The 42,496-nt window shown below is 54.0% G+C and carries 39 protein-coding genes; 15 read left to right on the forward strand and 24 right to left on the reverse strand.

Annotated features, from left to right (window positions below; all coding sequences use genetic code 11):
- Window positions 1-160 precede the first annotated feature (160 nt).
- The 4 genes from BUE18_RS23575 to BUE18_RS23590 form a co-directional block, all read right to left on the reverse strand.
- Window positions 161-841, reverse strand: a complete 681-nt coding sequence (locus BUE18_RS23575; protein WP_073478616.1) for a DUF6901 family protein — start codon at window positions 839-841, stop codon at window positions 161-163.
- Window positions 842-858: 17 nt separating this feature from the next.
- Window positions 859-1,656, reverse strand: coding sequence for a tetratricopeptide repeat protein (locus tag BUE18_RS23580; protein ID WP_073478617.1), 798 nt, complete (start codon window positions 1,654-1,656; stop codon window positions 859-861).
- Entirely contained in the window at window positions 1,653-3,230 is a 1,578-nt protein-coding gene (locus BUE18_RS23585; protein ID WP_073478618.1) for a GMC oxidoreductase, read from the reverse strand. Before BUE18_RS23585 ends, BUE18_RS23580 begins: the two co-directional genes overlap by 4 nt.
- Before the next feature lie 132 nt (window positions 3,231-3,362).
- Complete coding sequence (locus tag BUE18_RS23590) at window positions 3,363-5,510, reverse strand: DUF1156 domain-containing protein (RefSeq protein ID WP_083611255.1); 2,148 nt, start codon at window positions 5,508-5,510, stop codon at window positions 3,363-3,365.
- A gap of 213 nt (window positions 5,511-5,723) precedes the next feature.
- Between BUE18_RS23590 and gltX the strand changes: the two genes are divergently transcribed.
- The gene (gene gltX, locus BUE18_RS23595) at window positions 5,724-7,130 is read left to right on the forward strand and encodes a glutamate--tRNA ligase (protein ID WP_073478620.1); all 1,407 of its coding nucleotides are present in this window, start codon (window positions 5,724-5,726) and stop codon (window positions 7,128-7,130) included.
- A gap of 7 nt (window positions 7,131-7,137) precedes the next feature.
- On the opposite strand, the gene BUE18_RS23600 is transcribed toward gltX, so the two are convergent.
- The 10 genes from BUE18_RS23600 to BUE18_RS23645 all read right to left on the reverse strand — a co-directional run bounded on the left by BUE18_RS23600 (window position 7,138) and on the right by BUE18_RS23645 (window position 16,589).
- Window positions 7,138-7,398 (reverse strand): ORF6N domain-containing protein, encoded by a 261-nt coding sequence (locus tag BUE18_RS23600; protein WP_073478621.1) that lies wholly within the window; start codon window positions 7,396-7,398, stop codon window positions 7,138-7,140.
- A gap of 173 nt (window positions 7,399-7,571) precedes the next feature.
- The gene (locus BUE18_RS23605) at window positions 7,572-8,312 is read right to left on the reverse strand and encodes a ParA family protein (RefSeq protein WP_073478622.1); all 741 of its coding nucleotides are present in this window, start codon (window positions 8,310-8,312) and stop codon (window positions 7,572-7,574) included.
- Between the two features lie 74 nt (window positions 8,313-8,386).
- Window positions 8,387-9,007, reverse strand: coding sequence for a PAS domain-containing protein (locus BUE18_RS23610; protein WP_073478623.1), 621 nt, complete (start codon window positions 9,005-9,007; stop codon window positions 8,387-8,389).
- Between the two features lie 257 nt (window positions 9,008-9,264).
- Window positions 9,265-11,433 (reverse strand): penicillin acylase family protein, encoded by a 2,169-nt coding sequence (locus tag BUE18_RS23615; RefSeq protein ID WP_073478624.1) that lies wholly within the window; start codon window positions 11,431-11,433, stop codon window positions 9,265-9,267.
- 344 nt (window positions 11,434-11,777) lie between these two features.
- Window positions 11,778-12,122, reverse strand: coding sequence for a DUF190 domain-containing protein (locus tag BUE18_RS23620; RefSeq protein WP_073478625.1), 345 nt, complete (start codon window positions 12,120-12,122; stop codon window positions 11,778-11,780).
- Between the two features lie 12 nt (window positions 12,123-12,134).
- Window positions 12,135-12,524, reverse strand: a complete 390-nt coding sequence (gene crcB / locus BUE18_RS23625; protein WP_073478626.1) for a fluoride efflux transporter CrcB — start codon at window positions 12,522-12,524, stop codon at window positions 12,135-12,137.
- Entirely contained in the window at window positions 12,524-13,447 is a 924-nt protein-coding gene (locus BUE18_RS23630) for a carbon-nitrogen hydrolase family protein (RefSeq protein ID WP_073478627.1), read from the reverse strand. Before BUE18_RS23630 ends, crcB begins: the two co-directional genes overlap by 1 nt.
- A gap of 20 nt (window positions 13,448-13,467) precedes the next feature.
- Window positions 13,468-14,307, reverse strand: coding sequence for an MBL fold metallo-hydrolase (locus BUE18_RS23635; protein ID WP_073478628.1), 840 nt, complete (start codon window positions 14,305-14,307; stop codon window positions 13,468-13,470).
- A 73-nt stretch (window positions 14,308-14,380) separates the two neighbouring features.
- The gene (asnS, locus tag BUE18_RS23640; RefSeq protein ID WP_073478629.1) at window positions 14,381-15,775 is read right to left on the reverse strand and encodes an asparagine--tRNA ligase; all 1,395 of its coding nucleotides are present in this window, start codon (window positions 15,773-15,775) and stop codon (window positions 14,381-14,383) included.
- Window positions 15,768-16,589: a hypothetical protein gene (locus BUE18_RS23645; protein WP_073478630.1), complete on the reverse strand. Its 822-nt coding sequence runs from the start codon at window positions 16,587-16,589 to the stop codon at window positions 15,768-15,770. Before BUE18_RS23645 ends, asnS begins: the two co-directional genes overlap by 8 nt.
- Window positions 16,590-16,627: 38 nt before the next feature.
- Here BUE18_RS23645 and BUE18_RS23650 point away from each other — a divergent pair, with 38 nt between their 5' ends.
- Complete coding sequence (locus tag BUE18_RS23650) at window positions 16,628-17,500, forward strand: DUF1848 domain-containing protein (RefSeq protein WP_073478631.1); 873 nt, start codon at window positions 16,628-16,630, stop codon at window positions 17,498-17,500.
- Here BUE18_RS23650 and BUE18_RS23655 read toward each other — a convergent pair.
- Window positions 17,494-19,053 carry a lipopolysaccharide biosynthesis protein gene (locus BUE18_RS23655; protein WP_073478632.1) on the reverse strand — a complete coding sequence of 520 codons (1,560 nt, stop codon included), beginning with the start codon at window positions 19,051-19,053 and terminating at the stop codon, window positions 17,494-17,496. The genes BUE18_RS23650 and BUE18_RS23655 overlap by 7 nt on opposite strands.
- A gap of 154 nt (window positions 19,054-19,207) precedes the next feature.
- Here BUE18_RS23655 and BUE18_RS23660 point away from each other — a divergent pair, with 154 nt between their 5' ends.
- Entirely contained in the window at window positions 19,208-20,227 is a 1,020-nt protein-coding gene (locus tag BUE18_RS23660; RefSeq protein ID WP_139264882.1) for a glycosyltransferase, read from the forward strand.
- Between the two features lie 84 nt (window positions 20,228-20,311).
- Complete coding sequence (locus BUE18_RS23665) at window positions 20,312-21,391, forward strand: hypothetical protein (RefSeq protein ID WP_073478634.1); 1,080 nt, start codon at window positions 20,312-20,314, stop codon at window positions 21,389-21,391.
- Between the two features lie 9 nt (window positions 21,392-21,400).
- On the opposite strand, the gene ahbB is transcribed toward BUE18_RS23665, so the two are convergent.
- From ahbB to BUE18_RS23685, 4 genes are all read right to left on the reverse strand, one after another.
- A complete protein-coding gene (gene ahbB / locus BUE18_RS23670) occupies window positions 21,401-21,883 on the reverse strand; it encodes a siroheme decarboxylase subunit beta (RefSeq protein ID WP_073478635.1) in 483 nt (160 codons plus the stop codon).
- Window positions 21,884-22,035: 152 nt separating this feature from the next.
- A complete protein-coding gene (locus BUE18_RS23675; protein WP_073478636.1) occupies window positions 22,036-22,458 on the reverse strand; it encodes a hypothetical protein in 423 nt (140 codons plus the stop codon).
- A 48-nt stretch (window positions 22,459-22,506) separates the two neighbouring features.
- Window positions 22,507-22,962 (reverse strand): hypothetical protein, encoded by a 456-nt coding sequence (locus BUE18_RS23680; RefSeq protein ID WP_073478637.1) that lies wholly within the window; start codon window positions 22,960-22,962, stop codon window positions 22,507-22,509.
- Window positions 22,963-23,048: 86 nt separating this feature from the next.
- Complete coding sequence (locus tag BUE18_RS23685) at window positions 23,049-23,267, reverse strand: hypothetical protein (protein ID WP_073478638.1); 219 nt, start codon at window positions 23,265-23,267, stop codon at window positions 23,049-23,051.
- Between the two features lie 153 nt (window positions 23,268-23,420).
- Here BUE18_RS23685 and BUE18_RS23690 point away from each other — a divergent pair, with 153 nt between their 5' ends.
- From BUE18_RS23690 to BUE18_RS23720, 7 genes are all read left to right on the forward strand, one after another.
- Window positions 23,421-23,810, forward strand: coding sequence for a DUF3568 domain-containing protein (locus tag BUE18_RS23690; RefSeq protein WP_073478639.1), 390 nt, complete (start codon window positions 23,421-23,423; stop codon window positions 23,808-23,810).
- Window positions 23,811-23,843: 33 nt separating this feature from the next.
- Window positions 23,844-25,286, forward strand: coding sequence for a tRNA lysidine(34) synthetase TilS (gene tilS, locus BUE18_RS23695; protein WP_073478640.1), 1,443 nt, complete (start codon window positions 23,844-23,846; stop codon window positions 25,284-25,286).
- Between the two features lie 95 nt (window positions 25,287-25,381).
- A complete protein-coding gene (ftsH, locus tag BUE18_RS23700; RefSeq protein WP_073478641.1) occupies window positions 25,382-27,373 on the forward strand; it encodes an ATP-dependent zinc metalloprotease FtsH in 1,992 nt (663 codons plus the stop codon).
- Between the two features lie 11 nt (window positions 27,374-27,384).
- Complete coding sequence (folP, locus tag BUE18_RS23705) at window positions 27,385-28,257, forward strand: dihydropteroate synthase (RefSeq protein ID WP_139264884.1); 873 nt, start codon at window positions 27,385-27,387, stop codon at window positions 28,255-28,257.
- 5 nt (window positions 28,258-28,262) lie between these two features.
- Window positions 28,263-29,183, forward strand: coding sequence for a CdaR family protein (locus BUE18_RS23710; RefSeq protein ID WP_073478642.1), 921 nt, complete (start codon window positions 28,263-28,265; stop codon window positions 29,181-29,183).
- Window positions 29,184-29,193: 10 nt separating this feature from the next.
- Window positions 29,194-29,967 carry a type III pantothenate kinase gene (locus BUE18_RS23715; RefSeq protein ID WP_073478643.1) on the forward strand — a complete coding sequence of 258 codons (774 nt, stop codon included), beginning with the start codon at window positions 29,194-29,196 and terminating at the stop codon, window positions 29,965-29,967.
- Between the two features lie 199 nt (window positions 29,968-30,166).
- Window positions 30,167-30,754: a chemotaxis protein CheD gene (locus BUE18_RS23720; protein WP_083611258.1), complete on the forward strand. Its 588-nt coding sequence runs from the start codon at window positions 30,167-30,169 to the stop codon at window positions 30,752-30,754.
- Between the two features lie 30 nt (window positions 30,755-30,784).
- Here BUE18_RS23720 and BUE18_RS23725 read toward each other — a convergent pair whose 3' ends face one another.
- Window positions 30,785-31,336, reverse strand: coding sequence for a gamma carbonic anhydrase family protein (locus tag BUE18_RS23725; RefSeq protein WP_073478644.1), 552 nt, complete (start codon window positions 31,334-31,336; stop codon window positions 30,785-30,787).
- Between the two features lie 82 nt (window positions 31,337-31,418).
- On the opposite strand from BUE18_RS23725, the gene BUE18_RS23730 reads away from it, so the two are divergent.
- The 4 genes from BUE18_RS23730 (at window position 31,419) to BUE18_RS23745 (ending at window position 34,475) form a co-directional block, all read left to right on the forward strand.
- Window positions 31,419-32,153: an AzlC family ABC transporter permease gene (locus BUE18_RS23730; RefSeq protein ID WP_073478645.1), complete on the forward strand. Its 735-nt coding sequence runs from the start codon at window positions 31,419-31,421 to the stop codon at window positions 32,151-32,153.
- On the forward strand, window positions 32,150-32,497 hold the full coding sequence (locus tag BUE18_RS23735; protein WP_073478646.1) for an AzlD domain-containing protein: 348 nt from the start codon (window positions 32,150-32,152) through the stop codon (window positions 32,495-32,497). The genes BUE18_RS23730 and BUE18_RS23735 overlap by 4 nt, the downstream gene beginning before the upstream one ends.
- Window positions 32,498-32,656: 159 nt before the next feature.
- A complete protein-coding gene (gene tcmP, locus BUE18_RS23740; protein WP_073478647.1) occupies window positions 32,657-33,760 on the forward strand; it encodes a three-Cys-motif partner protein TcmP in 1,104 nt (367 codons plus the stop codon).
- Window positions 33,753-34,475 (forward strand): DUF5131 family protein, encoded by a 723-nt coding sequence (locus BUE18_RS23745; protein WP_073478648.1) that lies wholly within the window; start codon window positions 33,753-33,755, stop codon window positions 34,473-34,475. Before tcmP ends, BUE18_RS23745 begins: the two co-directional genes overlap by 8 nt.
- 99 nt (window positions 34,476-34,574) lie before the next feature.
- Here BUE18_RS23745 and BUE18_RS23750 read toward each other — a convergent pair whose 3' ends face one another.
- The 4 genes from BUE18_RS23750 to BUE18_RS23770 form a co-directional block, all read right to left on the reverse strand.
- Window positions 34,575-37,715, reverse strand: a complete 3,141-nt coding sequence (locus BUE18_RS23750) for an efflux RND transporter permease subunit (protein WP_073478649.1) — start codon at window positions 37,713-37,715, stop codon at window positions 34,575-34,577.
- 81 nt (window positions 37,716-37,796) lie between these two features.
- Window positions 37,797-38,900, reverse strand: coding sequence for a TRAP transporter substrate-binding protein (locus tag BUE18_RS23755; RefSeq protein WP_170868450.1), 1,104 nt, complete (start codon window positions 38,898-38,900; stop codon window positions 37,797-37,799).
- A 1,800-nt stretch (window positions 38,901-40,700) separates the two neighbouring features.
- Window positions 40,701-41,876, reverse strand: coding sequence for an RHS repeat-associated core domain-containing protein (locus BUE18_RS28575; protein ID WP_244549372.1), 1,176 nt, complete (start codon window positions 41,874-41,876; stop codon window positions 40,701-40,703).
- Between the two features lie 360 nt (window positions 41,877-42,236).
- Window positions 42,237-42,496, reverse strand: a 260-nt coding sequence (locus tag BUE18_RS23770) for a transposase domain-containing protein (protein ID WP_139264888.1), incomplete at its 5' end; no start/stop codon positions are given.

Genomic DNA, 42,496 nt, shown 5'->3' on the forward strand with positions numbered 1-42,496 from the left:
TTGCAAGCGACTCCATTAGTCAACGGCGCTGGCAGCCCGATGTAATGGAGGCGCTGGATTCCCGACAAAAGCGCTGGGGAATGACGGCATAAGAATGCGTTGGCATCCACAGGCGATGCTGCGGTATGAAGTAGCTCGGACGCCCGCTCTGGTGACTGGCCTATTCCGGGTCCATATACATTTCAAACAGGGGGCGGAGCTTTTTCAGGTTCTGGTTGATGCCCATTTCCACGCTTTGGGCCAGGGCGTCAAGGATGATGAGTCCGTTGACTGCAGCGTCGGTTTCCGAGGCGGCGCGAATGCGCTCCGCCAGCCTGCGGTTGGCGTGCTGAAGCTCCCGGTAATTTTGAAGCAGCCCTTCCAGGGTCCAGTCAGGCTCCATACCGCTGTTTTCCCGGAGATACTGGGCGATCAAATACATGCCCAGCACGCGAAACTGGGTATGGGCGGCGTCCGCAAAGGGCAGGTGAAAGTGGGCCATGGGCCGGAGCTTTTCCATGACCGGGCAGCGGCAAAGCGCCAGCATGAGGCCTACCATGGACCGCACAGCCTGTTGGGTGGACGTGACGGCTTCCAAATGGACGTCGGTCCAATCCACCTGGACGTTCACAGGCTCGTGGGATATGCGATGCCCAAAGTCACGCAGCACAGGCCATAAGGCCATGGCTGCGGGACATTGAGGATGGGTTTCCGGATCAATGGTGCAGATGCGGCATTTGAATTCCTCCAGGTTCAGCCACTCGCCTTCCAGGACAGTTCCAGCCTCGGGATAATAGGCGTTTTCGTCCAGTTCATAATACATCATGGCGCCGTCGGTGTACTCAAATGCGTATTTGATCATGGCGGTTTTGAAAGGGGCTAGCCCCCTTTCCTCTCCTTTATCGAGGCTAAAATTTTTCTGGCGTCAGGCCAATCCCAGACCACGGCGTCGGCGATATACGTAGGCTGCTTTATCTCCAAACAGGCTTGAGCCTCCCTGGCCGCGCCCTCGTAGTCTTCCATGGCAAGATGCACACGCGCCAGTTGAAGCTGCGACATGGTCAGGTTTGGGTCCCATTCCAAGGCTTTCAATGCCAGGGCATGGGCCTCGTCCAGATCTTTAATGGGCCAAGGCGCCTGTTGGTTAACCTGGGACAGCACCGCCGCCGCCAGAGGCGCGAAGCGATTCTCGGGCCCTTGCTCCATAACAATATTAAGATCCGCCTTGCCGCGCTTTAAAAGCCCCAGGGCCCTGAACGAGGACGCTTTTTCGGCGAGGCTTACTTGCGCGCAGCCCGAGTAGAACCTGGCTTGCACGCAGGACGGATCCAGGTCCAGGGCTTTGCCGGCTGTTTCCAGGCTTTTCTTATAATGGTCCATTTCCGCAGGCTGGCCTTTGACCATCATGCCGGAAAGGTATTGAACCTCCGCCAATTTCCATACAGCCTCTACGAAATCCGGCTTCTTTTCAAGCACTTTTTCATAGATGGCGCCAGCCTTGTACAGATTGTTTTCATCCTCGTGAAAAATAGTCAAAAGTTCGGCGCCTTTTGTCATATTCGCTTGGATATCAAGTGCAAGCGAGGACTCGAAGCCGGCCGGAGCGAGGCAAGGCCACGCCGCGGCAATCAGGCAGATCAGGGCGGCGAGGCCGGTCTTTACAAAGACAGTCTTCATTGTTTCGCCTCGATTCCGGACATGGCTCTTTCCGCCAGGGCCGCTATGGTCAAAGACGGGTTCACGCCTACGTTGGCGGAAACCGCAGCGCCGTCCGCCACATATAATCCAGGATAGCCCAGCACTTCGTGATCCGTGCTGATGACGCCGTTTTCGGGCGAGGTCCCCATGTGGCATCCCCCCAGGATATGGGCCGTGGAAGACAGGTTAAGCAGGCTTTCCATGGTGACGTTCAGAGGATCGCCGCCCGAGGCCTGGGCGTAAGCCCTGGCCGCCTTGTTGGCGATCGGCAGGAACGCGGGCGCCCGCTGCTGGCCTTCGGGAATTTTCGAGTGCAGCGATTTATTGAACCAGGAAAACAGGCCGCGGCGGTAAACCAGGGAAATCTGGTTGTCCATATGCTGCATGACCGTGAGCACCGAGATGCGCTTGCGCCAGTTTTTAGCGAAAATGGAAGCCATGGACCGAATGGGGTTTTTGACCATAGCCCATAGGGTCTTGAAAGCCCTTTTCGCCGGGTTGGGCTCGTCCACCATGGGGCCCAGATAATAGCGCATAAAGTCGTATCCGTCGGGAAACCGGTTCTGCGTGATGTGCGTGTGATCGTCCGGATAAAAATGGCTGGAGATGGCCGAGCCCCTGGTGATGTCCTCGTCAGGGTTTCTGGACAGGCTGGCCACAATGGCCTCGCTGTTGGTGCGCACCACCCTGCCCAGCAGGGGCGACACCTTGGGCAGGGTCTTTGTTACGTCCCGGCTTCGGAACAAAAGCTCCAGGGTGCCCAACACGCCCCCGGCCAGCACCACTTTTTTGGCCGTGACGGGCGGATAGGCCTTTTTTGGCTTCATGGGATCCGCAATGTGCAGGCGGTATCCGCCCTCCATAGGCTCGATGTGGGAAACCTTACGGCTGGTGAGGATTTCTGCGCCGTTCTTTTCCGCTAAAAACAAATAATTTTTATCCAGGCTGTTTTTGGCGCCCTTGCCGCAGCCGGAAAGACAGTCTCCGCAAAGTTCGCAGCCGGTTCGATCCGGCCCCTCGCCGCCGAAAAAAGGATCCTTGACCGTAACGCCGGGCTTGCCGAAGTATATGCCGTTGGGCGTGGGGCCGTAAGTGTCCATGGCGCCCATGGTTCGGGCGGTCTTTTTCAGGTATTCGTCCTGCAGGTCGAAATTGGGATTATTGGTGAGCCCAAGCATGCGCTTTACTTCTTCGTAATGGGGTTCCAGTTCCTGTTCCCAATCCACGCCGAAATTGCTCCAGACCGGATCTTTGAAAAATCCGGTTTTTGGCTTTAACAGCACGGCCGCATAAACCAGGCTGCCGCCTCCCAGGCCCACCCCGCCCACTATCTGCACGTGGCGAAATATGGTTTGGGTGAAAAAGCCGTTCATTTTCGCCGCAGGCATCCAGAAGAAATTCCTCAACGGTTTCTCATCCGCCGCCTGCACGTCCTTTGGGCCTATTCTCCGGCCCTGCTCAATGACGGCGACCTTGTAACCTTTTTCAGTAAGGCGTAAGGCTGATACGCTGCCTCCAAAGCCGCTTCCTACAACAACAAAATCGTAATCCATTACCCCCCCTTGTCAAAAGTATATCTCCCTCCAGTAAGAAAACTGTTTATAAAATATTTTATAATGCAAATTCCATTTTACACAAGCCTTTTGAACGATAGGATTAAGTTTTGACGCCAAGTGTGAAGCGCTTCACAGAGACCTTCTGCGGGATATCTTGAAGCCGGAAAGCCTGGATGCCACAATGTATTCTACAAGGGCCAGAGCTTCACGATCATCGATAGTCGACTCTCCGGACGAATTCGCCAGCAGCGCAGCCCCTTGGGAAAACAGGGCGAGTCCTGCATCCTCTTCCGACCATCCCTGGCTTATCAGGTCCTGCGCAAATCCGCAGTCGGCGATATCTTCAAGCCTGTCCGCCAGTTCTGACAGACATTGAGAATGCTTGGGCTTTGCGCTTTTTCTGCCGACAAAAACCAGGCAGGTGTTGACAGCTCCGCTGGCCAAACCCCGCGGCCGGGCTTTTCGCTCAATGCACAAGGGCTGCACGCTTGTAATCAGAAAAGGAGACGCCCGAAAGGCTTTAACCAGAGCGTCCCAGCCGTTCAGGGAGCTATGGCTGTAGATCAAGGATATCAGGCCGGATTCCTTCAGAACCCTGGCGCCTTCGCAAAGCGCCTGCGTGAGTTCCCGGCAATAAGATTCGTGGGCGTCCAATTTGCTATTGTGGCGCTGCACGGAAGCCACCAACTCCCGGGGGGACTCCGTAGAATCAAAGCCGGTCAGTTCAGGCGACAGGATCGATATAACCATCTTTTTCCAGGAATAAAAAAAATCCGCCAGGGAGCTGTAGAAGATGTTGTCGTAATACGGCGGGTCTGTGACTATGGCGTCAAACAAGCCGTCCTTAAAGGGCAGGTTCTGGGCCGCGCCCAGCCGGACGTCCGGCGCGGTGGAAAAGGATGGAATGGCCTTGGCGCCCTCCACGATGCGATCCAGCTTCTTCCACAAATTGGCCGGGCCGTTCAACAAGGGGTCAATTTCCGCGTAGTCCCACATCATGGGCACGCCCGGACCGCAAAAAGCCCTGCCCGCCTGTTCGTTCTGTGGAATCCACATGGAAAGGCGGCTGTTCCAGTCTATGAGCTGATCCACAAGCCCGGAAAGCAGGCCCACCATGCACCGAGCGACGGTTTCTGACTCCGATTGACTGAGCGCCTTGAATTCCGTGCGCAGGCTTTTCATCAAAAGAAGCAGCACGAGGCGCTGGCGCGGATTCAGAAAGTCCGCGTGGGAATCCATGCCGTATATGGCGGGGTTGAATATGCCCGACCATTTGGGGATTTTTGTTTGGGGCAGGCCTTGTCCCAGATAAGCCAGAACAGCGGACTCCATCTCCTCCATAATCACGGAATCTGCCTGGGCTTCCGGTGAGCCCGCCTCAAAATCCTTGCCCTTGCCGTGCCCCCCCCTGCAAAGGGCGGTGAGGACTTCCCGGCATTGGGAATAATTTGGCGCGCCGCAGCCCCGCCCGCATACTGGGCAGACAATTCCGGTTTTCTTCCACAATCTTGAGGGCTTATAATCCCTGGAAGGATGAATGATCCTGTAAACTGCGTGCTCCTCGCCCGGGTGGAATTCCAGGCAGGCTTCCCTCCCCTTTTTCCGGGACAGCCAGGGCCGTTTGGAGAGGAAAAATTTCCAGCCGCAATGGGGGCAAGCGGTTTCATAGGTGTAAAAATAGGCCTGCACAGGACCTTTTTCAGAGTTTCGCATGGGGAACAAAGGGGCGGTTTCGCGCTCCAGACGCTCCAGAACCCTCCGGCCGGACTCCATGAGCAAATCAGGAGGCCAGTTTTCCGCTTCCTGGGTGAACCCCAAAAGACTTTTTTGAATGAATACCGCCAATGGATTGGAATCCAGGGAAAAGGCCTTGCAGCCTAAATTTGCCGCTTCCAAAGCAATGGCGCCTCCGCCTCCGAACATATCCAGCACGCGGGGAGGTTCGGCATATTGCCTGGACAGCATCTTTGCGGCGGCCTCTGCGTCTTTGGACTCGGAAACCGGAAGCCGTCCCAGGTCGGAGGCCAGGTTCCGGGACTTTGGCGACTCCCCCGAATCCAGGCTTGCAAAAACCAGGGTGCGCATGGCCGAATAGGGCCTCCGCGCCCACCAGACATGGATTGTGTGAGGCGTCTTTCCCTTGCCGTAGCGCTCCTTTGCGCCGCCCTGGGAAGCCAGGCAATGCAGGGTTCCCTTGTCCATAAGGCGTGGTTGGGCATTTTCCGGCAAAGTGTGCAGGTTTGGGCAGGGAACGGGCGATTTTTTCTTTGGAGGCATCCGAAGGTCCTTGTTGGAGGCGGCGTTCTTGACGGGCTACAATTGCAAACATCTAACAACAGGACAATCCCCCGTCAAGATTTGATAGAAAGCGTTTTTCAGAATGCAGGGTTGAGTCGCCTAATGCCCTGTGGTATGGAATTATGTTTTTCTCTGCAAGGACGGATGAGCGCCTGCAGATGCAAACCAATAAAAGCATAAGGAATATTTCCCATGGATAAGATCATAACCAGATTTCCACCCAGCCCTACGGGGGCCCTGCACATCGGCGGCGCCCGCACCGCCCTTTTCAACTGGCTTTACGCCCGCCGCACGGGCGGAACCTTTGTGCTTCGCCTGGAAGACACGGACAAGGCGCGCTCCACCCAGGAATCGGTGGACGCCATCTTCCAGGGCCTGGAATGGCTGGGCATTGACTGGGATGAAGGGCCTTTTTACCAGTCCAAGCGCACGGAAATCTACCAGGAGCACATCCAGAAACTGCTGGACGAAGGCGCCGCCTATTACTGCACCTGCACGCCCGAAGAACTGGATGAAAAGCGCAAGGCGGCCATGGCTCGCGGCGACAAGCCAAAGTACGATGGAACCTGCCGGGAGAAGGGCCTGGAAAAATGCGAAGGCGCGGTGGTGCGGCTTAAGGCCCCCCAGACCGGCAAAACCGTGTTCGAGGACAAGGTCAAGGGAACCATCGCCTTTGACAACCAGGAACTGGACGACCTGATCATCGCCCGCAGCGACGGCAGCCCCACGTATCATCTGGCGGTTGTGGTGGACGACATCACCATGGGCGTCAACACCATCATCCGCGGCGACGACCACGTGAGCAACACGCCCCGGCAGATATTGCTGTACAACGCCCTGGGCTACCCCGTGCCGACTTTCGCCCACGTGCCCATGGTGCTTGGAGCGGACAAAAAACGTTTGTCCAAACGCCACGGCGCCACGTCCGTGGTGGAATACAAGGACATGGGCATCCTGCCTGAGGCCATGATCAATTATCTGGCGCGCATGGGCTGGTCCCACGGGGATCAGGAATTTTTCACCGTGGACGAGTTGAAGCAGGTTTTCACCCTGGAAAACATCGGCAAAAGCGCCGGCGTGTTCGACCCGGCCCGCCTCCTGGACTTGAACGGCGACCACATCCGCGCAGCCAAAGACAAAAGGCTGGCGCCTTTGTTCATCGAGCAGCTCGCCAAGCTGGGCGTGGAAACCGAAGAAGGCGAATATTTGTATCAGGTCATGGAGACCTTGAAGCCCAGGGCCAAAACTACGATAGAGCTGGCGGAAAAGGCCCTGTTCTATTACGCGGATGACATTGAGTACGATCCCAAGGCCGCCAATAAATGTTTGAAGGCGGAAGCCGTTCCCGCCCTGGAGCTCTTGATCGAAAAACTGGAAGCCGCGGACGTTTCCGACGAAAAGCAGGTGGAAGAAGCCTTTGTGCAGGTTATGGAAGCCACAGGCTTGAAAATGGGCAAAATCGCCCAGCCGGTCCGCGTGGCCCTCACCGGCCAGACCGCCAGCCCCGGCATTTTTGAAATCGTGCAGATTTTGGGTATGGATAAGGTGAAAGCCAGGCTGGCCAAAGCCATGGATTACATCCGCCAGCAAGAAGCCTAATATCACATCAAAAATGCGGGGATATGTCTTTGCCCCATTTTTCGGAATTGGAGGCGCCAAATTGGCGCCTCCAATTTTCAAGTTCCTGTTTTGAAAGAACAAACATAAAATCATCTGGAAATCGAACAATGTGTCTACGTACTGCCCGTTTCAACTGTTTGGTTTCCACACCGTAGAGTTCGGCCAAGTCCCGGTCTAACATGATTTTAAGGCTTCGCATCACATAAATTTTACTGGCTATAGTTTCCTCTGATACGATGTTCACCATGGGTTTTGTTTCCATTCACTCTGCCACAAGTCATGTCAATTAGCTCACATAGCCGCTTCCCACAGGGTTGTCAGCTCAAAAATTGAGGGGCCGCAAGAAGCCGAGATTCCCACCCCTATTAGAACTTCTTCAGTTTATTACATATAAAGATCAGTTCAACATAATGCATGCTTTTAGGCAAGTTTGTTTTTTACCGCCTGCCAGAGGGATTGGTACATGGCGGATTCTTCGGATTTGGGGGCGAAGCAGGGCAAGGGAGCGCGGTTCAGGCCCATTTGTTCGATGACGGAGCGGTAATAGATGGGCTGTGGCAGGAAGCCTTGGGCTTGGGCGTTTTCTTTCATCACCTGATTGTGGAGCTTCTTGCGTTTGTCCACCATGGAGAAAAAAGGCAGAAGGGTCAAGCCTTCCACGCCTTCGCTTGCCAGGTGCTCCTTGATTTGCTGCAAGGACTGCATGGACAAAACCGATGGAATCACCGGGGCCAGCAGCGCGTCAGCCGCATGAAACACGGCCTCGGACAGGTTGGAAATGGAAGGCGGGCAATCGATGAAAATATACTCCAGGGAGTCCTGCATGGGGGAGAGGATCTTGGCCAGGCGCTTGCCGGATTTTTTTTCGTCGTCCAGGAACGCATCCATGTATCGGAGGCCGAAGAAGGCTGGAATCATCTTCAAGTTTTCGTAGGGCGTCTCTGAAATCAATTGCTCGAACTTCTTTTTGTCCTTAACCAACTTTTTCAGCTTAAGGTCTTTCTGCAAGTCCTGCCCCAGATAATAGGTGGCGCCGCCCTGGGGGTCCAGATCCCATAATAAGGTGGAATGACCCTCCATGGCGCTTAAGTACGCCAGATTCACGCATGTGGTTGTTTTGCCAACCCCTCCTTTGACATTGTACACGGCGATAATTTTCATCAATTTCATCCTAAACCAAGGGCTGTAATCAATTCATCGAATCCAAAGCGCCTTTGCAGGCGCAGCATCGCTTATCAGTCCTTGACCGTCACCTTGACGGCGGGTTCGTCTTTATAAACGACAGGCGCAATCTTGAGCGCCAAGGCCCTGCCCAGGGAGTTTTTGAACAAGACGTCCTTGATTTTCTTTTTTTCGCCTTTGAGGCAGGCTTTTAAAATTTTCTTTTCCAGCTTGGCGGAGTCTTCGGCAAGACATAGGCTGGCAAAGGGCTGTCCGGCCACTTCATTCGGATTTTCCACCCCCAGCAGGGCGCATGCCGCCGGTCCTGCGTAACGAACCATACCCATGGGGTCCAACAAAAAAATGGCTTTTGACGAGGCGTCGGCCAGGCAGTCCAGCAGGGCTGCGGCTTCGTCCAGGGCCGTTTCTTCTTCTGCTTCCGGAATGACGGCGCCTTCGGCTTCCTGTTGGACCTGTTCCGCTCGGGCGGAAAGCTCCTGGATCTGCTTTTGAAAATCTGCGTTTTGGGCCAGGGACTTATCCATTTCAGCCTGGAGAGATTCGGTTTTTTGGGAAAGGCTTTGAACCTCTTTTTCCAGCCGGACCGCTTCTTTTTTACAGCCGGCGTTATCCTGCTCCAGACCGGCGATTATCTCCACCAGTTCCTTTTTGGTCTTGGACATATAATTCGCCATGATGCCGCCTCCTTTCGGCCTGATAAAAAAAATACCATGCAGGTTATCCGGCCGCAGATGAGAGTTCAGACAAAAACAGCTTGAAATTAATTATAATAGAAACGTTATGTTAGGGTAGCATTAGAATAGCGTTAGGACGAGAAAAAAATGCTTTGAAAAAGAGGCGGCAAAGGCTTGATGCGCCGAGGCGAGGGCGTTTCAAGAACCTTTAGCAAACGCGGCAGGCTGGCGATCCGGCCCGCCGCGATGTTGACAGTTTATTCGGGAAGCTGGCCTTCCAATTTCTTGAATTTGCCTTCCAGCCAGTCCTCCACGCCGTCCTTATAATACTTGGACAACCGGCGATCGCTTGTTCCGCCTGCGATGCAGGTGTACAGAACCTTTTCCCCCATGTCGGTGATCATGCGGAAGGAAGGGGAGAACGTGGTCTGACGGCCGCCGCTGTTGTATATCTGGCCCTGATGAGGCGTTGCCCGGCCGCCTCTGAGCGGAATTGGGCCGTAGTCGAAACCCAGGTAGGCGGGAGTTTTTCCTCCGAAGAAGATATTCGTCAGCATGGCCTTATTGACGTCCTTCCAGGTTTTGTTCCAGTCGTATCCTTCCTCGGCCTTGGCCAGGGCGGCGGCGAAGGCCTGCTCCCGGGTGAAGTCCTTGTACCAGGGGGAGTTTTCGTCCGTCATCATGCGGTCGAAGTTCTGGTAGAAATCAATGAAAACCCCGGTTTCCTGTTCCAAATGCACCATAATGTCCACGCCGATTCCCGCCTCGCCGAAAACCTTTTTCCGAAGCTCGGAGTAAAAGGCTTCAAAGAAAGGCGCGGCCTGGGAGTCGAAATCGTATTTGCAATCCCATGATTCCAAAACCGACTTGCCCCTGGAGTCCGGCGCTGCAGGCAGGAGTATGTCCAGGAACTCCCTGGCCTGAATGGAGTATGTATCCATCTGAATGGCCCTGGTGGAATGGAAATCATGATTACCCCGCTCTTCCAGCAATTGGGAGATTCTCCGGGCCCGGTAGTCGCCCATGGGCATGTTGGCGGGATCCAGGACGCCCTGATGGTTCTGATCCTGGTTGGCGGTGACAATATAGCCGCATTCGGGATTGTATTCCCGGGGAAGGTCCTTGGGATCGGCGAAGCCTTTCCAGTCGTACTCAGGGTCCCAGCCGGGCATGGGCAGGAATCCGTTCACGCCATCCTTGCGCAAGGGATACAGGCCGGTCATCTGGTAGCCGATGTTTCCCTTGTTGTCGGCGAACACAAAGTTAAAGGCCACTTCCAGCTTGCCCAAAGCCTCCATGCCCTGCTCCACCGTGGCGGACCTGGTAACCTTAAAGATGGCCCGGACCGAGTTTGCGCCGCTTAAGGACGGCCCCCAACAGGTGGTAAGGTAAAAGCCTTCCTGGTTGGGATCGCCTTCCAGCACGCCGTGATGATTTTCGTAAAAGGTCAGCTCCAGGGGATCGTGCTTCTTGCGCTTGACGACCTCCTTGCGCACGGTGAAATCCAGCCACTCGTCTTCGCGCTTGTACTTGCCTTCCTTACATTCTTCGATCCAGCTATCGATGTTGTCCATGAAAGGATAAGTGGCGCCCCAGGAAAGATTGTGGTTTCGGCCGATGACTATTCCGGGAAGCCCGGGCATGTTGGCGCCCATGCCGTATTGATTCCCCCACTGGCAGGTGGTTTCGTACCAGACGTTGGGCAGCCTGTTGACCTCCAGGTGGGGGTCGTTGCAAAGCATGGCGTTTCCCGTGGCTGTCTTGGCCCCGGAAATCACCCAGTTATTGGAGGCCATGGCCCTGGGAACCGGGCTAAGCCACTTGAGGGTTTCGGGAACAAGCCTCTCCTCCAGCTTGATTTTGGACAGGAGATCCCGGTCGATTTCCTCCGCCTCCACCGGGAACAGGGAGGCTAAAAGGTCGCTGTCCACGCCGGCCTGGACCATTTCTATGAACAGCCGTTCCACCTCGCCCTGGGACTGGGCCAAGGTTAAATATCCCACCATGCGACAGATCATGAGGGTGTCTTCCGGAATCCAAGGCTCGGGCTTATATCCCACCAGCCTGCATTCCAAGGGTCTTTTGCGGCTCAGGTAAGCATTTACGCCGTCGCAATAGGCCGATAACAGCCCTTGTTCTTCGGCGTTCAGCAGGTTCCACTGCTCCTTAAGACGCCCGCCCCAGTTCAGCCGGCGAAAAAAGCGATCCACTTCCAGCATTTCGTCGGAGTCGTCCAGGCATTCGCAGCCGCGGCCCTGCCCCAGGATGCGCATGACCAGCATTTGCAGCCCCCTGTCCATGGCGTGGCAATAGCCCATGCCCCAGATAACTCCAGCCATGTCCTTGGCCTTGACGTGAGGGACTCCCCGTTCTCCTCTTGTGATTTCCAATCCCTGAGGATAATTGCCTTTAATGCGTATTTTCATGTGTGCATCCCCCCTGACTATGATGCTTGATTGAAACGGATTTCACCCTGGGAGCCGCGCTCCCGGCGGACAAAAAACAGATGTAACAGGATAAAATGTCGGCGATTTCTGCGGAAAAACAACCATTTTCTTATAACACCGTTGCATTATTGCTGGCAAACTGAATATTGGCGAAAGAAATTCTATTTCTGGAGTTTGAAGCGGAGTTTTTCACGGAATTAGACAGTGGGCGCAGCAAATCCAGGTTTTCAACAAATATGCAGTTTTCAACAATTGTTGAAAATATTCAAAGGAGTCTTTTCATGCCGCCGCTTGAACGTTTTGCGCCTTAGTAATGAAGCGGATCAGCCTTTGTTGTTGCTGGAGCGATAAAAAACGATCTGGGCGTTTTGGACCGTGGCCATGCCTTCGTTGATGACTTCGTCGATGGTTTGGAGAAAGGCCTCGATTTTTTCGGCCTCGTCCACGATTTCCACCACCACGGGCAAATCTTCGGAAAGGCGCAGGACCTTGGTGGTGTGGATGACGCTATTGGCGCCGTAGCCCAAAATTCCCCGAAGCACGGTGGCGCCGGCCAAGCCTTCCTTGCGGGCTTTTTTGACGATCCATTCATGGAGGGGGACGCCTTTATGCTGCACGGTTTCGCCTAAAAAAATCCGAAGCAGTTTGCCGTCTTTGGGATAGCGCATGTTTCCTCCTTATTAAAGCAGCCGGGAGGCCGCGTTGCCGCCGATGACCGCCATGAGGCCCAAAACCAGGCTCAGGGTGATGTTCAGGATGGACCAGACCGTCTGGCCGTTGCGGGCCAGTTGAAAGGTTTCGTAGCCGAAGGTGGAAAAGGTGGTGAGGCTGCCTAAAAAGCCCACCAGGAGCAAAGCCCGGACATTGGGGGAGAAGAGCCCCCGGGTTTCGATCAGGCCCCAACCCAGTCCGATGAGAAAGCACCCGGCCAGGTTGACGGTCATGGTGCCCAAAGGAAAGGTGGAGCCGGGAAAAATCCTGTGGACCCAGCCGCCCACCAGATAGCGCGTGATGGCGCCGATGAAGCCGCCCGCGCCGATAACCAACAGTTTTAATGCTCCTGTATCCATTACAAACCCAACGCTTTTTTTGTTTTGCTCCGGTAATACCTCCGGCCGTGCCTGTTTTGGTACGCCCAAACCGCCCTGATTTGCAAGGGCAAATCAGGAATCCAAAAAGATTGGGGAATTTCCTCCGATGGCTCAGCGTGTTCATCCAGGTCAATCTCCGCCATGATATAGCCCTCTTCCCGGTCCATTTTAGCCAGAATATTTCCTTGGGCGTCCGTAATCATGGCCTGGCCCAGGAGGTTGCTTTCGTAAGGAAAGCCGGGCATGAGAGGCATTTTTCCTTTAAAGTCTCCGGCGTGGGCCGCGTGGATGACCGGAGCACCGACCATGCGCGCCATCCTGGGAGGGCTTTGCCGCATGATTTCCAACAGCCTGGCGCCCACGGCGGGCGAAAAGCCCGGCAGGGCGACTTTGGGCAAATCCCACCAGCAGGAGCCGCCCACGATCAGACGGACTTTATTCCTCAGGCGTTTGGCAGTGCGCGAGCGGACGAACTCCCAGCACAGGGAGACGCCGACGGGCCCCAGGGGCGTGTCCAGAACGCCGTCGTCCGTCCCGCCGATATAATAGCAATTCTCCCACATGGTGGGCTGGTCTTTGTCATGGAGGAAAACCGAGCCGTCCGGAAAGGCCAGGACAAAGGTGTTGTAGACCTCTCCCTGGCGGATAGCGTTAAAGGACCCGCCCGCAACGGCGTTGTTTTGCTTGGCCAAGCCTTTGAGCAGTTCCATGGGCTCCCCGTCCAGGGGACGGGCGGCATGGATCATTTTTGGATGAAAGGCCATGGCCGAGGGAAAGAATTCCGGCAGGATCACAATTTCGGCGCCTGCGGAAAAGGCTTGATTGGCCAGATTTTCGGCGGATTTCAGGTTGGCTTCCACGTCGCCCAGGGCGGCGCGCATTTGTACGGCGGCTGCTTTCATGACTCCCCCCTTGCATCAAATCAGGAGGCCATGCGATCGGGGCCTCCCGCGTCGGCCGCTGCGATAGCGGACTTCACCATATTCAGGGCGCATACATTGCCCATGCAGATCAATTTGGTGGACAGGCTTTCCTTGATGGCCAGCTTGCGCATGATTCCCTTGGGCCCCATGCCTTTCTTTCGCAGCTCGGCCACGTTTCCGTAAATGTCCTCCAGGAAGGCCAGCTTGGCAGCCAGGCGTTTTTTACCGCCAATAGGCTGGGGGTTATGGGCGCAAAACAGGCTGTCAAAATCCAGGTCCATGATTTTCCGTAAAGAGACGATTTCGTCTCCCAGGCTTTCGTCCGAGCGAAAATAGCGGACCTTGTCGTTCAAATACATGTCCCCGGAAAAAAGCCACCCTTGGTTGGGCTCGTAATAGCAAATGTGATCTTTGCTATGGCCCGGGGTGTGGATAGGATACAGCCTGACCTTTTCCGTGTCGATCCGGTCGGGCAGGGTTTGCATGGATACGGGATCGGACTTGCCGAAAAAATATTTTTGGTACGGCAAAATTGGAAAGGAATTGGCCATTTTTTCCACGCATAAAGGATGGCCGTGGATTTCCAGGCCCCAAAGATCCCGCATGGCCGCCGCGTTACCGCTATGATCTTCATGATGATGCGTCAGGCAGATCATCTTGACCGGATACAGCCGGTGCGCCTGAAGCATTTCCTTGCGGGCGTGCTTGGGGCCGGTGTCAATCATCACCCCGCCTGCCAAATATGAAAAGGCGCTTAAAGAGGGAGTTTTCCCCCGGGAGGCCCGCCCCGTCTCAAAGGCCTGGACGTCGCCGAACCGGTACTCCTTGATAAAACCCATGAAAAGCCGATTATCCTAAAGCCCGTTCCGGGCTTGTCATTGCCGTAAAAACCTCCCCAAAAAGGAGGGACTGTTAAAATTCCACGTTGCCCGGCGTCCGCGGAAAGGAAATGACGTCCCTGATATTGGAAACGCCGGTGACCATCATCAAGACCCGCTCAAAGCCCATGCCGAAGCCGCTGTGGGGCGCCGTGCCGAACTTCCGGGAATCCAGATACCACCAATACTCCTCTTCGCTCAAGCCCATTTCCTTGATTCGGGCCTCGAGCATGTCCAGCCTTTCTTCGCGCTGGCTGCCGCCAATGATCTCGCCGATCCGGGGAACCAGCACGTCCATGGCGGCCACGGTTTTGCCGTCCGGATTCATGCGCATGTAAAAGGGTTTGATGGAAGCCGGATAATCGAAAACGATCACGGGCTTTTTGCAGTACACCTCCGTGATGTAGCGTTCGTGCTCGGTCTGCAGGTCCTTGCCCCACATGGGCTGGTATTGGAATTTCTTATCGGACTTCTGCAGGGCCTCCACCGCTTCCGTGTAGGTCATGCGGACGAAGTCGTTATTGATGATGTTATCCAGAGTTTGGGAGAGGGTCTTGTCCACAAAGCGGGCGAACAAATCCACGTCCTGGGGGCATTTTTCCAAGGCATGGGACGCCAGATGGCGCACAAGCTCTTCGCCCAGGGCCATGTTGTCGTTCAGGTCGGCGAAGGCCGCTTCCGGCTCGATCATCCAAAACTCGGCGGCGTGCCTGCTGGTGTTGGAGTTTTCCGCCCGGAAGGTGGGGCCGAAGGTGTATACGGCGCCCAGGGCCAAGGCGTACATCTCGGCATCCAACTGGCCGGACACGGTAAGATAGGCCTGCTTGCCGAAAAAATCCTTTTCCGGGGCCAGGGTTTCGCCCTTGGCCTGGGTGGTCAGGGTGAACATTTCCCCTGCGCCCTCGCAGTCGCTGCCCGTGATAATGGGCGTCTGAATATAGACGAAACCGCGGTCCGCAAAGAAATTATGCACGGCCAGGGCCATGGAGGAACGTATGCGAAACAGAGCGCCGAACTTGTTTGTACGGGGCCTCAAGTGGGCGATGGTGCGGAGAAACTCGTCCGAATGCCTTTTCTTTTGCAGAGGAAAGCTCTCCGGGCAGGCCCCGATCAGGAGGATTTCCTCGGCTTTCAACTCCCAATCCTGTCCCTTGCCCGGCGAGGCGGCCAGGCGCCCGGAAACCTGCACGGAGCATCCCGTGGTGAGCGTCACGGCCGTTTCATAAGGCCCGGCGTTTCCTTCAGCGATGACTTGCAGGTTTTTCAGGCAGGAGCCGTCGTTGATTTCCAGAAAGGCGAATCCTTTTTGGTCGCGAACCGTACGCACCCAACCTTTGACAAGAACATTCTCCATAGGACCGGATGCGTTGAGCAGGGCCGCCACCCGCAATCTGGGGGCGGAACCGGAAGGAGGAGCCTGATTAGCCATGATCTTCTTCCCCTTCCTGCTGACTGCGCAGGAGTTCGTTCTTTTTTTCGTTAAGTTTCTTTTCCACTACCGAATTAAGAAAGGAATGATCGGGCCGAAGCGCAGCCGCTTCGTTAAAATACTCCGTCGCCTCGTATATATTTCCCGTTTCCGCCTCAAAATAGGCCAGCCACGCCAGATTGTCCTCTCTCAGGTGCCAATCTATAAACAAGGGATCCTGATGCTCGTAGGTTTCCAGGATCTTAAGGTTCTTCTTCAGCAAGGCTTTGGCCTTATCCACGCCGCCGCCGAACTTGACCGGGGTGTGGTATTCGGTCAGGGCGTGCTCAAAAACCACTCCGGGCATGTCCGGGTCCAGCTCCCTGGCTTTATCCATGTACCGCAGGGTTTCCAAACCGCGGGTCATGCGCATGAGCGAGGAGCCCAGGGTGATTTTTTTTCCCATGATGGAAATGCAAAGCACGTAAAGCTCGGCGGTTTCGTTGATTTCCTTGGCTTTGTCCACATTTTCAAAGGCTGCATCCACGTGCTTCCGGGACTGATCCGGGTCCGACTCCAGAGTAAGCATGGACAAATGATTATGACAGAAAGCCATGTAATAGTATGCGTACCACTCAAATTCCTTATCATTCACCAAGGCCGAAGCCCGTTTGAGTTGCGCCTCAAGCTCTGTTTTGTTATCCGTGTAGTAGGCTTCTTCTATACGGGTTTTTATGTCTTTGAAAATCTCTGCACTGGGCCCCTGGTTGGCGGAGACAAAAGAGGCCAAATAAAAAAAGAACAAGATGCCGTAACAAATTTTGTGTAACTTCAATTCTTCACCTCCAGGACCTGCACGGGATCAGAACTAACGTGAAAAAGCATTTCAAAACAGTTATTTCCGCTTCCAGACGCACAGACATCCCTGCGTTCTATATGGACTGGTTCATGGCCGGCGTTAAGCAGGGTTTTTTCGAAGTGCAAAACCCGTTTTCCAAGATAATGCACAAAGTCCCAGCAGACAATGAAGCAGTTCACTCCATAGTATTTTGGTCAAAGGACTATTCCCCGTTCCTGCGTGGAGGCTACGGGACGGCCCTAATCGATACAGGATATCATCTTTTTTTTCTTTTTACCATCAATTCGGAGTCCCCTATTTTGGAGCCCCGGACGCCGCCGTTGGCAAACCGCCTTGCCGCGCTAAAAGAACTGGCGGAGCAATTCGGGCCGGAGGCGGTAACCTGGCGATTTGACCCCATTTGCCATTTTGCAACGGAGCAAGGCCCCCAGAACAATCTGGGAGATTTCGTTTCCATCGCCGACGCAGCGGCCGCCTGCGGCGTCACACGGTGCGTTACCAGTTTTGTCGATGTGTATCGGAAACTGGTCACACGCACTAAAGCCTTGAATAATTTTTCCTTCACCCCGCCCGGCCCTGAAAGGCAGGCGGAAATCCTCCTGCGCATGCAAAAAGTGCTGCAAGAACGGGGCATAACCCTATACACCTGCTGCGAAAACCGCCTGGAGGGGATCCTGCCCGAGGACTGCGGCATCCTCCCCCACGCGTGCATCAATCATGATTTGTTGGAAAAATTATACGGGCCGGGGCTATCCAAAAAGCAGGACAAAGGCCAAAGGGCCTCCCAGGGGTGCCGCTGCATGGAATCCCGGGACATCGGGTCTTACTCCCTCCATCCTTGCAAGCACAGCTGCCTTTATTGCTACGCCAACCCGGAAGGCTATTGACAAGAGGAGTCTTTATTGATGTCGGCGGGGTGGGCTGAAGAGAACGGGTCATCGCCCATCTTGCGGGCTTTCAGAACGCCGGCCAAGGCGATCCGGTCCTCTTTTTCCAGCACAAAAAAGTAGATCACGGGAATAAACAGCAGCATCTGGACTCCGGCGAGCCCCATGATGCTGGTGTAGGTGGGTTCCATGTAGTCCGAGATAAGGTAAAAATAAATCCCCATAGCGGTCAGGAGCTTAAGGTTCGGCATAGCGAAAGCCCTGACGTAATCTTTGCCGGGGACTTCAATGCACTTGCAGGTGTAATAGGCAAGAATTACGGATTTGCATAACAAGGTGGAAACGCCGAGTGCGGCGGCCACTCCGTAAATTCCGTAATATGGGAGTAAAATCATGGATAGCAGCAAGCCGGCGGCGGTCTCCACCGTATTGATGACAGCCATGAAACGGTGGCGGGAAATGCTGAACAGCAGGTTTACGGCCGGGCCTTGGGTCGCCGCGATAATAGTGGGCGCGCCCAGGATCAATATGATGTAATAGCTTGTTACATACCCTTTCCCCATCCATACCGTTACAAAGTCTTTTCCGAAAAAAACAATGGAGGCCCCGATGAAAACGGCGAACAAACTGCTGATCCGGATAAAATGCAGAAAGGAATTTTGCAGGGCCTGCTTGTCGCCCCTGGCTTCCTGCCAACTGTACATGGGGCCGCCCATGCTGGCCACGCTGTCAATCAGCGCAGAGTATATCTGAAGCAGCCTGGCGCCGACGTGAAACAGGGTGACGTAGTTGGCATTGAGGTAAATTGCGATGAGGATGGGCGGGGTCCGAAACTGAAAAATTCCGGCCAATTTGGCCCAAAAGGATATGCCGCCGTATGAAAACAAGGTCTTGAGGCTGTCTTTGGACATGAGGGAGGGCCGGATTTGCAAGCCGGGATATATTCTATAAGCCATGACAGCCGTGAGGATGTGCATGAATATATCGGCCGCCAGGTAACTAAAAGCCAGAGCCATAATTCCATACCCGTTAGATAACGACAGATAAATCAGTGCATTGGCGATCAGCAATCTAAGCATGGATGTCAAGGACTGGAGATCCTGACGCATGCGGGCGTTAAGCAGCCCGGCGTAAACGCGCATGGGAAAGCTTAGGGCGAAGCCCGACCCGGTGATCAGGATCACCTGGCCGAAAATTTTGGATTCGTCAGGGCTTTTAAAGAACCAGTTGGACAAAAACGCCAGGATAAGAGTGGCCAACAGAGCAGCCATGCCCAAACCGCTGAAGGTAAAAAAGGCGGTGCTTGCAACCCGGTTAACATCCTGTTTGTCATTGGCGCCCAATGCCCGGGAGACGTAACGGACCACGGCTGAGGCCAGTCCTATGTCCATCAAGCCGAAATAGCCCACAAAGGCGCAGGCCAAGGCCCAGAACCCGTACATACGGATGCCCAGGCTGTTGACTATATAGGGCATCATAATGAAGGTGAGGACGATCTGAAGCAGAAGGCTTCCTACTCGAAAAACCGACCCTCTGATAATTCTGTTGAGCAAGCGCATAGATCCTCAGCATATCGACCGGAAAGAACGGAAATATCTATCAAGCAGCAGTTTTTTTAGCAACTCTTTTATTGACAGGACAAACGGCCCTTTATACTTAATTTTTGAAATCAATGCTGTTAACCATCTTTTTCTTGTTCCCGCGCATATGAATAAAGACGCCCAAAACCAATTCAAAGCATCCGTCATTATCCCGGTCTTTAACGGCCAGGATTGCATTGCCAACGCCATTGAGTCCATTCTGGAGCAAAGCGGGCCAGAGGTGGAAATTGTCGTGGTGAATGACGGATCCACGGACGGCACGGGCGATATTTGCCGGAGCTACGCAGAAAAAAAGCAAATCGTTTATCAGGAACAGGAAAATCTTGGCCGCTCCAGGGCCAGGAACGCCGGGCTGAAAGTCGCGCGAGGAGAATACATAGCATTTCTGGACGCGGATGACGAGGCTCTTCCCGGAAGCCTGAATCAAAGAGCGGAAGCACTGGACATGCACCCGGAGGTTTCGGTCGTTTACAGCAACTTTGTCGTGTTTGAATCCCCTGGCCGCCCTCCGTACCATTGGGTTCGTCCGGAAGATCTGTCCTTTTTGAAAAGCAGCTCCAATGCTGAGCACGCTCCTGTGTATCTGATTGGCACGGACTATTGCAAGATTGCCTTGGAGAATTTAAACTTGCTGCCATCCACCATAACCGCCATGATCAGGAAAGAAGTCTTCGATTTGCAGGGCGGCTTTGATGAATCGCTGCCGTTCGCCGAGGATTTCGACCTGTGGCTCAGGCTGGCGGCCCGCTGCAGGTTTGCGTTTATTGATAAACCGCTTGCCCGCTACAATTGGAACATGGAGCAAAAGGAAAAAAAGCAGGCGAACAATTTTCTGCAGCGTTTACTTATTTTACAAAAGTTTAAAAAGCAATGCGCGCCGAGCCTTGCACCCCTTTGCTCCAGGCTGATAGGAAAAACCTATATGGACGTGGGACTCGCCCTGCTGAGGAATCACCGCGATCCTAAAGGAATCGGCTATCTTGCAAAAAGCCTGCTCCATCCTTTTATTTACCAGCGCGTGTTCCGATCCGCGCCCGCCCTTTTAATGGAACATGACCCCCAGCCCCTCTTTCATGACCTGAAGCGCATCGCTCACTATGTCCAAGCCCTAATCCGCATAAGATAGCCTCATCGGCTTATATTAAAGCTCAGCCGCTCCCGTGCCGATACTCCGAAAAACAGGGACGTCTTTATGCAGGGAGCGCATACCATGAAAATACAGCAAGCCAATCTAGACCTTAAATCTTTCCGGACCTATACTGAAAGAACCGAAAAGCGGGAATCCTTGCGGATCCAGATGCGCGACGGCTCCGTGGACGCCGAGGAAGGCGAAGCCCAAGGCCCCAAGGACACGGTCAGCCTGTCGGATCTTGCAAAAGACCTTGCCAAAGGCGCCAAGCAGGTAAAAAAGGCCGCCGTGGAAAATCAGACCGAAACCCTTTCCGAAATCCTGGCCGAAGAAGCCGAATACATGGAAAAGGAGGGGTACCTGGTCAAGATGCTTTTGGAGACGCTGTTCGGCAAGAAAATCAAACTGAAAACCCTGTCCGATTTCATGAAGGAAGTAAAGCAGCCGGAAGGCGTTCCTGTTGAGGGGGAGGCCCCTATAGAGGAAGGGGCCGCGCCGGACTGGGGAATCCAATACAAATATCACGAGTCCTATTATGAAAAGGAAGCCACCTCTTTTTCGGCCCAGGGCGAAATAAAAACGGCGGACGGCAGGTCCATCAACTTCTCCCTGAATCTGGTCATGCAGCGTGAATACTACACGGAGGAAAATTTTGAGTTCCGGGCCGGAACCATTGTGGATCCCCTGGTCATCAATTTCAACGCGCCGGCCGCCAGTTTGACGTCCTCCAAATTCAGCTTTGACCTGGATGCGGACGGAGACATGGAAAATGTGTCCACCCTGGCCCGGGGAAGCGGTTTTCTCGCCCTGGACAAGAATCAGGACGGCATGATCAACGACGGCGGCGAGTTGTTCGGCCCCACTACAGGCAACGGTTTTGAGGAACTGGCTCAATACGACGATGACGGAAACAACTGGATCGACGAATCTGATGCGGTTTTCGGGCAGTTGCGCGTGTGGACCGTGGACGGCGAGGGAAACCAGACGCTGCAATCCTTAAAAGAGGCTAATGTGGGGGCTATTTCCACTTCCGGGCTGACCACTCAGTTCGACATCAAGGACCAGGACAACGAGTTGCAGGGCAAGGTTCGTCAAACCGGCGTTTTTGTCAAGGAGACCGGAGAGGTAGCCACAGTCCAGCAGGTGGATATGGCTGTATAGGAGTTTGATTTAGTCGTCGTCGTCGAACGGAAAGTACTCCATGGAGGTCTTTTTAAGCTCCCGCTTGGAGAAAAGCAGGTTATAGTCCTCCACGCCGACTGCATGGGCCATTTCCCGGGCCATTTCCACGCACTCCTCCTGGGCTTGGGCGTGAATCATCGTGTACAGATTATAAGGCCATGTACTTACGGGGTTTCTCCGGTAGCAATGGGAAACCCCTTTAAAGCCCGCAAAAATCTTGCCCGCCTCATGCACCCTGGCTTCATCCACCTTCCAGGCAACCATGGCATTGGCCGAAAACCCGGACTTCTGATGCCGTATCGTGGCCCCAAAACGGCGGATTACGCCTTGATCATGGAGTTTTCTGACGGCTTCAAGGAACTGGGCTTCCGAAATCCCAATGGATTCCGCAAGCTCCTTGTACGGCCTTTGAGAAATGGGAATGTCCCCCTGAATAGCGGCGACCACCTTTTTGTCAACGTCTGTCAGCATGGATCCTTACCAAGTTTGAATTGGAATACAAGGCCTTCAATCAGTACGTCTTATCCAGATACTCCATACGGCTTGAAATTTCAAGGGAAGCCGGCCTCCGCAAGGCAAAACCTGGTTTCAGCGCCCCGGGCCGGAAACGCCGAATCGGCTCATTAATGCACGGAAAGCGATTTTTTTGCTTCCTGATAATAGGCTTCCACGGTCCGAAAAGGCTCGGTCAGGCACTGGAACACCATTTCAGGAGGGGAGCCTTCCACTTGGTCGGCTATCTGCAGTTCAATGCTCAGGTTTAAATCGTCCAGCTTCCGGGTAAGCCAGGCGCCTCCCAAATTGCGGATGATCACTTCCCCCACGTAACCGCCTATCATTTTGGAGAAAATCCAGAGGTCCTCCTCCTGTTCCCGGGTAAGCTCCTTGGGGTCGAAAACTTGGCCGCTTCGGTAGGCCGCAATGACCTCATCCACTTTTTGCAGGCTGTCTTCAGAGTAGTCCAGGTCGGTTTCATAAAAGTTTTTAGCGAACTGGACCGCCATTTCGGCGTATTCCTTCATGCTTTCGGATATGTTTTTAATCATTTTCCTTTAATCCTATCTATGGGCGCATGAGCCGCATTGCGTTTTCCGTTAGAGCAGGCCTTTCCTATGCATGGCGGCGGGGGAGGTTTCGTCCGCGTAGACCTTGTGAACGAATTTTTTCCCAAACTCCGGATGGGAAAGGTAGGGGATCATGCTTTTTTCAGCCTCTTTAAGCACCTGCTCAAAAATTTCGTCCTTTTCGCTGGAATGAACCAGGTTCCGGGCCATGGTTTTTTCAAACAGGACCGTTTCTCCCAGAACCTGAACCACTTTTTCGCGGGTCAAAGCGCTGCTTCCATCCTGTGCAAAGTAGGAGTCCAGAACAGGCGTCTCCATCCGCAGAGTCAGGGAGACCAGCCAGATATCGCCTTCCAGCTTGCGCTGGGCCGTGGAAGCGTGCTCGCTTTGAAATTCCCCTTTGTCCGCGATTTTTTTTGAGCCGTCATAAATATTGAGGGTGAGTCCGTTGGGAAGATCGTGAGTTTTAATAAGTTTTTCGTCCATATAAAGCCTCTGGCGCAATGCAAGGGGGCCGGCGGGCGCAGCCGTAAATTTATGACCCGGCGCGCCCTGGCCGGTCCCGCCAAGTGTTAATCGAAAAAATTTACATCCCGAAAAGGGCAGTCGGTAAAATCGAAAATCACCTTTTCATCCATGACCGAGCAGGCTCCGCATCTCAACGCGCCCGTGCAGTCGATCACCTTCTTCCTGGTGCTTGTACCATTTGCACGGGTTTTGTAAAGCCTCTTGAGGCGCAATTCCTTTTCCATCACGGGGCAGTATACATACTTGAAATCAATAAGTTCCAAAGGCGACCCCCTTTGCTGATTAAAGGGTTCACTATTATGTAACATAATCAGCACTATTACTGCTCTTGTCAATGCGGCGTTGACACATCCAAGAATGTAGCCTAATCTTATGCCTGCGGATCAGGAAACTATCAGATCACGGAGGATTTTCTTATGCAAAGAGCTTTGTTGGCATTGCTGTGCGCCATTGTACTGATTTCAACCTCTTCATGCGCCGCGGTGGTCGTCGGCGCCGGTGCAGGCGCTGGCGCTTTCACGTACGTTAAAGGGGAACTGGTGCGGTCTTATCCGGCGACTTACGCCAAGGCCGTATCCGTGACGAACGCAGTGATGAATGACCTGAAAATCAGCATTGACTCCAAGGTGGACGACGGCATTACCACTACGTTCAACGGCCGCCGGGCGGGGGACAAGCCGGTCACTATCAAAGTCACCATGCTGGATCCCAAAATCACCCAAATCGGAATTCGCGTGGGATACGTGGGAGTCTGGGACCGTCAGATTTCCGAAACCATCCATAGCCAAATTCAAGAGCGCCTTTAGGCCTTCCCACGCCATAAGGACGGAGGCCCCCAAATGACCGCAGGGCATGTTCCGCCCATTGTGGATCCTTTTATGGAGAAGGTCCGCCAATGCGTGAAAGAGCACGCCATGCTTTTTCGCGGCGCCCGCGTTCTGGCGGGCGTGAGCGGCGGGCCGGACTCCACCGCACTGGTGCACGTTCTGTCCCGCCTTCAAAAGGAGTTCGCCCTGCAACTGGGCGTGGCCCACGTCAACCATTGCCTGCGCGGGGAGGAGTCGGACAGGGACGCCCTTTTTGTACAGGAAATGGCCAACAGTCTGGATTTGCCCTTTCATCCGGAAACCGTGGACGTTGCGGCCGCTCAAAAAGAGTCGGGGCTGAGCCTGGAGGAGGCTGCCAGGGAGGCCCGCAAAGCCTTTTTTTCCCGCGTCATGCAGGAGCATGGCTACGACCTTGCCGCCCTGGGGCATCATGCAGACGATAATGCCGAATGGATGCTGATCTCCCTAATCCGCGGGACAGGCGCCGGAGGCCTGTCCGGCATTCCGCCCGTAAACGGAAAAACGGTGCGCCCTCTTTTTAAACTAACCCGCAAGGAAATCCTGGAATACTGCCGGGAAAACGACCTGAAATGGGTCCAGGACAGCACCAACCAGGATCAAAGCATTCTTAGAAACCAAATCCGCCTTCATTTGCTCCCCATTTTGGAAAGCCAGTACAATCCGGCCATTGTTCAGGGGCTTAACCGCCTTTCAGACATCTTGCGGCTGGAGCATCAATGGATGGATGGCATGGCCCGGGATTTCCTGGACGAACACGCCAAGCCTATAAAAAACGGCCTGGAACTTTCGCTCGTCCACCTCGTTACACAGCCTCTGGCCATGCAGCGAAGGATTGTCCTGCAGGCCATGGCCCAAGTTCGGGGCAATACCCGAAAGACCTCATGGACCCACGTGCATGACGTCCTGAATCTTACCAGCCGAGGGAAATCCGGGAGCCAGGCGCACCTGCCTGACGGCCTGGAAGCCCGGCGCGTTCAAAGGAAGTTGGAATTCATCTTGCACGGCTCTCCGGACTGGGCGCGCACGCCCTCCCAGCCTGGTGAGGAATGGCGGGTGGTTTTGGATGGGCCCGGGACGTACCGGATTCCCCAGGCCGGCCTGACTTTGGTTTGCTGTGAGGAAAAGAAAACGGAAAATCCTTTTATCAGCGAAGACCCCATGGAGGTCTGCATGGACCTGGAGCGGGCATCTTTTCCCCTGACCTTCAGGCCCTGGAAGCCCGGAGACCGTTTTACCCCCTTAGGGGCAGGGGGGACGCAGAAGGTAAAGAAGTTTCTTATCGACCATAAGGTTCCCGCCCAGGATCGCCAAAATATTTATGTACTTACAAACAGAGAAACCGTTCTTTGGCTGGTGGGCCGACGATTGGCGGAGCCGGCTAAAATCCTGTCAAAAACCAGGCGCATTTTGCGTTGCAAAGTTTTTCTTGCCTAAAAGCATGTAATGATTAAAATATAACCTGGACAGTTTTATTAGCCCAATAGCCCGTGGTGCGCTCAAAAGCCCCGGGATGAAGGAGGTATTGTCATTTGAACCCTTGGTATAAAAATTTAGCCTTTTGGGTCATTATCATTTTTGCCGTCTTTCTGATGTTCAGCACCTTTGAACAATCCGCCCAACAGCAGGAGGTTACTTACTCCGAGTTTTTGCAGATGGTGGATAGGGGCGAGGTGGACTCCGTCAGCATTCAGGGTAAAAAGATCACTCTGAAAAAGAATGACAAAGAGTGGAGCACTTATGCGCCGGAAGACCAGTCCCTGATCCCCCACCTTACCCAAAAGGGCATTGACATAAAAGCCGAGCCGCCCTCGGATAACAGCATAGGGATATACATCCTTCAATGGCTGCCCATGATCGTTCTCTTGGGCGTTTGGATCTTTTTCATGCGCCAGATGCAGTCGGGAGGCGGCAAGGCCATGTCCTTCGGGAAAAGCCGGGCTCGCCTTATGTCGGACCAGTTGGCCAGGGTGACGTTCGACGACGTGGCCGGCGTGGACGAGGCTTTGGAAGAGCTTTCGGAGATTGTGGAGTTTTTACGGGATCCCCGCAAATTCACCCGTTTGGGCGGGCGCATTCCCAAGGGCGTGCTGCTCATGGGCCCCCCCGGATCGGGAAAGACCTTGCTGGCCCGCGCCATCGCCGGAGAGGCGGAGGTTCCCTTTTTTACCATCAGCGGTTCGGATTTTGTGGAAATGTTCGTGGGCGTGGGCGCCTCCCGGGTTCGCGATTTGTTTATGCAAGGCAAAAAGAGCGCCCCTTGCATCATATTCATCGACGAAATTGACGCCGTAGGACGCCATCGCGGCGCCGGCCTGGGCGGCGGACACGATGAGCGGGAGCAGACCCTTAACCAGCTTCTGGTGGAAATGGACGGGTTTGAATCCAACGAAGGCGTTATTCTGATTTCCGCAACCAACAGGCCGGACGTTCTGGACCCGGCTCTGCTCAGGCCCGGCCGGTTCGACCGCCAGGTGGTTGTGCCTCTGCCTGACATTCGGGGGCGTAAGAAAATCCTGGAAGTCCACATGAAAAAGACCCCCATTGGGGACGACGTGGACGCCGAGGCCCTTGCCAAGGGCACGGCCGGCTTTTCAGGCGCGGACCTTGAAAACCTTGTGAACGAAACCGCTTTGCTCGCTGCCAAAAAGGGCAAAGACAAACTGGAAATGATGGACTTTGAGGAGTCCAAGGATAAAGTCTATATGGGGCTGGCCCGCAAGACCAAGATCATGTCCAAGGCCGAGCTTCGCATGACCGCGTATCATGAAGGCGGACACGCGTTGGTCGCCCGGTTCCTGCCCGGAACCCGGCCGGTCAACAAAGTGACCATCATCCCGCGGGGCCGGGCATTGGGCGTCACCTGGTTCCTTTCGGAAGACAGGGTCACTCAGTATAAAGACCAGTTGGAAAGCGAACTGGCCGTAGCGTACGGCGGCCGGGTGGCGGAAGATCTGATTTTCAAACGCATAAGCACGGGCGCGGCCAACGACATCAAGCAGGCCACGGAAACGGCTCAGCGCATGGTTCGGGAATGGGGAATGAGCGAAAAAATGGGCCCCCTTTCCTACGCACAGGGCGACGAGCAGGTATTCCTGGGGCGTGAGATCGCCAAGCCCAGGGATTATTCCGAGGAGACGGCCCGGCAGATCGATCAGGAAGTCAAGGACCTTATTACAAGCAGTTATGAAAAGGCCGTCAAGCTCCTGACCGACAACGTGGACATCCTTCACGCCCTGTCAGACCTCTTGCTGAAAAAAGAAACCATTATGGGCGCGGAACTGGACGAACTGATTCATTCCATGCGTCCGGGCCTGGAGCTTCCTTCCGAAAAGCTGAAAAGAGAAATGGAAGAGGAGGAAGGGGAAGACGCCCCGGAAGAAGGGCAGGTCATCGCTCCTCCCGGGCCGACCTTGAGCGCCAAATACGAGTCTGCGCCGGAGACTCCTGAAAACAGTGCAGATGCGGAAGATATTGAATTAAAGGATGGCTCCGACCCCCACGACAGGGACGAAGAAGAATAGGAGAAGTTCGTTTGAAGCCTTATACCATGGCCTGGAACGGCCGCAGGCTGGATATGACCGGCCGCACCCTTATCATGGGTATTCTCAATGTCACCCCGGACTCCTTTTCGGACGGGGGGCTATGGAGGGAGACCGACAAAGCCGTCGCCCACGGCCTCGAAATGGTTTCCCAAGGAGCGGACATCATCGATATCGGCGGCGAATCCACGCGGCCTTTCTCGGATCCGGTGTCCGTCCAGGAAGAAATCGACAGGGTGGCTCCGGTCATTGAAAGGCTGAACAAAGAGGTTTCCGTCCCTATTTCCATAGACACCATGAAAGCCGCGGCGGCCGAGGCCGCCGTCGAGGCCGGCGCAAGCATCATCAACGACGTCAGCGCTTTTAATATGGATCCGCAAATGGCGGAAACCGCCGCCAAGGCGGGAGTCCCTGTGATCCTCATGCATATGGCGGGCACGCCCAAAACCATGCAGGAAGCGCCGGAGTACAAGGACGTTGTGGCGGAGGTGCGCGACTACCTTGGCAAGGCCGTGGATAAAGCCGTGGAAGCTGGAATTTCCCGCGATCTGGTCATAGTAGATCCCGGCATCGGCTTTGGAAAAACCGTCCTGCATAACCTCTTGCTCATCAAGCATCTGGACGCGTTGGACGCCCTGGACGTTCCCGTCCTGCTCGGGCCGTCCCGCAAATCCTTTATCCGAAAAATACTGACTGACAATTTACTTCCGGGAACGGAAGCGCTTTCCATGGAAGATATTGAAACCGGAACCCAGGCCGTGCTGGCCTCGCCCGCCGCCGCCGGGGTGCACATTGTTCGAGTGCACGATGTTCCAAGAGCCCGCACGACCATGCTGTTGGCAGACGCCATCGCTCAGGCCGAATAGTCATTATGGAGCCTCAATCCGCTAAAAACGGAGTACGCAGAATCATCCTGCCGGCCGCGCTGGGCTTAGGGCTGGCGTGCCTCGCCGGTTGGATTTTCTTCTGCTTTGTCATCCCCACGCAGGCGGAAATCCTCGTCCCTATTGACTGGGACGTGCGGGGGGACCTCATGGCCGTGGACCCGCCGGTGAACAACCTCACCCTGACCGTTTCATGCCCCAGAAGCAGACTCAGCTCCCTCATGGATTCCGGAGTTTGCTACCGCCCCGACCCAAAAGGCTTTGAGGAAGGCGCAGTCTCCATCCCCGTCCAGCTTGGGGAGGGCCTCGTCCCGCGCGGAGTCCGGGTGGAATCCATCCAGCCTCAGGAATTGAGTTTTCGCGTCGAGCCGAAAATCGAAAAGGAAATGTACGTCCTGGTCATGCTGGCGGGCCAGCCGGCGTCAGGATATACGGTGACGGAGCTTAACGTGGCTCCGGAGAGGGTGCTTTTGAGGGGGCCTTCCAGAATTTTGAAGGATAAGGAAACCGTTCCCACCAAGCCCGTGGATATCTCCGGCGCCAGCGAACCGCTCTCCAGGGAGGCGGCGCTGGATTTGGACGAAGCGGTGGCCAAACTGTCTGAAATCCGGGCTGTGACAGCCAAAGTGATGATTGAAGAGGAGAAGGCGGTCAGGAGGATTACAGTACCGATTGTTGGGAAAAATCCGCCCAAGGCGTTTGACATTTCTCCTCAGGTGATAGAATTAGTGGTGCGCGGGCCGGTGCAGGTGTTGGACGATCTGCCCAATAGCGGAGAAATGGCCGCCTGGATCGACTTGGGCGGGCTGAAACGGGGCGTGTACGCCAGGCGGGCGGTCATCGCCCTGCCGCTCTCCGCGACTCTGCAAGACGCCTCTCCGGAGGTTTTTACGGTACAAATCAAATAGGAAACGGGTCATGCTATTAGTCATTGATGTGGGGAACACCAATACGGTTATGGGGGTCTTTGACGATCGGCGCGTGGTTTGCGACTGGAGAATCAGGACGGAGCGGGAAACCACGGAGGACGAATTCTTTGTCCTGGCGTCCCAGTTGTTCGCCGGCAAGGACATCAAGCCGGAAATCATCACGTCCACCATCGTTTCCTGCGTGGTGCCCCCCATGCGGAAAATTCTTCACGCATTCTGCCAGAAGTATCTGGGCCACGAGCCCCTATGGGTTTCCGCGGAAATGGACATGGGCATGCCCATTCTGTACGACAATCCCGCGGAAGTGGGCGCGGACCGGATCGTCAACGCCGTGGCCGCCTACGAACGATACAAGGACGCCCTGATTGTCATAGACTTCGGCACAGCCACCACCTTTGACTGCATTTCCAAGGACGGCGAATACCTGGGCGGCGCCATCAGCCCCGGCGTGGGCATCGCCTCCGAAGCCTTGTTCGCCCGAGCCTCCAAGCTGCCCAGGGTGGAAATTTTCAATCCCCCGGCCCAGGCCATAGGCAAAGACACAGCCAAAAGCATGCAGTCCGGGATTATCCTGGGCTACGCCGGGCTTGTGGACGGTTTGGTCAGACGGATTGTCAAGGAAATGGAAAACAAGCCCCGGGTCATCGCCACGGGGGGCCTGGCGCCTTTGATGGCCAACGTGGCGGAAACCATCGAGGAAGTGGAGTCCGGCCTGACCCTGGAAGGCCTGCGGATTATTTTCGACAGGGTTTCGGAGAGCTAACCCATTATTTTATTATAATTTTTCCAGCCCCGGCGCTTTGGCGTCCGGGGCTTTTTATTTTCAGCCCAAACAGACAAATGCGGCGCGGTTCAGAGGGCCTCCACAAGATAATCCGAATGTGGAAAATCGCCTAAATGTTTTTAGCTAAATGCCGATAAGCCATTCATAACCGATGGTTTCTTTTTTAAGGAGAAAAAGAATGGCTTACGGCTCACTGGCGCATCATTGCAATCTTGAAAACTATCCCGTCCCGGCTCAAAGCCCGGTCATATCCAGTTTGGTGTTTGGACAAAAGAAAGAAGTAAAGGCCGGAATCGGAGATTTGAAAGTCAGCGGCCGCCATGACGCCGTTTTAGCCACCTATTCTTTAGGCTCCTGCATTGGAGTATCGGCGTACGACCCGGTCGCCCGGATCGGAGGCCTTTTGCACTTCCAGCTGCCGCATTCGTCCATCTCCCCGGAAAAGGCGCAAACCAGGCCCTATATGTTCGCGGACACCGGCATTCCCGCTTTATTCGAGGCGTGCTCCCGGTTGGGCGCCAAATGGCGGCGCATGGATATCAAGATCGCAGGCGGCGCCAGCAGCAAAACATCCACCGGGATGTTCAACATAGGCCCCCGGAACTACCAGGCTTTGACGGAGATCTTCAAGTCCTTGGGCAAATCCATCAACGCCCAGGAGATCGGAGGGTTTTGCTCCCGGTCCATGTGGCTGGATATGGCCACCGGCGAAGTCACCCTTAAAACCAACACCGCCGGCCAGCAGGTCGCATGGACAACCATGTAACCCGCCACGCGGCTATAAGAAAAGCCCCGGCTATTCGGGGGGCATGGGGTATTTGTCTTTCAGCGAATCCACGATCTTATTAAGCTCATCCGGCGGGAACTCGGTCGCCCCTTGCTTGTACAGGCTGGATATAGCCACATACATTAAAGCCCCGACCCAATTCATAAAGGGCTTCAGCCGGACGGATTTGATTTCCGCCGGATTTCCGGCGACCAGGGAATAGTCCGGAACCTTGGTTCCCCCCTTGACCACGGACCCTGCGGCCACCAGGCAGCAATCGCCTATTTCCGCGCCGTCCAGGACGGTGGAGTTCATACCTACCACGGAATGATTTCCAATCTTGCAGCCGTGCAGCACGGCTCCGTGGCCCACGGTGACCAGATCCCCCACTTCCAGCTTGAATCCGGGATTGACATGCAACGAGGTGTTGTCTTGAATGGAGGATCCCTTGCCGATGCGGATGGGCGCCAGATCTCCCCTGAGGGAAGCGCCGGGCCATAAGGAACTGTCTTCATCCACCGTCACATCCCCGGAAACAAATACGTTGGGGGCGACAAACACGCTGGGATGGATTTCAGCCATAATATCTCTCCTTGCCGTTCTTGACATCTTTTTACAATAATAGGTATATGGGCGATCACTCTCAACGAGGATTTTACAGGAAATGGACGCCGAATACCAGGACAAGGAAAAAGATTTCTTAAAGCAGGGGCTGGTTGCAGCATGGCCCATCTGCATGGGATACATGCCTATCGGCATGGCTTTGGGGGTTCTCGCCCAAAAGGCGGGGCTCAGCGTTTTTGAAATGGCGCTTATGTCCGTAATCGTGTTTGCGGGCAGCGCCCAGTTCATCTGCGTGTCCATGCTGGTGAGCGGAGCCGCCTCCATCCCCATCATCATCACCACCTTTGTGGTGAACCTGCGCCACGTGCTTTTAAGCTCCTCCCTGGCCAAGCACCTGGACTCCATGAGCCTCAAGGGGCTGGCTTTGTACGCCTACGGAGTTACGGACGAGAGCTTTGGAGTCAACTACACCCGCTTTATCGAAGGAGGCTGGTCCCCCAAAAAGGCCCTGGTGGTCAACCACGCCTCCAACCTGTGCTGGATTCTGTGCACCATCGCCGGCGCCTGGTTCGGCGAGCTTATCCCCCAAGGGGCGTTCGGCATTGACTACGCGCTTATCGCCATGTTCATCGGCTTGCTGATATTCCAGATCCGGGGGCTTATCTACGTGGCTTCGGCCGTGATCGCCGGATTGGCCGCGTCGGTCATGCATCTGTATACGGAAGGCAACATGTACGTGATCGTGGGCGCCATGACAGGCGCTACGGTGTGCCTGGCTTTGCGCCGGACCGCCTTTTTCAAAAGATTTGAAAAGGCCCGGGAGGAAAAACCATGACCACCTTCCAGCTTTTCCTGATCTTTATCGGCATGGGCCTTGTGACCTACCTGCCCCGCTTCATCCCCCTGGCTTTGTTCGCCAAAAGAGAGGTCCCGGCCTGGTTCTCCGAATGGCTGTCCTTCATCCCCCCGGCCCTGCTGGCCGCCTTGCTTGCGCCGGACCTGATCGTCTCCAAGACGGCTCAGGGCGCGCGATTCGACTTTTTAAACCCCAAGTTGTTTGTGGCGATTCCCGTTTTTTTCATCGCCGCCAAGACCAAATCCCTGGGCGGCACGGTCATCTCCGGCATGGCCCTTTACTGGCTGGCGCAAAAGCTCATTGAAAGCGGTTTTTTAGGGTAAATCATATCTATTTTGTATACTATCCCAAGATTATCAGAGACATGGGTCTGTTTTGGATTTATTTTTTGACTTTTATATGATATTTTAATTTGGTTTAAATTCCATCTTTCCCTCTTATTCTATTTTTCCAATAGCATCTCTTTCATGCAAGGAGGCGCAATGCCGACTATCAATCTGCATAATAAGCCGTTTGATGAGGCGACCAATACCAAATTGGATATTTTTCAACGATATCTCGAAGAATGGCTTCCAGTCTTCTTCAGGCAAGGCCCCAAGGGGCTAATGATTTGCGACTTCTTTGCTGGGCCGGGGTATGACAAAAAAGGCGCTCCGGGAAGTCCGATATTAATTTTCAATAACATCCGAAAATACCAAAACAACCTTTTGGAACAAAACGTTCGAGTCCGAATTATACTGAATGAGAGGGATCCTGATAAATTTGATTTACTACAAAAAACAATTACCAAAGAATATGGCAACTTGCATGCCGCCATAAGAAATCTTGTTGAGGTATACCCGTTTCAAGAGGATTTTCAATCTCTTTTCGGCAGAATGGAAGATCAGTTCAAAAAGCAGCCAAATCTATTTTTTTTAGACCAAAATGGGGTTAAAGAAGTTACCAAGCCAATATTTCAAAGACTGATCTCTCTATATAAAACAGATTTTCTGTTTTTTATATCATCGTCCTACATAAGAAGATTTGCTGAAGAGCCAAGTTTTCAGACCATATTTCCAGATCTTGATCCCGCACTGATAAAAGGCGCCCCCCACGATCAAAGCCATAGGATTGTATTAGAAACTTACAAAAAACGAATTCCGGAAGATAATCCAGCGTTGCTTTTTCCTTTTTCAATTATGAAGAACAGCAACATTTACGGTCTGATTTTCTGCTCCAAGCACTTGTTGGGGGTAGAAAAGTTTTTGAGAATTGCCTGGGATAAAGACAAACTATCCGGCCAAGCCAATTTTGATATCGACGATGTAGAGCAACAAGGGTTGTTCCCTCAATATAACAAAATCCCCAAGAAAGAAGCATTTCAACGAAAATTGGAAAAATTTATAGTGGAACAACGCGAGACTACAAACTGGGAAATTCTACATTTCACACTTCAAGAAGGACACATTCCTGAGCATGCCAGAGAAAAGGTGAGCAATCTGAAAAAACGTGGTAAGGTGCAATATGAAGGAAATATTGGATTCACGTATAAAACCTGCTCGAAACCTGAAAAGCGACACAAGATCAAATGGATAGACAATGGCTAGCTCGCGAATAGAATGGACGGAATCCACCTGGAACCCTGTGACAGGGTGCACGAAAATCAGCCCTGGTTGCGATCATTGCTATGCTGAGCGCATGGCAATGCGGTTGCAGGCCATGGGCCAGCCCAACTATGTGGACGGATTCATGCCAAGAATGCACCCTCATGTCCTTGATTACCCATTGCACTGGAAAAAGTCGCAGGTCATTTTCGTCAACTCCATGAGCGACACTTTCCATTCTTCCGTCCCGGACGTATTCATCCAGCAAATTTTTTCTGTCATGGAGGAAGCTCATTGGCACAGCTTTCAAGTTTTGACCAAGCGCTCTCGCAGGGCCATGACCGTGGCCAAGGAACTTACGTGGAGCCCAAACATTTGGATGGGCGTCACCATTGAAAACAAGGATTATAAGTCCCGTATCGACCATCTGCTGGAAATCCCTGCGGCCGTGCGTTTTTTATCCTTGGAGCCGCTTTTGGGTCCTGTTCCAAAAATGAATCTGAAAGGCATCGACTGGGTGATTGTTGGCGGAGAATCCGGCCCAGGTTCAAGACCCATGGAAAAGGCCTGGGTTTTCGATATCAGGGACCAGTGCCATGAAGCTGGCGTTAAGTTTTTCTTCAAGCAATGGGGCGGGGTGAATAAGAAGAAAGCCGGCCGCTTGCTCGATGGAGTTCTTTACGATGATATGCCGGAGCAGCAACACGCGGCCGGTTGATCCTAAATATATTCTCCGAACCAACCAAACGAGGGAACGGCGAAAAAATACCGTTCCCTCGTTTCATTGTTCAATAGCAATCGCGTCTTGAGCTTCTTTTTAGACGACAAGCCGCTGCAGGACGGCCTCCGGCGCTTTTCCGCTTTCCAGCGCTTTATGGGCGCGGGACAGCAATTGCCCGGCGGTGACCTCCTCTTCGCCGCTGAAAACCACAAAGCCCACCGCCACGTCCAGCCTGGGCAGGTCCTTGTCCAGGTCCTTGTTCAACAGCGAAGACAGACGCCTTACAATAGCCTGGCCGCCTTCTTCTCCGGCCCGGACCAAAAGCATGCCAAAATGCTGCTCATCCAAACGGCAAAGGGTGTCGAATTCCCGGATGCGTTTACCCAACACTCTGGAGACGTGCGCCAAAACCCGGTCTCCCGTATGCAGTCCAAAACGGGTGCTGATGTCTATCAGATTTTGAATTTCCACCACGCCCAGAGCCAACTGGCTGCCGTAACGCCTTACGCGGTGGATTTCCTTTTCCAGGGCGCGTTCGAACGAGGCCGGGTTAATCAGGCCGGTGACGGAATCCCGGTAACCCTCCCCCGCCAGCCTCTGGGTGGTGGCTTCCAGGCGCTGGGCCAGAACCTCCACTAGGTTGAGCATGAATTTATACGCCGTGGGTGGAGACAGCCACTGAATCCGCTTGACCACGCCGGGATTAATCTCCAGCAATTCCACATAGGTGGTGGCCATGAGGGTTGCGGTCTTGCCGTGCCAACTGGAGGCTCCGCCCATTTCGCCGATCACGTCTCCCGGCTTGAGGGCGGCCAGCCTGATGCGTGCGCCTACCAGGCTGTCATCCTGGGACGGGATGGTGTGATACAAGGCCGCCTCGCCGGATATGACGGCGTATAGGGAGTCCCGGCCTTTGCCCGGCTCCATCAAAATATGCCCTTTGGGATAGTTCCTGATGGCTCCGGCGCTTAAAAGCAGCCGGACCTGCGATTTGGAAAGCCCGGCAAACAAGGGGATGCCCTTTTCCGGCGCGATGCCCAATTTCACCCGCAGGAGGTCAAGCAGGGTCACTAGATCCACCTTGAGCATCATGCTGGGCAAAATTATAAGGTCCCCTACAAGGGCGGACATCATGGTGACGGCCATGAGGGCGCCGAAGGTCGCCGTGGGCTTGTACCCGGAGAATAAGAGGATCAAAAAGCCCATGGTGATAGTAATGCTGGTGAAGATGATGGGCCGCCCCACGCTGCGGATGGCGGTTTCCAGAGCCTTGCGCCGGTCCAGGCCGTGGCGCAGCTCCCGGGAGTAGCGGACCATATAATGGATGGTGTCGTCCAGGGCCAGGCCGATGGCAATGCTGGCCACCATGGCGGTATTCATGGAAAGCTCCACGGAAAACCAGCCGATAACCCCGAACAGGATTACCAGGGGAAAGCAGTTAGGCAACAGGGTGACAAGCCCTGCTTTGGGGGACAGCAAGGCCACCAGCATAATCCCCAGGACCACGCAAATGATTATGAGCAGGCCCTCTATGAGGCTTACCGTCACGATTTCATTGCTATGAGCCACTATTACGGCCATGCTGGTGATGGAAACGCTGAAATCCTCGCCAAAATGCTCCTGGCAATAGGCTTCGATGCGCTTTTGGGTTTCCAGCCACTCGTGGGTGGACGAGATGTGGGTCATCATCAAAATGTTGGCCGAGCTGAAATCGTCGGAAACGAATTTTTGCGTGTCGGCGCCGCCAAGGAGCATTCTATAAAGATTGTACAGGTTCTCCAAATCCGCCTGGGTTTCGGGCAGGGTGTAATCTTGTTTGCGGTAGCCGTTGACCGAGTAGTTGATGAGCTTGAGATAGTCCGCCGTGGATATGGTTTTATCCACGCCGTCCACCGACTCCAGGTAGCGCTGCAATTCGGAAAGCCGGTGGAGTTTGTCCAGGCTCCTGAAGCATTCGCTCCGGTTCCCCTTTGCAATCACATTGATGGGAAAGCAGCCGGCCATATCCTGATACACATCGTGAAAATGTTTGGTTACCGGCGCGTCCTTGCCCAGATATTTTGTTACGTCGGCGTCCACTTTTAAGAGGAAAAAGCCCAGCAGAGACGCGCCGACGATTACTCCAATTACGATCAGGGCCTTTTTGCTGTGATCCAGATTCAGGATAGCGATCTTAGACAGCAGGCGGTCCAGCAGGTCCTCTTTTTTCGCCTTGGCCTGCTTTTTCGGCAAGGGCGTCATGGCCAATATGGCCGGGAACAAAAGCAATATCAAAACAAGCTGGGACAACATGCCGACGCATGCGGGAAAGGCGAATTCCCGAACCGCCTCGGTCCGGTTGAGCATGAGAGACGACAGACCGATCAGGGTTGTGAACACGGCCAGGGCGGTTGGCAGCCGGACTTGTTCCAGGCAGGCTATTGCCGCTTCTTGGGGCGTTTTGGCGGTTTTAATCGTGTTTTGATATTCGGCCGCCACATGCAGGCAATAGGCCGTCCCCACAGCCATGAGAAATATGGGGACCACCAGGGTCAGCGCCGCCACCGGGGCGCCGGTCCATGCCATGGCGCCGAAGGCCCAAATTATGGATATGGTGATGCAGGCCAGGGGGCCGATGAGTATGCGGACGGACTTGAATAGTACAATCAGGGTCAGAATCATGACGACGAACGCCGCGGGAGGCAGAATCATGAAGTCGCGCTTTATGACGCTTAAAACCGCCTGGGAAATCAGCGGCATGCCGATTTCATAAACGGTCATGTCGCCCTTTTCCGAGTCCACGGCCTCTTGAATCGCTCTGACCAACTCCTCTTCCCCGCCGCGGATGTCGTTCAGAATCAGGGTGATGGTTGTGGTTTTTTTGTCTTTGGAAATGATGTTGCGGACAAACAGGTCCACCGGCTCAATTTTTTCCTCAAACTGGGCCGGGGTCCATTCGTCCAAAAGATCCATGTCGCGCTTTGCGCCAGGCAGGCTGATAACCGTCTGCACGCCCGGAATCTTGGCCAGTTTGTCGGCCATGCGGCTTACCCGGGCGAAGGTTTCGGGCTCAAAGATGTTATCGCCTTTGGCCACCACCTGAATGTATTCGGCGCCCCCGAATTCCTCCAAAAAATTCTCATACGCGGCGAATTCAGGGATGTCTTTCACGGAGATTGCGTAGGATGAGGCGTTTATTTTGATGGAAGGCAAGCGATATCCCGCAGCTATGGTCAACAGCAGGATTATCAGAAGCATAATCCATGGACGGCTGACAATCCACCGGAGCCAGGTATTATAATCAAAAGAATGTGAAGATTGTGCTGCCATTGATTTTTCCTAGCGAACTTCGCCTTCCCGGCCGGAGGCTTTGGCGTTACGGTAATGCTTCAAATGGGTGGTGACTTTTTCCAGAACTTCGGGAGGATAAACCCGCCCCTCCAGCTCTTTCCAGACCGGTTTGACCTTTTCCCTGATTGCGGCCATGGTCTCCGGGTCCGTACGGGTCACGCTGATTCCGTATTTGCTAAGAGCCACCAGATATTTTTTATCGTCCCGCCTGTTCTGGACGCAAAATTCATTTTCGATGCCGTCCCGCAACGAATAGTAGGCGTCCACGTATTCCTGGGGAAGGCTGTTCCAGTCCTCCATGCGGATGACGCAGCAGGCCGGCGAATATCGAATAAAGGTTGGATTGACATGCTTGAACATGGTGAACATGGTGGAGCCCACCACCAGGATGGCCGGGCCCATAAAGGAATCGCCCACGTCGTCTTTCAGGCTGGGCAGAACCCGGGGAAAGCTGACCGGAATGGGATTGTTCCCCAGGCTGCGGTAAAACTCCTCCTCCACCGGTCCGTACCAGGTCAGAAACCTGGCGGCGCGAAAATCCTCTTCCTTGGTAAAGCTGTATTTTTTGGAATAAATCTGGTCGAAGCCCTGATCGATAAAAGCGAACAGAAAGGCGCCGCTGGTCTCCATATAGGATTCAAAGTCGTCCCGCATGTTATTCCGGACGTAATCCACTTCGTCATAGTCGGAAAAGAGAAAAGGCAGGCTTAGGACCGACATCTCGGGACACAGGATGATGCTTCCGCTGCCGGTGAGGCCGGCGCCGTTCAAGTGCCCGAAACGCATTTTGCGGATGATCCCGGCGTCGTCTCCCATGACGCCGCTCCAGTATATCTTGATGCGGATGTCGCCCTGCCCCACTTCCTCCAACTTGGGCTTGACCACATGCTTGATCTGCACGGCGTAGCCCACGCCTTCCGGAGCCAGGGTGGCGAACTTCCAGTTAAAACGAGGCTCCTGCCCCAAAGCGGCGCCGGCGGAAAACAAAAAGGCGGACAAAACCAGCAATGCGGCCCACGCTGCCGGGCGCGGGCGCAAGGTGGACGCAAGCAGGGCGCCCCCCTTCCTGCGCAAGAAAAATAGTGAAGCCATCAGGCTCTCCATGTATGGAATTCAGATTATTAGCCTGGGGCCGCCGCCATGGACGGAAAGATTGGAAATATTGGAAGAGAATGCGTTCCTCCGAAGCTAGAATGCCGGAGAAAACATGAGTATACTGCGTCCCCCCTGAACAGCGGCCCTCCGCGTTAAACCCTCTGCCTGTTCCTATACCCTTTTTGGACGCGGTTTCGCAAGTCTTTTACTTTGCCAAACGATGAAAAAAATTCGATTTTGCTATTAATTCGAGAGCCTGGATAATACTGGCCGCATTCGCGGTGCGGAGGCGGGACAGCCTACCAGGCGGCGCTTGGAATAACGAAAACACGCCTCCGGCGGCAAAGCGCAAACGGCAAACGGCAAACGGCAAACGGCAAAAAAATAAAACCGCCTGCCTCCGGCGGCCAACTGCTGAACTGCCAAAAGAGCCTCCGGCGGCCATCTTTTTATAAAAAGTTGGATCAAATATTTAAAATGGCGCTGCGCGCAAAAGCCGATCGTTCTGTACAGCCCCACACCCGCCTGCGGGGATGGGCAGGATGGGCGGGAAACCCCGTCGTTCCCGAATGTCCATGGGCCGCGTAGGGGCGAGGTCTCCCAGCCCGTCATTCCCGAACGCCCCGGTTCTTGCAGCGACAGGCCCCCGCGCCTGTCCATGCTTTTTGCCCGTCATTCCCGAGCGTCTCTGTCGGGAATCCAGAGTCTTCGTCCTTTGGTATTCTGGGAAGTAGTTGCACGGTCCCCGCGCATGTAGTTGCGAGGTCTCCTCGTCCGCCGTAGCGCAGTTTTCCCGCCGTCGTCGCGCAGTTTTCCCGCCGTCGTCGCGCAGTCCCCGCGCCGTATCTGGGAGGCTCCCCAACCCGTCATTCCCGAACGCCCCGGCTATTGTAGCGACAGGCCCCCGTGCCTGTCCATGCTTTTTGCCCGTCATTCCCAAGCGCCCCTGTCGGGAATCCAGGGTCTTTGACTTTGGGTACTTGGTCAGCCCTGGCAGAGCAGTACCCTGCCTGGGTTGCATAGCGACATGTTGTTCAATCGAAAAGATCGTGGATAACCTGCAACTTGTCCCAGTTGGCAATGCTTACAAACCAACGGCATTTCCACCGTCTCGCCGCCTTGGTTATACCAAATTCGTCCGCCATCCATGTCAACTTGATCGAAAAATAACACGTGATTTCAATAAGATTCAAAGTTAGTGGAATAATCAAAGACGTCCCCAAGAACGTTGGATGTCCCCCAAAACAAGAATTAGAAATTACTTTTTTAAGGATGTTTCTGTGAACTCTTCCTCTGGGGCCTCAAAGCCACTACCTTCTTTCCCCGAATCACAAATCTTGAGGCCACAATACAAGCATTTGGGAGTGAATGGGAAATTCATTATAGGGATTTTAGGCATTGGTTCTGGCAGTCTGTAAAAAGCATGAAATCTTTTGCATCTGGGACATAACCACCAAGCGTTAAAAAAGACTAACATTAGCCAAGATAGAAATAGTAACCCGTCCAGCAATGTACCTTCTGAGTGCTGGCTATAAACAAAAATATATCGGATAAAAATAACAATACTTGTGAAATAAAGTGCATATTTTAAGCCCCTAATAACTTTATAAGATTTTGAATTACTATGGGATGATGTCATAGCCACATCTCCTTTATAATTTTCCCTTTTTGCCAACAGTTCTCGATGAAACTCAATTGTATAGATCCTCTTGCCATAAGATAAGTCAGACATCCATAAGCGAAAGGTGGGAGCGTCCGTCTCCCCCCAGCTTTATAAAAATTAGGGGATGACTACAATCATCGCCCACGAAATGAATCGCTATCGGTGGAGTTAGCACTTGAACTGTATCCACCCAAAAATCCAGAATCATCATTGCCCTCACCGGAATCGCCAGCTTTGTCTTCATGTGAATTGTCTGATGATGCCTGGTTGCTTTCATCTGGTTTATTGCTTGAGGTTTCAGGGCTATTTTCTACACTGCCCTCTTCTTCACCAAGACTCTTTTTCTTTTGACCCTTTTTGACACCTAAATTTGAATTCCCTTGTTTTGCTTGGTCAATGTCGTCGTCATCGGGTTTTGTGCAGTCCAATTTTTCTCCCAACCATTCAAAAGCGATCCTGATATCAACATCGGGTACCAAGTTTACCCCCTTGTCCCATCCAATAAAAAAACCACCGAAAAAGCTCGAAAGACGTCCATGTTTTACATTATCCCATGTCAACTCGTTATAATCCACATATACACCAAATGGAATTGCGTCTTGGGGTTGCAAAGGCCCCATTATATGACCGTAATGATCATCCCTATATACAGATATATTACCGCCAAACAATGTTGGAGAAAGTTGAAAGCTCATATTCTGATGGTTCCCGACGATATTTCCTGTAGTTCTTACTCCGATCATTGCTCCGGTTACATCAACTACGGCATGCCCCGTCGGGTCGACATATCTTAACGGGTTATTGCTGCAATAGGCGTAGGGGTTGAGCTGTTGGGGATCGTAGGCGTTGGGTATCAAAGAATCCGGGCTGATGAACCGGCCGATGGCGGGATCATAATGCCTGGCGTCGTAATTGTAAAGGCCCGTGGACGTATCCAGTTCCTGGTCCGTGTATTTGTAGGGCGTGGGCGTTGCGACGGAACCGGTGTAAAAGCGGTCTTCGCCGAAGGGCCGGTAATCGGCCTGCTCAACCACGGCGCCGGAGTCGTCCGTCACTACCGTGGAGCTTCCCAGATGATCCTTGGAAAAATACCGGACGCCCTCGCCGTCCGTGATCTTGGCGATGCGCCGGTCCGCGCCGAAGATGTATTTGGTCGCCACTCCATTTTTGACTTCATACAGGCTGCCTGCGTAAAAGGTGGTGCTTTCGCCGACCACTTCCTTGCGCACCCGGGCGCCGTTTCCGTCATAATAGAAATTGGTGGTCACGTCCGGCTGGCCGGTCACGGATTTCACCACCTGGACGGGCATGTTGTCCGCGTTGTAGTCAATGGCCAGGGTGGCGGCGGCGCTGGCCCCCTCGAACTTGGGGCACGCCGTGATGTTGCCGTTGGCGTCGTAGGAGTAATTATACGCGGTTCCGCCCGCCTCACCGCCGTTTTTGCTAAAATATGGCCCCTATGTAATGAAAAATAATGCATGATTTCAACAAGATATAAAGTTAGTTACTTATTAAGGGACGTCCGCCAGAACATAACACGTGATTTCAATGAGTTTTAAAGTTAGTGGAATAATCAAAGACGTCCCCAAGAACCGCAAGGGGTTGTCAGGTCCAGCAAGCTCTTTTATAGTTAAGTAAGCGTCCAAAGAAGTACCCGGCAGGGATAAGAATCAATCGTTGGAGAGGTTAAAATCCGGGGTTGGCAGGAGGGCTTGGTAGTCTTCCCGGCAAGTCGCCAGGGGGAGTCTTTCAAATAAAACCTTCAGGTAGGCGAAGGGCTCCAGGCCGTTGGCCTTGGCCGTCTCGGTCAGGCTGAAGAACAACGCGCTGGCCTCCGCTCCTCTGGGCGATCCCGCAAATAACCAGTTCTTCCGGCCCACCACAAAAGGCCGAATCGCGTTTTCCGCCGCATTATTGTCCGGCTTCAGAT

Origin of the sequence: Desulfatibacillum alkenivorans DSM 16219, assembly GCF_900142135.1 — a bacterium.
Taxonomy (GTDB): domain Bacteria; phylum Desulfobacterota; class Desulfobacteria; order Desulfobacterales; family Desulfatibacillaceae; genus Desulfatibacillum; species Desulfatibacillum alkenivorans.

What these genes read in the sequence shown, in the direction of transcription:
- BUE18_RS23575 (WP_073478616.1), bottom strand. Translation starts at nt 841, where the DNA reads ATGATCAAATACGCATTTGAGTACACCGACGGCGCCATGATGTATTAT.
- BUE18_RS23580 (WP_073478617.1), bottom strand. Translation starts at nt 1,656, where the DNA reads ATGAAGACTGTCTTTGTAAAGACCGGCCTCGCCGCCCTGATCTGCCTG.
- BUE18_RS23585 (WP_073478618.1), bottom strand. Translation starts at nt 3,230, where the DNA reads ATGGATTACGATTTTGTTGTTGTAGGAAGCGGCTTTGGAGGCAGCGTA.
- BUE18_RS23590 (WP_083611255.1), bottom strand. Translation starts at nt 5,510, where the DNA reads ATGCCTCCAAAGAAAAAATCGCCCGTTCCCTGCCCAAACCTGCACACT.
- gltX (WP_073478620.1), top strand. Translation starts at nt 5,724, where the DNA reads ATGGATAAGATCATAACCAGATTTCCACCCAGCCCTACGGGGGCCCTG.
- BUE18_RS23600 (WP_073478621.1), bottom strand. Translation starts at nt 7,398, where the DNA reads ATGGTGAACATCGTATCAGAGGAAACTATAGCCAGTAAAATTTATGTG.
- BUE18_RS23605 (WP_073478622.1), bottom strand. Translation starts at nt 8,312, where the DNA reads ATGAAAATTATCGCCGTGTACAATGTCAAAGGAGGGGTTGGCAAAACA.
- BUE18_RS23610 (WP_073478623.1), bottom strand. Translation starts at nt 9,007, where the DNA reads ATGGCGAATTATATGTCCAAGACCAAAAAGGAACTGGTGGAGATAATC.
- BUE18_RS23615 (WP_073478624.1), bottom strand. Translation starts at nt 11,433, where the DNA reads ATGAAAATACGCATTAAAGGCAATTATCCTCAGGGATTGGAAATCACA.
- BUE18_RS23620 (WP_073478625.1), bottom strand. Translation starts at nt 12,122, where the DNA reads ATGCGCTATCCCAAAGACGGCAAACTGCTTCGGATTTTTTTAGGCGAA.
- crcB (WP_073478626.1), bottom strand. Translation starts at nt 12,524, where the DNA reads ATGGATACAGGAGCATTAAAACTGTTGGTTATCGGCGCGGGCGGCTTC.
- BUE18_RS23630 (WP_073478627.1), bottom strand. Translation starts at nt 13,447, where the DNA reads ATGAAAGCAGCCGCCGTACAAATGCGCGCCGCCCTGGGCGACGTGGAA.
- BUE18_RS23635 (WP_073478628.1), bottom strand. Translation starts at nt 14,307, where the DNA reads ATGGGTTTTATCAAGGAGTACCGGTTCGGCGACGTCCAGGCCTTTGAG.
- asnS (WP_073478629.1), bottom strand. Translation starts at nt 15,775, where the DNA reads ATGGCTAATCAGGCTCCTCCTTCCGGTTCCGCCCCCAGATTGCGGGTG.
- BUE18_RS23660 (WP_139264882.1), top strand. Translation starts at nt 19,208, where the DNA reads ATGAATAAAGACGCCCAAAACCAATTCAAAGCATCCGTCATTATCCCG.
- BUE18_RS23665 (WP_073478634.1), top strand. Translation starts at nt 20,312, where the DNA reads ATGAAAATACAGCAAGCCAATCTAGACCTTAAATCTTTCCGGACCTAT.
- ahbB (WP_073478635.1), bottom strand. Translation starts at nt 21,883, where the DNA reads ATGCTGACAGACGTTGACAAAAAGGTGGTCGCCGCTATTCAGGGGGAC.
- BUE18_RS23675 (WP_073478636.1), bottom strand. Translation starts at nt 22,458, where the DNA reads ATGATTAAAAACATATCCGAAAGCATGAAGGAATACGCCGAAATGGCG.
- BUE18_RS23680 (WP_073478637.1), bottom strand. Translation starts at nt 22,962, where the DNA reads ATGGACGAAAAACTTATTAAAACTCACGATCTTCCCAACGGACTCACC.
- BUE18_RS23690 (WP_073478639.1), top strand. Translation starts at nt 23,421, where the DNA reads ATGCAAAGAGCTTTGTTGGCATTGCTGTGCGCCATTGTACTGATTTCA.
- tilS (WP_073478640.1), top strand. Translation starts at nt 23,844, where the DNA reads ATGACCGCAGGGCATGTTCCGCCCATTGTGGATCCTTTTATGGAGAAG.
- BUE18_RS23710 (WP_073478642.1), top strand. Translation starts at nt 28,263, where the DNA reads ATGGAGCCTCAATCCGCTAAAAACGGAGTACGCAGAATCATCCTGCCG.
- BUE18_RS23715 (WP_073478643.1), top strand. Translation starts at nt 29,194, where the DNA reads ATGCTATTAGTCATTGATGTGGGGAACACCAATACGGTTATGGGGGTC.
- BUE18_RS23720 (WP_083611258.1), top strand. Translation starts at nt 30,167, where the DNA reads ATGGCTTACGGCTCACTGGCGCATCATTGCAATCTTGAAAACTATCCC.
- BUE18_RS23725 (WP_073478644.1), bottom strand. Translation starts at nt 31,336, where the DNA reads ATGGCTGAAATCCATCCCAGCGTGTTTGTCGCCCCCAACGTATTTGTT.
- BUE18_RS23730 (WP_073478645.1), top strand. Translation starts at nt 31,419, where the DNA reads ATGGACGCCGAATACCAGGACAAGGAAAAAGATTTCTTAAAGCAGGGG.
- BUE18_RS23735 (WP_073478646.1), top strand. Translation starts at nt 32,150, where the DNA reads ATGACCACCTTCCAGCTTTTCCTGATCTTTATCGGCATGGGCCTTGTG.
- tcmP (WP_073478647.1), top strand. Translation starts at nt 32,657, where the DNA reads ATGCCGACTATCAATCTGCATAATAAGCCGTTTGATGAGGCGACCAAT.
- BUE18_RS23745 (WP_073478648.1), top strand. Translation starts at nt 33,753, where the DNA reads ATGGCTAGCTCGCGAATAGAATGGACGGAATCCACCTGGAACCCTGTG.
- BUE18_RS23750 (WP_073478649.1), bottom strand. Translation starts at nt 37,715, where the DNA reads ATGCTTCTGATAATCCTGCTGTTGACCATAGCTGCGGGATATCGCTTG.
- BUE18_RS23755 (WP_170868450.1), bottom strand. Translation starts at nt 38,900, where the DNA reads ATGGCTTCACTATTTTTCTTGCGCAGGAAGGGGGGCGCCCTGCTTGCG.
- BUE18_RS28575 (WP_244549372.1), bottom strand. Translation starts at nt 41,876, where the DNA reads ATGCCCGTCCAGGTGGTGAAATCCGTGACCGGCCAGCCGGACGTGACC.